Origin of the sequence: Pedobacter nutrimenti (genome assembly GCF_032678445.1) — a bacterium.
GTDB lineage: Bacteria > Bacteroidota > Bacteroidia > Sphingobacteriales > Sphingobacteriaceae > Pedobacter > Pedobacter nutrimenti_A.
Window position 1 is genome coordinate 1 of the sequence record NZ_JAVTSQ010000003.1, and the last position, 57,671, is coordinate 57,671.

Annotated in this window: 37 protein-coding genes (1 of these 37 running past the window's edge); 3 read left to right on the top strand and 34 right to left on the bottom strand. The window is 39.2% G+C overall.

From position 1 onward, the window contains the following. Window positions 1–39 precede the first annotated feature (39 nt). The 3 genes from R2S08_RS05310 to R2S08_RS05320 are packed head-to-tail and all read left to right on the top strand — an operon-like array spanning window position 40 to window position 1,754. The gene (locus R2S08_RS05310) at window positions 40–330 is read left to right on the top strand and encodes a hypothetical protein (protein WP_316834157.1); all 291 of its coding nucleotides are present in this window, start codon (window positions 40–42) and stop codon (window positions 328–330) included. A 20-nt stretch (window positions 331–350) separates the two neighbouring features. Continuing rightward, a complete protein-coding gene (locus R2S08_RS05315) occupies window positions 351–1,346 on the top strand; it encodes a hypothetical protein (RefSeq protein WP_316834158.1) in 996 nt (331 codons plus the stop codon). A gap of 57 nt (window positions 1,347–1,403) precedes the next feature. Further along, on the top strand, window positions 1,404–1,754 hold the full coding sequence (locus R2S08_RS05320; RefSeq protein WP_316834159.1) for a hypothetical protein: 351 nt from the start codon (window positions 1,404–1,406) through the stop codon (window positions 1,752–1,754). 45 nt (window positions 1,755–1,799) lie between these two features. Here the strand turns inward: R2S08_RS05320 and R2S08_RS05325 are convergent, their stop codons facing one another. The 34 genes from R2S08_RS05325 to R2S08_RS05490 form a co-directional block, all read right to left on the bottom strand. Beyond that, complete coding sequence (locus tag R2S08_RS05325; protein WP_316834160.1) at window positions 1,800–3,239, bottom strand: TlpA disulfide reductase family protein; 1,440 nt, start codon at window positions 3,237–3,239, stop codon at window positions 1,800–1,802. Between the two features lie 312 nt (window positions 3,240–3,551). Then, complete coding sequence (locus R2S08_RS05330) at window positions 3,552–4,244, bottom strand: response regulator transcription factor (protein ID WP_316834161.1); 693 nt, start codon at window positions 4,242–4,244, stop codon at window positions 3,552–3,554. Continuing rightward, window positions 4,244–5,749, bottom strand: a complete 1,506-nt coding sequence (locus tag R2S08_RS05335; protein WP_316834162.1) for a HAMP domain-containing sensor histidine kinase — start codon at window positions 5,747–5,749, stop codon at window positions 4,244–4,246. Before R2S08_RS05335 ends, R2S08_RS05330 begins: the two co-directional genes overlap by 1 nt. Window positions 5,750–5,876: 127 nt before the next feature. Next, the gene (locus tag R2S08_RS05340) at window positions 5,877–7,007 is read right to left on the bottom strand and encodes a TlpA family protein disulfide reductase (protein ID WP_316834163.1); all 1,131 of its coding nucleotides are present in this window, start codon (window positions 7,005–7,007) and stop codon (window positions 5,877–5,879) included. Between the two features lie 387 nt (window positions 7,008–7,394). Next, window positions 7,395–10,691, bottom strand: a complete 3,297-nt coding sequence (locus R2S08_RS05345; RefSeq protein WP_316834164.1) for a TonB-dependent receptor — start codon at window positions 10,689–10,691, stop codon at window positions 7,395–7,397. A 186-nt stretch (window positions 10,692–10,877) separates the two neighbouring features. After that, window positions 10,878–12,017 (bottom strand): FecR family protein, encoded by a 1,140-nt coding sequence (locus R2S08_RS05350; protein ID WP_316834165.1) that lies wholly within the window; start codon window positions 12,015–12,017, stop codon window positions 10,878–10,880. A gap of 123 nt (window positions 12,018–12,140) precedes the next feature. Continuing rightward, the gene (locus tag R2S08_RS05355; protein WP_316834166.1) at window positions 12,141–12,722 is read right to left on the bottom strand and encodes an RNA polymerase sigma factor; all 582 of its coding nucleotides are present in this window, start codon (window positions 12,720–12,722) and stop codon (window positions 12,141–12,143) included. A gap of 264 nt (window positions 12,723–12,986) precedes the next feature. After that, window positions 12,987–13,709: a DUF3823 domain-containing protein gene (locus tag R2S08_RS05360; RefSeq protein ID WP_316834167.1), complete on the bottom strand. Its 723-nt coding sequence runs from the start codon at window positions 13,707–13,709 to the stop codon at window positions 12,987–12,989. A gap of 33 nt (window positions 13,710–13,742) precedes the next feature. After that, a complete protein-coding gene (locus tag R2S08_RS05365) occupies window positions 13,743–15,536 on the bottom strand; it encodes a RagB/SusD family nutrient uptake outer membrane protein (protein ID WP_316834168.1) in 1,794 nt (597 codons plus the stop codon). A gap of 294 nt (window positions 15,537–15,830) precedes the next feature. Beyond that, entirely contained in the window at window positions 15,831–19,280 is a 3,450-nt protein-coding gene (locus tag R2S08_RS05370) for a TonB-dependent receptor (protein ID WP_316834169.1), read from the bottom strand. 203 nt (window positions 19,281–19,483) lie between these two features. After that, window positions 19,484–20,644, bottom strand: coding sequence for a FecR family protein (locus R2S08_RS05375; protein ID WP_316834170.1), 1,161 nt, complete (start codon window positions 20,642–20,644; stop codon window positions 19,484–19,486). Between the two features lie 97 nt (window positions 20,645–20,741). Next, complete coding sequence (locus tag R2S08_RS05380) at window positions 20,742–21,335, bottom strand: RNA polymerase sigma-70 factor (protein WP_316834171.1); 594 nt, start codon at window positions 21,333–21,335, stop codon at window positions 20,742–20,744. Between the two features lie 255 nt (window positions 21,336–21,590). Continuing rightward, window positions 21,591–23,900, bottom strand: a complete 2,310-nt coding sequence (locus R2S08_RS05385; protein WP_316834172.1) for a family 20 glycosylhydrolase — start codon at window positions 23,898–23,900, stop codon at window positions 21,591–21,593. A 6-nt stretch (window positions 23,901–23,906) separates the two neighbouring features. After that, the gene (locus R2S08_RS05390) at window positions 23,907–24,830 is read right to left on the bottom strand and encodes a metallophosphoesterase family protein (protein ID WP_316834173.1); all 924 of its coding nucleotides are present in this window, start codon (window positions 24,828–24,830) and stop codon (window positions 23,907–23,909) included. 185 nt (window positions 24,831–25,015) lie between these two features. Next, window positions 25,016–26,074: a PKD domain-containing protein gene (locus R2S08_RS05395; RefSeq protein WP_316834174.1), complete on the bottom strand. Its 1,059-nt coding sequence runs from the start codon at window positions 26,072–26,074 to the stop codon at window positions 25,016–25,018. A gap of 2 nt (window positions 26,075–26,076) precedes the next feature. Then, a complete protein-coding gene (locus R2S08_RS05400) occupies window positions 26,077–27,105 on the bottom strand; it encodes a hypothetical protein (protein ID WP_316834175.1) in 1,029 nt (342 codons plus the stop codon). Window positions 27,106–27,137: 32 nt separating this feature from the next. Then, window positions 27,138–28,835 carry a LamG-like jellyroll fold domain-containing protein gene (locus R2S08_RS05405; RefSeq protein ID WP_316834176.1) on the bottom strand — a complete coding sequence of 566 codons (1,698 nt, stop codon included), beginning with the start codon at window positions 28,833–28,835 and terminating at the stop codon, window positions 27,138–27,140. A gap of 39 nt (window positions 28,836–28,874) precedes the next feature. Then, entirely contained in the window at window positions 28,875–30,497 is a 1,623-nt protein-coding gene (locus R2S08_RS05410; protein ID WP_316834177.1) for an IPT/TIG domain-containing protein, read from the bottom strand. Window positions 30,498–30,521: 24 nt separating this feature from the next. Beyond that, the gene (locus tag R2S08_RS05415) at window positions 30,522–31,241 is read right to left on the bottom strand and encodes a hypothetical protein (RefSeq protein ID WP_316834178.1); all 720 of its coding nucleotides are present in this window, start codon (window positions 31,239–31,241) and stop codon (window positions 30,522–30,524) included. Between the two features lie 23 nt (window positions 31,242–31,264). Beyond that, on the bottom strand, window positions 31,265–32,806 hold the full coding sequence (locus R2S08_RS05420; RefSeq protein ID WP_316834179.1) for a RagB/SusD family nutrient uptake outer membrane protein: 1,542 nt from the start codon (window positions 32,804–32,806) through the stop codon (window positions 31,265–31,267). An 11-nt stretch (window positions 32,807–32,817) separates the two neighbouring features. Beyond that, window positions 32,818–35,973, bottom strand: a complete 3,156-nt coding sequence (locus tag R2S08_RS05425) for a SusC/RagA family TonB-linked outer membrane protein (protein WP_316834180.1) — start codon at window positions 35,971–35,973, stop codon at window positions 32,818–32,820. Window positions 35,974–35,994: 21 nt separating this feature from the next. Continuing rightward, window positions 35,995–37,110 (bottom strand): DUF5007 domain-containing protein, encoded by a 1,116-nt coding sequence (locus tag R2S08_RS05430; RefSeq protein WP_316834181.1) that lies wholly within the window; start codon window positions 37,108–37,110, stop codon window positions 35,995–35,997. A gap of 28 nt (window positions 37,111–37,138) precedes the next feature. Next, window positions 37,139–38,251, bottom strand: a complete 1,113-nt coding sequence (locus R2S08_RS05435) for a fasciclin domain-containing protein (protein ID WP_316834182.1) — start codon at window positions 38,249–38,251, stop codon at window positions 37,139–37,141. Further along, a complete protein-coding gene (locus R2S08_RS05440; RefSeq protein WP_316834183.1) occupies window positions 38,251–39,810 on the bottom strand; it encodes a RagB/SusD family nutrient uptake outer membrane protein in 1,560 nt (519 codons plus the stop codon). Before R2S08_RS05440 ends, R2S08_RS05435 begins: the two co-directional genes overlap by 1 nt. Further along, the gene (locus R2S08_RS05445) at window positions 39,810–42,674 is read right to left on the bottom strand and encodes a SusC/RagA family TonB-linked outer membrane protein (RefSeq protein ID WP_316834184.1); all 2,865 of its coding nucleotides are present in this window, start codon (window positions 42,672–42,674) and stop codon (window positions 39,810–39,812) included. The genes R2S08_RS05440 and R2S08_RS05445 overlap by 1 nt, the downstream gene beginning before the upstream one ends. A gap of 571 nt (window positions 42,675–43,245) precedes the next feature. Continuing rightward, window positions 43,246–44,040, bottom strand: a complete 795-nt coding sequence (locus tag R2S08_RS05450; protein ID WP_316834185.1) for an endonuclease/exonuclease/phosphatase family protein — start codon at window positions 44,038–44,040, stop codon at window positions 43,246–43,248. A gap of 10 nt (window positions 44,041–44,050) precedes the next feature. After that, window positions 44,051–46,345: a TIM-barrel domain-containing protein gene (locus tag R2S08_RS05455; RefSeq protein ID WP_316834186.1), complete on the bottom strand. Its 2,295-nt coding sequence runs from the start codon at window positions 46,343–46,345 to the stop codon at window positions 44,051–44,053. An 11-nt stretch (window positions 46,346–46,356) separates the two neighbouring features. Beyond that, entirely contained in the window at window positions 46,357–48,909 is a 2,553-nt protein-coding gene (locus R2S08_RS05460; protein WP_316834187.1) for a hypothetical protein, read from the bottom strand. 163 nt (window positions 48,910–49,072) lie between these two features. Then, entirely contained in the window at window positions 49,073–50,008 is a 936-nt protein-coding gene (locus tag R2S08_RS05465; protein WP_316834188.1) for an AraC family transcriptional regulator, read from the bottom strand. Window positions 50,009–50,058: 50 nt separating this feature from the next. Next, entirely contained in the window at window positions 50,059–50,643 is a 585-nt protein-coding gene (locus tag R2S08_RS05470) for an RNA polymerase sigma-70 factor (protein WP_316834189.1), read from the bottom strand. A gap of 458 nt (window positions 50,644–51,101) precedes the next feature. Further along, on the bottom strand, window positions 51,102–52,289 hold the full coding sequence (locus R2S08_RS05475; protein ID WP_316834190.1) for a DUF4998 domain-containing protein: 1,188 nt from the start codon (window positions 52,287–52,289) through the stop codon (window positions 51,102–51,104). Between the two features lie 45 nt (window positions 52,290–52,334). Further along, a complete protein-coding gene (locus R2S08_RS05480) occupies window positions 52,335–53,543 on the bottom strand; it encodes a DUF5000 domain-containing lipoprotein (protein ID WP_316834191.1) in 1,209 nt (402 codons plus the stop codon). A gap of 44 nt (window positions 53,544–53,587) precedes the next feature. Further along, window positions 53,588–55,573: a RagB/SusD family nutrient uptake outer membrane protein gene (locus R2S08_RS05485; RefSeq protein ID WP_316834192.1), complete on the bottom strand. Its 1,986-nt coding sequence runs from the start codon at window positions 55,571–55,573 to the stop codon at window positions 53,588–53,590. A gap of 26 nt (window positions 55,574–55,599) precedes the next feature. After that, on the bottom strand, window positions 55,600–57,671 hold the 3' portion of the coding sequence (locus R2S08_RS05490) for a TonB-dependent receptor (protein ID WP_316834193.1). 1,390 nt of this gene lie beyond the right edge of the window; the window shows 2,072 of its 3,462 coding nt (coding positions 1,391–3,462); its start codon lies off the right edge, out of view — the gene reads right to left on this strand; the stop codon is at window positions 55,600–55,602.

Consider the following 57,671-nt stretch of genomic DNA (forward strand, 5'->3'; position numbering starts at 1 on the left):
ATTGAAACAACTAAAGTCTAATATAGATTATTAAAAACAATGAAAAAGCTAATTTTAAACAAAAGTAAATTTACAGGTTTAGAGATCCTAAGTAGGAAACAATTAAAAATGGTAATGGGTGGAGACGCCGGTTCTGGATTTAGTGGTACTCCAGGTGGAAATAATGGAGATCCATGTCCTCAATATTGTATCGGCGGGAAAATAATTGCTGTTAATCAATCAATGAATTATGTCAACACTACGGAAAATTGCAATTCGGTTCCATCTTCATATAGGGACGGGTGTCATAATGCATGTCTACAAGAAGCCACAGGCTCATTTTGGTGCTAACCACAAGCTATAGTAATATAATGAAAAAAATATTTCTTTTACTATTTATCATAAGGGCTAGTTCCTTCTGTTATTGCCAGAACAAAGCAACAATTGCCATAACATTGGAAAATACGGAAACAATTAGAATAGAAAAAACCGCTATAACTTTAATTGAGCAAGGTATGATGGGTGTAGATAACCGTATTTCACCTAATAGGACACAGAATTATAGTCTCTTGAAAATAGACAATCAACACTACTTGTTGGAATGTTTATTAAATAAATCAGAGATATTTTTTTTAAATCTTAGACAAATTTTTATTTCTCCTGGTGATAACATAAAGTTGACTTATAGAGAGTTTCCCAAAAAAAGTAATGGAACCAAACCTTCTGAGATAACAGCAACTGGTAAAAATAACGCCAACTATACCTATTCAAATTTTACAAATACATTTCAGCCAGATAAATATTTTCCAAATTTTGATGATTTACAATACAAAAGTAATTCTAAACTTTTTTACAATGATCTTATTGATTTTTACAATATTTATGACAAAGAAATTAACTCCTTGCTCACTACTAAGGGATGCGATAGAAGATTAATTGATTTTATAAAACGAGAGCATAGATTTTCACTTCTTTTTACCCTCATTTTCGACGAACGTAAGCTATTGAGCAGCCACAATAAGGAACTTAATAGTTTTTCTAAACTAGTGGACTCTACATTTTTAAACTATCTGTTTATTCCTTCTGATACCAGTAATACGGTTACTATGGAAAAAGTGTTTAAGACTTTTCTGGAACGACTTGTATTTGTGAAATTTAAGCAACTTAACACTAATGAGAATTTTAATGCCTTAATTGAATATATAAAGGAATATCCAGATGCTTTTATGAGGGACTATTTAATTTATTATCTAGTTACTGATTACAAGCCGCTATGGAAAAGATACTATTCTATTGAATCATCAAAACTTATTCAAAATATCAAGAATAAAAATATATCAGAAGTTGTTCAAAAGTATAGTTTATAAAAAATGTTTTGTGGAATTAATACTTTAAAGAGAAAATATTTGTTAATACATTAGAGAATGATATTCAAATTCTTCAAGTTTTGCAGCTTCTTTTTGATCGTATCTCTGTTTGCATTGGGTACTATTACGCTTAGTGATGTTTTCATCCATGCAAATGCCTTAAGATTTCAGGTATTAACAGTTATGATTGCGCTTATCTTTGTAGCAATGGGACTTCTATCTCTTTTTTTGTACAGGAATTTCAGCAAACTACACCAGATTTCTACCGGGACATATGCTATTCAGGAACCTTTAACGAAACTGATGTTTGTTTTTGGCATACTGGCTTTATTCATGACCTTTGCGGATTCAATGCTCGCATTTGCCCTATTACAACGGATGATCTCGGGAACAGCATTATTGGGATAGATTATAACAAACTGCTTTCTGCGAGTTACTACAGCGCTTATTCTTTTATTTTAAATATCTGTCAATCAGTAAAGTTAACTTCGGATCGCTAGGTCGTGGAGCATTATCATTTATCATTTTACCATTTTTATCTATTAGTAAGTACCGTGGTATAATGTCAATTTTAAACGTCTTTTTAAACAAGGATTTATCAAAGTTTAATAACAGAAAACTGTTATCATGTAAAGAATCTTCCTTTCCGGCTTTAATCCAATTTTTTACATCTTTATCTATTGAAATAGATTCAAAAACTATGCTTTTATTTTGGTATTGCTTTTTCAAGGCTATCAAGGAGGGTGTTTCTTCCCTACAGGGAATGCACCAACTCGCCCAAACATCTAAGACGATCAGCTTTCCTTTATGTTTGGAAATGGTCTCGTCTATTGTCGTGATAGTTTTACCATCTACTGCCAATAAATTGTCTCTTGTTGTAGATAAAATGGGGCCATTTTCTTTTACAATCTCATACTTAACAACATTTATAAACTGTTCATTAGAACATTGCTCATTATATTTTTTTAAAACTTCTTTCGAAATACCTATATCAGCATTGTGTGCGGATAGTATCGCTTTGGTTATTAAAAAATCTTTCGTTTTACCCTCAAAATTATTCAGGGCGAAAAAGAACATGGTTTCAAATTTCCTATTATCGTTTGCGCTGTAATCAAACCCAGTATTTGATGTCGCCATAGATAAACATCGTACGCAAGCCATTTGATAGATTTGATAGGGCTTATAACCAATGTTATTTATCGTCGAAAGTTTTTGCTGTATGAACTTCTCGTAAAAAGCTTTTCCTAACAGTTCTCTGTTATTGTAAGCAAGAATTAAGGAATCTGTGAATGCTGTACTATTTATACTATTAAGAGCTATTTCAGCAAATTCATTGCTAATTTGTAGCTTTGTTTTATAATCATTCAGGAATTTCAACCTTACATCTTTTAAGTTGTTAATCGTTTCCTCCAGTTGATGAAAACTGGGCAGGTCCGGCGTCTTTTTATGATAAGGGCGAACGTCGAATACATAATATATATTCCCTGTTTCTTTAACCAATTTTCTAAAGAAATTAAGCTCATTTGTTCTTTGATCATTGCCGTTAACATACAATGATAAGGAGTCTGTGCCCGCGTACTTTATGCTTATTCGCTCTCCCGGATAGATTAGAAAGGGAATTTGTTTAGCACTTGTTTCAAACAGTAAAGTTGGTGCATTAAGTATGATTCTTTTTTGAGTGTTAGAAATGGTTACCGGATGCCCGTTGGATAAAGAATCATGGTAATAAAAGCTTAACCTCTTGTTCATTCCATTGTTATCAATGGTGATAACGGTAGCGGAATCGGATGAATTTGCTTTTGCATATACATTAGATTTACCCTTATTACCATAGTTAAAAGAGAGCATCAGAAAGATAATCAATGCACAGGATAGATTTAGTATATACTTCATTTCATTAAGTTACAAACAAATAGCTTTGATTTAGATTTTGCATCCCTGCCACGCCGGGATACTTCAAGCGGCATGTTTTTTTAACATCATGCTTGTTATTGGGGTTGTTCTGTTGCAACTGGCAGCCCCTTTTTGTACAATTCGAAATATTCGCTTTTGCAGCCTAAGCAAGTTACATATTGTGGCAGGATCATTTTAAGTGCTGCACTTTGTATTATGAATAATGGGTATTATATTCTGAATTATCGCCTCTTTATCAGGAATTGGCTACTCTGATAACGATTAGAATGGTCTCTTGGGTGACAGGTAACTTTAAAAAACAAGCTTAAAACCAATTCCTCTTACATTAAGAATTTGAATATTGATATCGGCCGACAAAAGCTTACGTAATTTGCTGATAAAAACATCAAGACTACGCGCATTATAAAAACTATCACTTCCCCACAAAGTACTTAACATTATACCTTTAGGTACAACTTGTTGTTGATTTTGGCACAATAGGTTTAAAACGTCACTTTCCCGAGAGGTTAGCTGTGTTACTATTATACCTCGTACGATGATATTTTTATGTGGAAGAAAAATAAATTCACCTATTTTATACTCTTTTCTAACTGAAGATACTTTTGTTTCCAGGATACCACGCTTGCTTAAATGCACCTGAATCCGGACAATTAACTCTTCGATACTAAATGGCTTTTTTACGTAGTCATTAGCTCCAATTCCAAAACCCGCAACAACATCCTTTGCCTGAGATTTAGCTGTTAAAAATATAATTGGTGTGTGATTATCTTTTATCCTTATATTCTTAGCTACCGTAAAACCATCCATTAATGGCATCATAATATCCAGTACAACTATATCTGGCTTTTTTTCAGCATATTGTTTTAATGCCATCTCTCCATTGGTACATAGAATGACTTTAAAATTCCGTTCCTCCAGACTTTCTCTAACAATATGGCCAAGCGAAATTTCATCTTCAGCTAGTAAAACAGTAAATTCTTCCATTATTTTGAAGGTATAAAAATACTAAACTCAGTTCCTGCATTGATTTCACTTTTTACCGCAATAGTGCCGTTATGAAATTCGACAATAGATTTAACATAACTTAAGCCAAGTCCAATTCCCTTTACATTGTATATATTTCCGCTTGAAACCCTGTAAAACCTATCAAAAATATATTTCTGTTCTGCTACAGGAATCCCGATACCATTATCTTTTATGACTATACCTATATAATTTTTCTGCTTAGCGGCTGCAATGGTGATTTCTACCTTTTCTTTAGCATATTTTACGGCATTGTCTATCAAATTGGTTAACACATTTTTAAAGTGCTCCGGATCAACATTTATCTGGTTTGCGTCCTTGTCTATAACTACAATAAATTGCACCTCTTTAGCCGCTCTAAAATGTTCCATCCCAATAATCTCCTGAACCATATTGGTTAAATCAATTTCACAGATGTTCAATTCAATGCTGTTCCTTTCCTGGGAGGCAAGATTTAATACTTTAGAAACCATACTACTTAATCTACCCAATTCATTTTTAGCAATGGTTAAATATCTGTTTGTTTTTTGAAGATCATTTAAAGCATTGAAATGCTGCATTCCCTCTATAGCTACTGCAATTGTTGAGATAGGTGTTTTAAATTCATGCGTCAAATTATTTATAAAATCATCTTTCATCTCGGATAAGCGTTTCTGTTTTAAGATAATCCAAATCAGGTAAATAAAAGAAGTAACCATGATGAGGATAAGTACAATTGATAAAATACTCCCTGTAATCATTTTAGATAGAATATAGTTATCACGATTGCTAAAACACACCATTACCCATCTTTTTCCATTAGTATAGCCGTTGAGACCTTGCGGTTGATATTCTCTTTCAAAAGTGCCGATAGCAGATTGATTTATGTGCGGTATATTTTCTGATTTGTAAAAGGACATTTTCATCACATCATCTACATTTTTAATTCCACGCATAGATAAATGGCGTAAGATATTTTGTCTGATTTTAATGCTATCTGATTTGAAATACACAGAATCCCGTGTTTGTATAAAGGGAGCCATTATTTCTTCAAACTTGTTTGTCACATCTTTTTGGATCGATTTTGAACCTGCAACATCCTTTTCCACTGTTTCACGAAAAGCTTTGTAATACGGATAATCTATGGCAACCTTTTCCACATCATAACTTATTCTCGCCAAAGGTTTAGACCCGGCTTTATCTCTCACCTGGTCATTTATCTTTATGATCAGTGAATCTCTCTTTTTGGAGAACAAAACTTCCAGACCGGTGAGCATGGAGATTTTTGGGCGCAAAAAATTTCTTACAGAATCTTCTTGCATTCGATTGAGATCTCGTATTGCATAAATTAAGGATTCATCAGCTATTGAATACAGCTTTTTTGATTCATAGGCATACGTTTTATTGATCCAGTCAATTTGAAAGTAAATGATGCCAATAATCGAAACAACAATAGGTACAGCAATAAATAAAAGTTTTCTTTTCATGTTCTAGATATTTTGAAACGAATATATAGCCAGTGTAATCTACCTCTGGAATCCGTTAACATACCTTAACAAACTTAACTAATGTTAGCACATCGACAGTGCTCTTATTGTGAACTATTGAGCGAATCTAATCCAATTTAATGTGCAGATTATCAGATATTATTTTTTTATAGCCATTTACATGATCCTCATTATAACCTATATATCTGGCCAATTCTTTCCCATCTCCATTGGTGAAAATTACTAAGGGAATTGATGTAAAGGTATATTGAGCTTTGACTTCATCGATTTCGCTTTCATTAACAAGAAACTGATCCCAGTTTAACTTTTCCTGACCTAAGGCTATGTCCCAATCTTTCTTCTTTCGATCGATCGATATACTGGCCATATAAAAGTTTTTGTTTTTGATCCTTTCATGCATTTTTCTTAACTGCGGAATTTCTAATCGACATGGCCCGCACCAGCTTGCCCAAAAAATTAGCATATTCAACTTTGCCGTTCTATTAATATTTTCTTTTTTAACTCCTTTATCTGAAGTCAATGACAAAGATTTGCTATTCTCTCCTTCTTCTGGTGAATTCAATATGTGTTCTTTCAAGCGATTTGCAGATCTGGATTTCTGAACATCCTTATCAAAGTATGCGAATATTTCTTTTAATTCATTTTTCGAATACTGCCAACGAGAGGAGGTGATTTTATTTAGAAAATAAAAAGAAAATGAGTTACGTTTAATTGCTTCAACTACATGCTTAAACTTTATCTCCCTTGATTTATCACCAACTTTAGGTATCCATCCAAAATCCCCTTCATCATACTCTTCTAGCAAATCCTGTTCACGGCCCCCTTTTATATTTACCAATGGTCCCCGAGGACGTCCGGATGAAACAGGATAATAGGTAAAACTTGTTGTTCCATGATCTACCATAAAAGTGGAACCAGCCCCATGTTCTTTATGGTCCCTTTTCATCAAAATTTCGTTCCGGATAAAAAAACTTTTTGATTTGTTATTACCGTCATAATAACAAATTGTTGCAGAGAATGGCTCAAAGGGAGTAGAAGGTTTATAATTGAGTTTAAATCTTCCGTCAATGCAATTAGCTGAGTCTAAGATCACATACCATTTAGGGCTTTGAGTTAAATATACTTTCTTAATTGTTTTATCAAATCCACTACCTTCTATAATTACTTCAGATTTATGCGTATTTCTACACAAACTTAACCAACACAAACATAAAGCTATCCCCAATAAAATTTTCATTTTTTTCTAAATTAAAACTCTGTTAAAAATTGACTTAAAGGTCAATGTTAGCAAAAGGAACCTGGTAATATTGACTCTTTCACTGCTATTAGTAGATGGCTTCTTATTCCCCGTTTAATAAAATATTGGTTCTTGTAGCTTAAGCAAGTTACATATTATAGCAAAACCATTTTAAGTGCAGTACCTTGTATTATGAATAACCGGCATTATATTATGAATTATCATCACTTTATCAGGAATTCATGACATGATAATATCCATCGGACTTGACAGATTTATGAATTTTAGAAAAAATATTGGATACCAATCCGAGAAGTGTTTGATAAAGACATACAATAGCTTGTTTTGAAAACAAAACTATTGTATGTCTGTAAAAGGTTTATTTAGTTAAAAAACAACTCTGACACCTGCAGCGAGCCTTACACCTGTCATACCATATGCAAGCGGCCTGCTTTTATCATAGGCAGGTGAGGCTGTACTTGAGGAGAAGGTTTTATCTATTCCGTTGTTGATGTTTGAAGCATCTGCGAAAATGGTAAATCCTTTCTTTATGTTATAGCTAACGGAGCCATCTAACTGCCCATAGTTATTCTGCCATATTTCCTGACCAAAAACATCACTTGGCATGAGCAGGTATTTATCACGATAAGTATAAGCTAATCTGGCTTGCAATTTTCCACCATTGTCGTAATATATGGCTGAGTTAAGGCTGAAACGTGATATGCCAGGAAAAGCAGACGGCTTACCGTTGTTTAAATTTAGTTTACCATCCGAAAACGTGAAATTAGCAATAAAACCAAGGCCTCGTAAAAAGCCGGGTAAAAATTTTAAGGGTTGCTGAAAGGTAATTTCATTCCCTAAAATATTACCACCAGCTTGGTTCTGAGGTTGAGAGAAAGACCTGTATTGCACCCCCAGGAAATTTACATCATTTGTGGTTTCATCGGTAATAAACGACGATAGATCTTTGTAAAAGAAATTGGTTGAAACAATCCCGCCACCAGCGGTGTACCATTCAAAACCTGCATCATAATTAGAGGATTTGTAGGGCTTAAGATTGGCATTTCCGTATTTATTCACAAACAAACTGGTGAAATTTACCGATAATCCCCCTAAGTCACTGAATAAAGGCCTTGTTAAAGATTTAGAGTAGGCTACCCGAAAAAAAGTGTTATCGCTTATTGCAAATTTAAGATTTATGGAAGGCAATAAATTGGTGTAGGAACTGGAGCTGTTTACGCTGGTTGTTCCTCCGGTTAATGTAGGAATACCAATTCCATCAACAAACTTCACTGTAAAGCTCTGCACAAAACTTGTTACATCCGAATGGGTATTTACAACTCTAAGCCCTGCATTTCCAGTAAAGGGAATGTCGCCTAATGTGCCCTTCAAATTGGCCTGAAAATAACCGCCAATTGTTTTCTCATGGATATCAAAGGATTGGTTTGGGTTATAGATGTTGGTTTCTACAGCTCCGGCCTGCATTAATTTGCTGTAAGTTCCTTCAATATTTGTTGGGAAGGTGAGGCTGGAATAATTTAAAGGAAAACCACCATTTAGAAAATTACTTATCCCTGGGGCGTTGGGTACACTGGCTGCAGGTAGCGAAATCTGTGTTCCGGTCCCGTCGCTTTTTGTCTGGTTCACTGTGCCGTCATATTCGCTGATATTTTTTTCGCGGTTACTATACCTTACACCAAATTTTATAGATGAAATGAAAGAACTTTTAATCTGTTTTTCCACATCGGCTTTAGAAGAGTATTCCTGGTCACGATTTGAACGATTGGTAATTCCATTATTGCGGGTGTGTAGGCTATCAACCGAAAATGCATTGGAGTGTACAGGTACAACGGCAATATAATTTTGGTTTACATTAACGTTGACGGGTGTTGAAGGATTATTTGTCACAAATACAACTCCTCTATCATTCATTGAACCGTCTGCTCTTGCATATGCAGCATCAAAATCCAGTTTCCACCCATTTGAATTGTGGGTAATATGATACCCTGTATTGTAAATATTATCCACGGATTTTTGATCATCTGCTATAGTTGATGGCCCTGCGGAATTAACAGAATAATTGATAGCAGTATTCGAAGAGCTGACCTGTAATCCTGGCCATTGAACGCTTCCATCCGGATTGGTTCCGGTGCTTCCAATATAACCGCCAAAAGGTTGTGCAGTGAAAATAATCTGTGTAGAACTAGAAAGCAGGTTTCTTCTGCTGTATAAGAAGTCCAGTGACATGGTTGTTTTGGGATCCAGCTTCCATTGGACAGCCCCATTCAGAGAAAGCCGCTTTCTCTTCTCGTTAAAGGATTCCAAATTTGAGGAAAACGGAAAGTAAACATTGTTTAGGTTCGCTTTGCCACCGCCATTGTTGTCAAATGTATTTTTAGCCTTAAACATGGCTTCCGGGGCATATCCAAAACCTTCTGCTTTATCTTCTCTTATCTGCCGCTCTGAATAGGCAACATTCAACAAAGCGCCAAAGGTGTTTGCTTTATTCACCCAGGAACCGATCGCAGAAAAATCTCCTCCAAGTTTACGCCCAAAAGTATGATCCTGTTCTCTGTAGGAGAATGCATATTTATTACCCATGGTAAGCGGTTTAGCTGTTTTAATATCCACTACACCTCCAATTCCTCCTTCTGTTTGCTCAGCAGCCCCTGTTTTATAAACTTCTATGCTTTGAATGATCTCAGAGGGTAACACATCATAATTCGTTTCCCTTCCGGTGCTGCTTTGTGCACCTCCAGAAATCGTCGAGTTAAAAGATTCAGTTGCGCTGACCAATGTTCTTCCATTAATACTCCCCGCTACAAACTGGGGGCCAAGTCCTCTTATCGAGACAAAGTCACCTTCTCCTCTGTTTCTTTGAATAGCAACACCGGGTACCCTTTGCAAGGCTTCGGCAATATTTTTATCTGGCAACTTTCCGGCATCTTCAGCAGTAATGGCATCTAAAAATTGATTGCTTGCCTTCTTAATGTTCAATGAGCGTTTCTGGGCTCCGCTAATTCCGCTGACAACAAATTCCGATAATTGTGATGTATTCTCCTCCATTTTCACCTCTATAAAGGTTCTGTTATCAATCGCTATCTCTACTTTTTGATAGCCAATTAAGCTAAACACCAATACTCCGGTTTTCGGTGCATTTATTAAAAAAGAGCCATCTTTTGTCGTTTTTGTACCTTTACCAGGTGCCCCTTTTAACATGACGGATACATTTTCTAAGGGTTCACCTTTCGCATTGGTCACTTTACCGGTAATGCTGATGTCAATGGATGCGGAAACAACTGCCCTTGTTCCGCCTTCGAGGGGGACTTTTGGGCTAACAACAATTGTTTTATTATCAATGGTGTAACTTAGCCCGCTATTTTCCAAGCACTTGTCCAGCACCTCAACAAGAGGGGTAGATTTGAAATTGGCATTAATTTGTTTTTTACTGGTCAATTGATTTGATGACCACAGAATATTATAACCGGTTTGTTTGTTAATTACTCTAAAGACGCTGTTTAGCGAAATATCTCTTTGTACCAGAGTAACCGTTTGGCCAAAGCCGGTAGCTCTTACCTGCATAATGGCCACACAAATAATCAACACAGTTAATTTCATCACGTTCACAATTTTTCGGACATAACGATTTACGTCATATCCAAATTCAATATAAAGTTTATACATTTGGTTATCTGTTTAGGTTGTTAATGATTGTTCGTTCAATAAATTAATCAGGACTTCTACAGGTAATCGATCAGGAGCATCGCAAGTGTTCCTGATTTTTTATACTGTATACCCTCTTTTGGCGCAATTCGTTACGAGGACTCTTCAGCATTTTTCATGGTTAATTGTTTAGGTTTTAAATTGTATTTATTTATCGAGCATAATTATTTTATGATCACTGATTTTAGCCTTTACTTCTCCGGTGCGTTCCAGCATATGTAAAAGTTCGGAAATATTAACAGAGCGTGTAATGATACCTGACAGTACCTTTTCTTTTGACTGCTCATTTTCAAAAACCACCTCCATATTATACCACCTTGATATCTGACGCATAATGCTTCCCAGGTTCTCGTTGTTAAAATTAAATTGTCCATTTTTCCAGGCAATGGTATTGTCAATATCCACTTTCCGTATATCTATACGATTGCCTTTTAAGGAAGACTGCTGCCCGGGTTTTAGTATAGTGGCATTAGGTTCAGAAGCAGATAAGGCCCCAGATGTTGATACCTTTACAGCGCCTTCAACCAAGGTTGTTTTAATGGACTGCTCATCAGCATAGGCATTGATATTGAAATGAGTACCTATATCTTCAACAACTTGCCCTTTTGTGACCACACGAAAAGGCATTTTGTTATGATGAACGACCTCGAAATAACCTTCGCCAGTCAACTCTACTGTTCGTTCATGACCAGAGAAAGAAGTTGGGTATCTTAATGTAGAAGCTGCATTTAACCATACCTGGGTTCCATCGGCCAAAGTAAGTTGATATTGCCCTCCCCGAGGTACCTCTATGAAATTATAGGCTGTTGTTTGAGTACTGGGTGTTGCTCCTGCATGGTACACCAATTGCCCGTTTTTAGTTTTTTTTATGGTAACGCTGCCCTCATCGGCCAGCTTGCCATTTTGGGCACCGGTAAGAATAATTTTCTTACCGTCAGCTAACGTCAGGATTGCTTTATTACTCCCTGGTTGAAGGTCATAAGTCTTATTTTTAGCAATTGGTTGTTTTACAGGTGTTTTATAGAATACATGATAAGAGCCCAAGCCTAATAGTAACAATACAGCTGCTGCTGCTGAATATTTCCATAAGCTTTTCTTGTAATTTTTAGGTATCTGCTTTTCTTCAAGGATTGAACCGATTTCAAGGCTCATATGTTCTTCTAATAACAAGTCTAATTCATTAGTTGTTAAAAGACCAAAGAAAGCTTGCAACTCATCCTCTGTTACTTTCCCGGCAACGTAACGGTTAATGAGTTTTTTCTTATCGTTTTCGTTCAAGCTTGTCATTTATATTTCGGTTTATATAATGCTTGACGACGGAAGCGTACGTATCGGGTACCCTTAAATCAAAAATAAAACACAACCAACTAACAATCAGAACATTAATTTACAATACTTATGATTTATGGCTTATAAAAGCAGCAGAAATAAAGGTATACCTAAGCCCTTTTTGGTGGCCTCCTTTAGAATCTTCATGGAGCGAACCATGTGTTTTTTTATTGCATGACTTGAAATTCCTAATATTTTGGCAGCCTCATCATACGATTTATATTGCTGTCGGCACAGTTTAAACACTGTGCGTGTTTGCTCGGGCATGGTAGCAAGCACATTTTCAATAAAATTCATGTAATCAAGAAACTCCTGATTTTCCTCCACTACGTTCAAACTGGGAGGATAATTTTGCAAGAGCAGTCCCATAGCCTTTTCTTCAACGGAAGCTCTCTTTAAAAAATCAAAGGACATCCGTTTGGCCATGGTAAATATATAAGCACCGAATTCTATGATATCTGTCTGCGCTCTCTGTTCCCAGATTTTCAAAAAAATGTTCTGGCATATGTCCTTGGAAAGCTCAGATGATTTTAGGTATTTACGAATAAATTTAAAAAGACGATCATGATATCGGTTATACAACTCTAAATACGCACTATGATTACACTCCTTTACCAGAATAAATAGTTCGTTGTCTGATAGCGCTTTATATTTCTTTACCAATGGATTTTAATATATATTAAAGTTAATCAATTAAAATCGCCAATACTTATTAAAATACCACAAATCGATACTTGAATTTAATTCACAAACTTGATAAGTTAATAGCTATTTATCCTTCTTCGTTACCAGCACCCCGGCAGTGTAGTAATAAACTTCATGTAAATATTACAACGATTGTGGGGCCTGTTAAATCAATAAAGAAGGGCTACATAGAACCCTTCCTTATTGATTTAATAATAAACTGGTTTATTATTAAATAGGCTGCTATTGTGCAGAAGTGGTTACTTCCACAATATTGGTGTAATTGTATAAATTACCATTGTTAATGGTACGTGCTACACCCCTTACATAATATAAAGTATTGGGTTTTAATCTTTCAATAACAAAATCATAATTTTTCGCTTCAATTGCAGCATCACCATCTGCTTCGGTATTAACCAATGGACGACCATTATTCGATGCATCTACGTTGTAATAATTATTAACATCAACGGCTACAGTAAGGCCTGCAACAGCACCAACTCTTGCGATTTTTTGTGTATTGCCAACACTACGCTTTGTATTTACTCTAAGCGTAATAGATGTAGTTGTTTTAGAAACTACCTCACAGGTTAGGGTAAGATAAGGTTGTACTTTTAAGTCCTGTTTTGTATTGCTATTAATATTTAAGCTAAAAATTGTATCTGTTAGAAAAAAAGGCCCATCGGCAAATAATTTATACTTGCCGTTAAATATAAAATTGTTAACATAGCTTCCATCAGCGTTAACAGATGAACTTATGGGTTGCGGAATAAGCGTACCATATCCTAGTTGATAGAGCCGGATTTTGGCTCCGTTTAAGGACTGTTGCGGTACATTTTTACCCGTAGAGGAATCTACGATGCGCCCCGATATACTGGCATTCGGCGCTTCATAATTATCTTTCTTACACCCATACGTTATGGTGGTCATCAATAAAAGCATTATATATGTGATTGGCTTTTTCATTGGAATTGGTTTCATCTTTTAATAAAAATTAAATTAATATAATGGATTTTGTACGTAAGTCGGATTTCCTTGCGGAACTGGTTCATAGTACAACTTCTCAGGGAAGGTTCTGGTGTTTTTAGGTGCAGAAACGATCTCAAATGTATATTTCAGATCATTTGTATTTGCAGCCGTTCCCCACATGGCCCAGGGGTATAAAGCATGAAATTGTGTATTGTTTAAAACCGTAGTTGCTATTCGCCACCTGCGTATATCCCATATTCTATGGTTTTCAAAAGCAAGTTCTACTTTTCTTTCATGCCTTATTTTATCTAAGGTAATCATGCTTACCTGTGCAATACCCGCTCTGTCTCTGATTAGGTTAATGGCATCTCTTGCTTCATTTGGCATATTCAATTCAAAAGCTGCTTCAGCATAATTTAACAATACTTCGGCATACCTGAAAACCATCCATGGTGTGGTAGAAAGCCCATAATCAATACGGCTAACCGGGTTCATGAATTTTTTAATGTAAAAACCTGTTTTTGTCGGATCGCTGGTCGTTAAGGGCCCGTCTTTGCCCACTTTCTTAAATGAAGCCTCATTAGTAGGATATCCTTCGGTAAGCTGTTCAGAAGTATATTTTACACCTCCATCTATTACCCCTCGCCTAATTTCCACGATACCGCCTTGCCAGGAGTCAAAGGGTGTAAGTATGGTAGCAAACATCCTTGGATCCTTGTTCTTAAATATATCGCCAGGTTTATTGTAAACAATGGCATTACCTAAAGCATCTTTTACTTTTAATGCGCCTGGACTACCGTCTACATACTCAAATTCCTCTACCATTTCTAAAGTGGGATTGGTGGCACAACCATAGTCAACTTTAAAACTTTGTGGTGCATTAAAAAAATCAAAACTATGCGCTTTATCAGGTGCAAGGTATGTTTTTGTAAAAATGGCTTCTGAATTTCCTGCTGTTAAAAACAGCTTTTGGAAATTGGTCGCTTTATCAGCGTCAACATTGTACAGGGAAAATTCATGAGAATCTATGATCAGCTTTGCAGCGGCCATTGCTTTCTGCCAATAGCTATTTGCCAAACTTGCAGGAATACCAACTAAGCCATTGATTTGTAGTGTAGCGTATTTGGCACTCGAAGCCGCATAAAGCATTGCTCTGCATTTCAAGGCAAGTGCGGCGTATCTGGTTACGCGATACGCGTTTGAACCACTATACGTTTCAGGAAGATCGGCTATGGCTTCATCCAATTCTGTTGCAATAAAATCATAAACCTCTTGTTCTTTTGCTCTTGCTATCCCCAGTTTTGTTACGTCACCTCCAGGCGTAAATTGTTGTACCTTGGTTACCAATGGTACACCGCCATACCTCTTCACTAAGGTAAAGTAATTAAAAGCCCGAATAAACCTGCCTTCAGCGACAAAACGTTTTCTTACCTCATCAGACAAAGTTGCTGGCGCAGTAGGAACTTTTTCAATAAAATCATTTACACGTCTGATTTTTACATAAGCTCCAGTGTTGGGATTGGTCCAGTCAACACCAAACCAATTGCCTATAACAGGATCATTCTGCACACCCCAGGAGTATGATCGTAGCGCTTCATCAGTAGTTGTAGAAGTATATCCACCCTCTGATCCTACAATATAATCCAGATCTTCTACTTCCATATCGTTGTACAAAGTAGCTGTTAAAGCCTCTATTCCAGTTAGAGATCCATATGCAACACTTTCGGAAACAAGGTTTTTAGGTTCTCTGTTCAAATCCTTTTTACAAGATGGAACACTGGTTAGCAATGCCAAAAACATGCTGTATAATAATATCTTTTTCATCAGTATATAATTAATTTTAAAGGTTATGAAGCTATCATAAGCATATTCATTGCTGTTTGTAAGCGGTATGCTTATGATGGTTTCATCAGTATATAATTATTAATTCTTTGTGTATTGTTTTCATTTGTATTAATGAACTCGTAAACTCGGTTTGTTTTTTAATGGAGATGAAGCTATCATGAGCATATTTTTCACTAGTGTTTATTGATTTTTGTGTTCAAGAGCTAGCAAGCTAGGTTCATTGCTGTTTGCGAGCGTTTGCTCATGATGGTTTCATTTTGTCTTGTTTATAAATTACAACCCAATATTAATACCCATTGTCCATACCCGCTGTTGTGGGTAGTATTTTCCAGCTCCACCACCAGAAATTTCAGGATCTAAATACTTCACTTTACTAAAGGTGAATGTATTTTGCCCAGCTATAAATACTCTCGTATTTTTAACGCCGATTTTGTCTGTCAGGGTTTTGTTTAGTGTATAGCCAATTTCAAAATTCTTAAGCCGGAGATAAGTAGCGTCTCTAAGCCAGAATGTGGAATTAAGTTTATTGTTATCGGTGCCTTCAACAATGGTAGACGGAAATTCACCTGGAATCCATTTGCTGTTGGGGTCGTATATATCTTCTCTATGCCAACGATCTGTGAAAAATGAAAAAGCGGTAGCATTATTAGAAAAGGGGTAGGTTAAATCTCCAGCTATATTAAAATTAAAATTAGTTGCTCCTTGAAGTAGTACCGAGAAATCAAAGCCTTTATAGCTTAGTCTGAAATTTAATCCGTAAAAGATTTCAGGTATACTGCCACGCCCAATAATGGTCTGGTCGTTTTCATCAATAATGCCATCACCATTAATATCTTTATAACGAATATCACCAGGCAAAAGGGTTTTGTTTCCACTACCATCTTGCTGTGGGGCCTTATTAATCTCATCCTGTGATTGGAATTGCCCGGTTGCTACATAGCCTCTGTATAAGTTATTCCATCGGTCGGTATTGTTATTGAGCCAGTTTGTCAATGCGTTGGTATTAGATGCCCGTTCTAAATAACCATTTTTTGTACGTGTAAAGGAAAGGTTAGGCGAAATTGTATATTGCCAATTACCAATTTGATTTTTATGGGTTAGTACAATTTCAAATCCCCTTGTATTATCGGAATTCAGATTTTCTTGTGGTAAATTGGCTCCAAACGTATTCGGAAGGCTTAAAATCCGTGTAGACAATAAGCCTGTTCTTTTACGATAGAATACATCTACTTCGGCACTTAAAAGCCCTTTCCATAAGGACAAATCTAAACCAATATTGGTTGTTGTGGATTTAAACCAGGTAAGTAAAGGATTTGTGAGTCCGCTACTGCTTAAACCTAAAACCGGGTCAGTGCCAAATATATACGTTCCATCTGGGTTGGGGTATTTGTAGCCAGCTAAATATTGAAAAGGCTTAATATAATTTGCGGCACCAGCATCATTCCCCCCGTCATCACCTACTTTACCCCAGGATACACGCAGTTTCAGGTTATCAATAGCGGCTATGTTTTTCATAAAATGTTCCTCACTAATGCGCCATCCCGCTGATAAATTAGGAAAAAAGCCAAATCGTTTGTCTGATTGAAACTTATATGTTCCATCATATCTAAAACCAAATTCGAATAAGTATTTACCAGAATAATCGTAATTTACTTTACCGACATATCCTAATCTGGCTATTTGTGCGGAAGATCCATCACTTTTCTGGTTTTTCCCCGTACCGGCAAATAACTCATCAATACCGTCTATCAAAAATTCGCGGTAGGCACTAAAGTTAGTTGAATTGTTTTGTTGGCTTTCGAACAAGCCCAGAGCAGCAATCGTATGCTTTCCATATTTTTTATCGTAGTTTAAGGACAGTTGAAAAAGTGGGGCACTAGTTTCTAAAGTGGATTGCGTTAATCTGCTCGGGTCATTCCCTGTATAATCTGCGTTATATGTTTGCTTTTCGGCGTCATAACTATACAAGAAGTATTTTTTTAAATAGTTCTTGTTATTTTCAGTTGTATTCTGATAGGAAAACAATGCTTTAGCCTTTAAGCCGTCTACGCTGGGTATTTCGTAGGTTAAATTGGCAATGGCTGAAAGATATTTTTTTCTATAGGTGTCGTAACCAGAAAAGTTCTTGTCCATTAACAATATGGTTTGTCCTGTTTCGTAGTTCGATTTAGAAAAATAATTGGGATTGTTATTGGCATAGATAGAATTAGTGGGAAACTGCTTTGAAATCCCACTCATTAAAGTTGTGGCAGATACCCCCGGATAGGCACGATCTTCTAAAAAGCCGCTAAGGTTTAACCCGGCGGTTAAGCCCTTGCCTATTTTTGCTTCTACATTACTTCTAAAATTATATCGCTTTACTTTGGTGTCATCACTTTTCCACATCCCGCTTTGCGTTAAATAACCCAGACTGAAAAAATATTTAACATCGTCATTTCCACCATCTATATTAAGATTATGTTGTGATTGGGGTGTATTTTTCCGAATAGCGGCATTAAACCAATCGGTACTGGGTAAGGTTCCGTCTTTATATTGTGCTACCTGGTCTTTTGTAAATGGCAACGATAAAGCTGTGGAAGGATTATTTTTTTTAATCCAGGTATTTACTGCTGCTTCATTTCGTAATTCTGCAAATTCTGCTGCATTAACAAATCTTGGATACCTCGTATTAGATTGAAGGCCATAGTAAGCACTATAGCTGATACGAGCTTTACCTATTGCACCTTTCTTCGTTGTAATTAATATGACGCCATTGGCTGCACGGACCCCATAAACTGCTGCAGAAGCATCTTTTAATATGGTAAAGCTTTCAATTTCGTTGGCATCAATTTTAGAAAAATTATCGGAGGGAATTCCATCCACAATAACCAGGGCATTACCAAATCCTCTGATATCTATGTTACTATTATCATATCCGGGTTCGCCGGTCCGTTGGGTGGCCCTAAGGCCAGGCAAGCGGCCAACCAAGGCATTACTTAAATCTGCGACTGGAGATTTCACCAAATCTTTACCTTTTACTGTTGCTACAGAACCTGTTACAGAGACCTTTTTTTGCATTCCATATCCTACAACAACCATTTGTTCCAGGGTGGAGATATCTTCATTCATGACTATGGTCATAAAACTTCCATCTATCTTTCTTTCCTGATTGGAAAAACCTATAATCGAAAAGAGCAGTATTGATGAATTATCTTTCACTTCAATAGCAAATTCCCCTTTATTGTTTGTTAATGTTCCCCTGGCAGTGCCTTTTTCCTTTATTGAAACATTAGGAAGTGGTTGGCCTTTTTCGTCTTTCACCAGACCCTTTATATGGATATTCTGATTACTGCTTACTCCTTGAGGCTTTATTTGTAAGTTACTTCTCTGAATTTTATTAATTACAATGGTATGGTTTTCTATCAGATAAGATGCATTCTCCATTTGAAGAATAGTTTTCATTACATCATGCAACGTTGCATTTTTAAATTCAACATCGATCTTTCTTTGATCATCTATTTTTCTATCTGCATAAAATACATTATATCCTGTCTGGCGGGTAATTTCTTCAAAGACCTCTTCGAGTATAACGTTTTTCTTTACAAAGGTTACCTTTTGGGCTAAAGTCGAACCAGAGACCTGCATCAGGGCGAGTATAAGTATTAGTGTTGTTAACTTCATCACTAATAGGATTTTTCGCAACCGTTGTAATCCGGCTGCATTGTTTAAAACATATAAATTCATAAATTTGGATGGTTTGGGTTAAACAAGGAATCGTCATGGTTTTTTATACCGATCCTAGATCGGATAAGGGTAACTCAAACTATAGGCATGGAAGTGTCAGCTTTCATGCCTTTCATTTGGCTACGCGTCCGTTCAGGTTAACATCGTAGGTTCTTTTTCATTTTTGGTTTGGTTTACAGGTTTATTTGTTGAAATGATCGGGTTCACTTGGTTACGATCACTTTTCGTCCTTCTATTTTAAAATTCACTTCGCCAGTTAATGCAATATGCTTTAACACTTCTTCAAAGTGATCAGCTTTGTTGAGTGTGCCACTGAATGTTTGTTGTTTTGCAGCCTCATTCTCATACACTATATCTACATCATACCACCGTCCTACTTTCCTCAACAAGCTTTCCAGATGTTCCCTTTTACACTTAAATTTACCTTCCTTCCATGCGATAACTAAGGAAGGATCGATCTCCTTAACCTCCAATCGATTCGTTCCATGAGTCAGTACAGATTGTTGATGAGGTTTTAAGGTCAGACCATTCACTTGGACGCTCCCTTCTAGCAATGTAGTTCTAGTATCGACCTCGTCCGGATAGGAATTTATGTTAAAATGTGTTCCTAAAACCGTTATCCGCTGACCTGAACTTTCTACCACAAAAGGATGCTGCTTATCTTTTGCTACCTCAAAATAAGCTTCACCATCGAGCTTTACTCTACGCTCACCCTTTACAGTAAGCGCAACCCTATACGTTAAACTTGAAGCAGCATTGAGCCAAACCAATGAGCCATCAGGTAAACGAACCTCAAATGTTTCTCCCCTGTCTGTATTCAGGGTATTCATCTTTTTATTTTCAGTTTTTCTGTCTTCAAATTCATAGACCAACTGTCCTCCGGCAGATTTCGTAATTCTCACGCCTGCTTCTTCAGCAAGAGCACCATGAAGAGCATTAGTCAATCTAATTTGTTTGCCGTTGGCAAGTCTAAGTGTTGCACCAACTTTTCCTGGCTTAATCTCCTGCCTTGCTAAAGCATTACTACCTGTACGCGAAATATTTTTAAACTTGAAAAAGTACCCCCCAGTGATGACTAAAATAATGGCCGCAGTCGCAACAATACGTAGCCATACAGTTTTGGTGAAAATTTGTTGTTTAGATTGATTTGTAATCCACTCAAAAATTTCTTCAGATCTATTGCCTTTAAGCGTAATTTCTTCCGCGGCTTTCATCCTGTACCAATCTGCATCCATGAGTTCCCGAATAAATGTTAAGCACTCAGGGTTATCTAAAATATTTTTTTTCCACTCCTGATGCTCCAGAACTGTAATGGTGTTTTCAAGATATCTTTCCCATAGATATATAATTCTGTCTCTGTCCATTTTGCCCTGGTATTTGGTTTAAATTTGAACACAAAAATCGTCCTCTTTCTTATATAGACGATTGAGAACGGGAACAGGGGCAATAGAAAATAAATTTTTAATGAAGGAGCTTAAATATAATCACCAAAGCTGTAACATCTGTATGATCCCTTAAATAGCTACGTAAGAAACGTAGAGCGAGTTTCATATGGCTGTGAACTGTTTGAGGAGAAATATTCAACTGTTTTGCGGCTTCATCATATTTTAGCCCCTCCTGATGACAAAGCTGATAAACCAGCTTCTGTTGTTGAGGCAATAAATTGACAGCTTCTTCTAGTACTTTCCTGGTGTCCTTCAATAAAATCAGTTCTTCTGTATCATTGTGGGTTTCCTTCCAGGCTTTTCCATTTTCAATGTTAACTCTAGTTTCCAATTCTTTTCTGCGGATAATATCCAATGCGCGGTTACGAGTGAGAGTTAGTAGAAACCTATCCAGATTTTTGATGCTTAGCACTGCTTCTTTCATTTGCCACAATTTCAGAAAGACTTCCTGAACAATTTCTTCTGCCTGGATTTCCGATTTTACATATTTGAGTGAGAACGTGTAAACTTTTCTATGGAATTTATCATAGATAATTTTAAAGGCATGCTGATTCTTAACTGCTATTTGGCCGAGCAAATCACTTTCGTTAAGAAATGTTTTAATGGTCATACCCTCTTTTTTCTAGATTACATTCGCACGTAAGAAAGATCAATAATAAATATTTAACTTGATATACACACAAAAACATCTTGTACAGCAATGATTTGGACTTCACATGACAAACCTGTAGTAACCTTTAGATCATCAGAGACGATGCAAAAGAAGGTCATTCTAAATTACCAATTAAATATTATCCGATATTTATAAATTCAAAATTATCGGATAATATTTAAGATGAAAATCCAAAATGATCGATTTAAAACTCTAAATTTTACTCTGCTCAAGAATCAGTGCCTCATTTAAACGTTTATTATAGACCTTCAGATCTGAAATCAATCCATTTTTAGCATCTCCAATGTTTTGTAAAGGAAATACCAGGGTTTGCATACGACTGATTTTTCCATCTGTATTTTCAAAGCTTATTTTCTTTCCCTCCATCTTCTGAACCAGCTTTCCATCTACGTACAGCCAGGTACCTTTTTCATCTCCTGTAAGTACAATTTTATAAGATTGACCGGCTGCAAATACGAAATCGAAAACATCTGTATAGTTCTCCCGGCTAAAACCTAATCTTAATCCATTATCCTGACGCATAAAGACCTGTGCATTTGGGGATTTAAATAGAACAACATCTCCGTTATTCTCTGACGCAGGCTGTATGGTGAAACTAACGGAATAGGGATAGCCGATTTCTTCGAGTGGTAATCGAACCAAAGAATCCCCAGGGGCAGCAGAGGCAACACCCCGCATATTCAGACCTGGACCTTCGCCTATCCTGGAGCTGTTTTTCGCGAAAGATGCCCAGTCAGACTGATCGGTCTTTCCTGTCCACATTTTTTCTGCAAGAACCTGCATGGCCGGAAAGACTCTTTGATGCACATCTTTCATCGTAATTCCATTGCCTACATGGTCATTCCAGACCGCAAACATACCTCCCCTGATTTTAGGATGCCCCATCAGAAATACCTCTTTACCAATCTGGTTAGGTTCCCAGCGTTGGTAGAGTTGTTTAACGTTAAGAAAATCATAATAATAACCGGCTGCAGGAACAATGTACAGCCATCCGTCTGGCGTACTGATCTGGTCGTAACCCAAACGCACCATTTCTTTGGGCTCTGCATAACCATTGTACCAGGCATTCATGGTTACGTCTTTAGAGGTTACAGGGGTATTGCCCTCTGCATGGGTTAATGAACCCCACATCCGCACCTTTTTACCGAAACTTTGCACAAAACGGATATAGTGATCGGTAAAGGCTCTAAAGCTTTCGGCCTCTTTCTTTGCATATTCATCGGTTCCGATATGAACCTCCGGATTGACAAAAACCGGATCTTTTCCGCCTATATACTCTTTAAAAATGTGATCTATAATCTCGTAAGTTTTAGGATTATTGATGTCTAAATGGTCCATCCCATAGGCTTTACTTCCAATTTCAGGAAAGGCTTTGGTAAAGGCCAGGGAATGCGCTGGTACATCAATTTCGGGAACGATCCGTACCCCATATTCCAGGGCGGTTTTCTGTAGCTCCCGAAAATCCGCTTTGGTATAATAGCCATCTGTAGAGGTCAATTGGGGATAGGTGGTGCTTTCCAGCCTGAAGGCAGAATAGGTTTTATTCCAGTCACCACCAAAGAACTGCTTAAATCCGTTGTCATTCAAATGGATCTGAAAGTCACCCATTTTATAATAGGCCATCATCTTTACATAATGCTTCAGGAAATCGAGGGTGAAAAATTTACGGCCAACGTCCAGTACAAACCCTCTGACTTCATATTTTGGATAATCGTGTAACTGACCTTTAACCACCAGGCTATGCCCTGCGTCTTGCTCTAACAATTGTAAAATGGTTCTGGTGGCCCAAAAAGCACCTTTATAATAGGGTGCTTTAATTTGAATGCTCTGATCAATATCAATCGTATACCCCTCTTCTCCCATATTTTTCCGGGAGGGGCTGAGACTTAGAACAATATCCCCTGGCCTCACTTTACCCCTGGCAATGCTTAGCGTAGAATCTCCGGTTAATTGCCTGAGGTCTTTCAAAAAGATGCTGGCAGCAGGCCCTAAAATCTTTTGATCTTTGGCACTAAGTATAATCCTGCTGTTTGGCAGTAGTTTAAAATAACCACTCCCTCCATTCCATTCCTGCAGGGAAGGTATAACAAAAGGTTGTTTATTGATACCGGATTGCGGGCGAAATTCCCCCAATACTTTTATGGTATGGGGGAATTCGTAAAATAGGTTATTTTTTTTGTCCTTTAACCTTAAAACCAATTGAACTTCACAATCGGTTAATGGTTGAAAAACTTCTCCTTCAGTATTGATAACTGGCTTCCTGCTGGATCCATATAACATCAGTTCATAGCCACCTCCAACTTGCGGGAGTTTGAAATGATGTGTTCTCTGATCTATTTGATCAGGAAGGGAAAGGCCCGACACTATAGCTTTGAAAGCGGTTGAGTCTGCCCCACTTAACTTTTTCTCCTGGGCATTCACTGCAATCGCGAGAAATAACAAAGCTGTGATAAGTACGGCGAATCTTTTTGGTTTAAACATATTGGTTCTAAGAATGATCATAAAGAGTTAATAAGAATGCGCGAAATATTCATTTTCAACCGTTCCATCCGTATACAGTTTGAGTATGGCATAACCCGGCGGGGTTTCCAGATAATAACCTGGCCCTGCCGATTCCTTGTCTCCTTTTTCCCACCAATAACCACTCATAGATCCATTACAACAATATAAAACATCATTGTAACTCGTATGATCTGATAGATGGTTGTGCCCGCTCAGACAAACTCTAACCTTGCCATGATGCTTATAAAACAGATCTTTTAACTTCTTGCAATCCGAATGTCCACCGCCCACCAGAACTTGTGTGGTTCCTAAAATTGGGTAATGGGACATCAGCAGTACGGAGTCTCCGGAAGGAACTTTCTCCAGTTCCTGCTCTAACCAGCTGAACTGTTCCGGGTCAAGAGAAATATTGCTGTTATTACCATCAAGTACCATAAAGTGCCAGTTTTTCTTTGTAAAACTGTAATACCTGTTTGGAATCTTTAAGCGTTTAACCACATAATTCTTCCCATACATTTCATCCTCTTTAGAAGGAGCCTTCCACCATGGATCATGATTACCAATACAACCATACACTTCATACTTAGACAGCATAGCGGTACAGTCATCCCAGATGGCCCATTGTTTGGTTACCTGATCACGTATAACACTATCATAGGAGGCATCATGAATAGAATCGCCACCATTCAGAAAAAAGTCTGGTTTATGCTTAGCCAAAATTTCTTTCAGACAACTTTTAAACCTTGCGGGTGCATCATCTCCCTCCCGAATGTGCACATCGGTAATATGGGCAACGGTAAGGGCTAATTTTTTACCTTTTTTATTTTCTCCTTCATCTCCGAAAGCCAAAGCAGGCAGTCCTCCGGTTACCACTAAGCCGGTGGCCAGACCGGCTGTTTTTAATAAAGACCTTCTATTTAGCTTTGTCATTTCACAAATTATAATAGGGAGCTAATATAGAGTAAATAGGTCGCAACAATTACATCCCCCAAGGTCAAAAACTTTTACTATTTTGATCAATACCAATGCAATTTTGACCTTCATAACCCAAAGTTCATACCCCTCGACAACTCGCAGGGGTATGAACTGAAGGTGTACCGCAGCAAACATCTTGTTTATGGCTTAGCAGTACTCATTAACCTCCACTCAGACATCTGCACCCATGAACCATTCCTAATTGCAGTTATGTTCATCCTGTAATAACTATAGGCAACTGAATTATCAAAAAGATAAACCTTTGTTTCTTTTCGCAAGTCACTTGTGATATTGCTGCGCGTATCCAGTGTTACCCATGTTGTCCCATCCAAAGAACCTTGCAAGTTCCAGTCTTTAGGATCTCTGTCTTTACTGTCATTTCCTGAAACTAATGTATAGGCATTAACTACCGCCGGATTTTTAGTTTTTTGCTGCGCCCAAAATTTATTTGTCCAGCCAGGTCCCAGCAAAAATTTTGTATTGATATCACCGTCAACTAATTTTAGTGACCCTTCAGAGGAATAAGGTCCTGAAGGATTTTCATCTGAAACAGTAACAATGACTCCATTTGCTGTAACGTCATTTAAGACACCGGCATTGGTAACTATTTTTGTGTAGGTTGCTTCGGCGCCCTTTGGAGTTTTAATTTTAAGTGTCACATTGGCGAAATTACTTGTCGCACCGAGCATAGGAATAGTAGCTGATGCAGTAGTGGAGATTGGCGGGTCGGTTGCAGTGCTTCCGTTATACCAGCTAAAGGACTGAATTTCAACAGGCATTGCGGCCTGTAATTTAAAGCTCCCATCTGCCTGAAGTTCAGATGTGAAATTAATAATATCCTGCGGCCTAATGGTAATTTGTCCCTCTTGTTCTGCCCAATATCCTAACTTATTATGTGCAGTTAAATTGACTTTAAAAGTACCTGTTGTTAAAAAAGTATGAGCAGGACTCAATTCATAAGATGTACCGCCATCGCCAAAAGACCAGAGCACATCCTGATAATTACTTGCCGCTGCTTTAAACGAAAAGGTAAAAGGATCCGTTGGCGTAGGTGGGTTTATGGAAAAACTCAGTATTTTTGGTTTAGGGTTGTCAGGTTCGGTAATGATGGCATCAGCAGCTTTCCTGCAACTGCCCAGGAACAAGGCCAGAACAAGATAACCCAAAAGGATGGAATGCGTCGATGTTAGATGTTTCATATTCATGTGTTGAATTTTGTGATTAACGAATAAGACTTTAAGCCATTAGGCATTGATAGCATTGCAACATAGTTATTTGCCAAAATGATGCTGGCAGGATCAATCAACACAATAACGGTTCTATTGCTTGGATGCACTACATACCTGCTGCTACCAGTTAATTGGACCACCAGCGCAATTTTATTGTTTCTATATTTCAACAGTGTTCCAGATGGAATAGTAAGGTCCAGCTGACCGGTATTGCTGCTTTGAGCAACCGTTGCTTTAGACAGCAATTGGTATTCCCCTGTTTGCATCACTACTGTATTGGAAGGAAGTACACCTGCCGACATTAACACGGAGACGGTATCTGTGTTCGTGGCCACATCTACAGTAAAGGAGTCAGATGCAGCCCCGGACAGGGATACACCTAAAGGAATACCAATGGAGGCCACACTTGGCACATAATTGGTGGTGCCTGAAACCTCCAACTTACCACCGCCGCCATTTGCAATTGAAATGGAGTGCATTTCATTAGCGGCAATAACTGCCTGGGGATCTATAGAAATGGTCCCGGTATTTTTGTGGCCATCAATGGCATTCCCTTTGGCTACAGAGGTTAATTTTACAGCAAAGGCCACTTTTTTACCAGAAAAATAAAATTTTTCCAAATCAGCTATACTCAGTACGGCCTCAAATGTTGCTTTCGTTGCACCATAAGGTACAACAATAGCCTGAGGAACCGTTATTGAGCTAAGAGGCATGGCCAAGGTGTTGGCCAGCACATTACCCGTGATTGCGGCAGCCACGGCATCTCCATCTAAAGCTAAATGTGCCTCAAAGGCCTGAGTCGCTGCGCCGGAAAGGTCTATTTCAATAGGTATTCTTACATTCGCTCCATCTTTTGTAATCTGTCCTGATAATCCTTTTACAGAAACGTTCATACCCGCTTCTTTTTTAGGGGCAAAACTCTCCAGTCCATCCTGCTTACAGGATTGCAACATAAACAGCGCAACCAGGCAGAGGTAAAGGGGTTTAATTATTTTCTCCATTGTCTTATTTCTAATTTGAATTCATCATTAAATTATTGGTCTTGCCATATATGCCCATCTAAGGACCAGCTTTCCTGACGGGCTATTCTTAGCCAGCTGTAAATCTGCGCTGCAATATCAACCGTAACTGGTACAAACTGTTCCAGATTGGTGATGGACGGCGAGCAGACCAGGTCGGCAGAATTTTCCCAAGCCACTGTACCATCCTGTAGCAAAAGATCATTTTTTGCTGCCCCCTGATCTTTGAAGCTGTTTCCTGTTCCATCGTTCATCGACCAGGCACTGATCAGATAATCGTAATAAGGATGCCCCGGATCAACATAAGCATCACATGCAAACTGGCTAATGGTGGCATCAGGAAGTGCAATTTTCCAGATCCTAACGTCACTTAAATAGCAATCCAAAGATCCATTGCTGGCAAACTTTCCTAAGGTTAAGGGAAAATTATTATCAAAAATACCCAAATCCGTAATTTCTGATTCATTATTAAAGGTCCCATTGGTAAAAGTTCGGATGTAACGTTTGCCTTTCTTATTGACACAGACCAGTGCTATAGAATTCCAGGTTCCTGCGGGCATATCTGCTCCTTTAACCTGACGGTCGGTATTTGCCTTATTCCCTCTTGCATTTAACATCCAGTAGGCGTTTTCCAGGAAAATATTCCATCCTTTATAATCGTGGGTCCAGTCCTGCCGCTTACCAATCATACTCGGGTAAGTGAAGTTTAGTTTATTTTTCTTCACTTTTAACTCTATGGTAAATTCCGAATTACCAAAATTGTACACTGAATTATCACCCGCAGCGTTTAATGCTTTTAAATTTCCGGAAAACTTAACAAAATTGCCCTGGAATCTACTGCCAAGGTAAGGCTTGCTTAAAATCCGGCTCATATAGCTTGGACTATAGAAAATGGTAAAGGTATTTAAAGAGGTATTGCTAAAAATGGTATTGTCGTTATCAGCTGGCGGTAGTTGAAACATACCACCTTTATTCGATGAAATCACCACCAGCCATTTCTCCTGATTGTACTTTGGCCGCTTTTTTAATGCCCTCAGCATTTCTCCAACATAACCATCAAATTGAAGGATGGCTGCCTTATAGGCTGGAAAAGATAAGTCGTAACCAGATGTCTGTCCCGCTTTATCCACGCCTGAAAACTGGGCCACTACAGCACTGGATTGATCCTTTTCAAGGTCAGCAATTACAGCTGATTTAACGGCTTCATCATCATTTACCTGGACATTTACTGTAGCATCACCGCCCAGATTAGATTTAAGAAGAGGAGAAGTGGTATACACAGCCGTCTTCAAACTCGGGTCTATCTTCTTGATCCGTGTAAAAATAGAGGGGAAGTCTGCCAGATGATTACCAGAAAAATCGTCAGTTTTTACGCCGTGTTTTTTGGCTTTAACCCCGGTCAGCATCGTGGTATAACTGGCTGCATTGGTACTTGCATCTGCATCCGAGAGTCCGTTCCAGGAATAAATTGAAGTGGATAACAGGCTGCTTATATTGGCAGGCTTTGCATCGCGTACGGAAAGGCCCCTGGCGCCGTCAACGATAATATAGAGTACTTTAGGTTTGCTAAAGGCTACATTAGCCGTGTCCAGGTTTTGCCTTTCCTGAATCGTCCGTTCAAAAGGCGTATTGCAGGCACCCAGTAGAAACAAAAGACCGATACAGAACCATGATGAGCTCATGGATTTTATCATATGAAGGGTTGTTTTCATTTTGTATATTTTTATATTTTTTGAACGCCTATGAAAGAATTATTCCAATACAATCCGAATAATATTATTTACCGGTCCATTATCAAACGTGTCGATGTTACCAATGAGCAGCAAGGCTCTTTTATTGTCCTCAGATTTGGTTTCGATCACATCGCTGAGGAACCCGTTAAACAATCCTGTCGAGTTATATCCAGCAACCATTTCTCCTTTGCTGTTGATGATCATAAAACCGTTTCTGACCACTCCATTATAGGTATTAAAATAGCCGCTAACCACAACTAAACCATCACTAAGCTGTTTTGCAAAAGAGACTCCAGGCCCATTAAATTTCTTAGGAACAAAACTCTCATCTAATGACCCGTCGGATTTCAACATGGCCAGATATTCAATAGATTTCCCATTATAGGTTTTAAAATAACCACAGGCCATATACCGGTCAAGCGTGCTGTTATAAGTAACCGAATAAATAACATTATCTGGTCCTAAGCCTGGTTTGAAAGTGTCATCAATGGTCCCATCGGCATTTAGCCTGATGATGTTTTTAGTCGCCTTGCCATCAAAACTGGTAAATTGACCATACACTAAAATTTTGCCCTGATTTTTGGCATCGGTATGAATAAGGGTACTGCTCGGACCGTTGGCCGCTTTAAAGCCTTCGTTTGCAGATAGGTTAAACCGATAGGTCTTGTCCAATGTGCCGTCTGGATTTATCCGCAAAAGCTGTGGCATCCTGATGCTGTCCAGGATAACTGAATCCTTTTCACGCCTCCGGTTCGGCTGATCGTAACGACGGCTGATAAAGAATTCAAATCCTCCGGAAACTACTATTTTATTATCGGGTTGCTTGTATAGATTTCTTATGGCACGGTCTGTGCCCGCGTTAAACCTTGGAAAATACTTGATGGTATCGATTTGATCCGGCCGTCTGAATGTGTGTACCCCCATAGTATCTATGGAGCCATTACTATTGAGCGTGGTCAGGTTACTGATGTTATCAGTGCGTTGAGCATAACCGCTAAAACCTCCGGCAATCAGGTACTTTCCATTGTATTCAATAATGTTATTGATCTGCCCATTCGCCCCGTTGCCACTGCGTAAACCCGAGTCATAAGAAAAATCGCTAAAAGTACTGACGATCCGGTTAATTGGCCTTACAGCCCCTTTATTATTGTAATTGGTAAAATCACCCACAATCAGATGTCTCCCATCAGAAAGATCAAGCACCTGTGTAACGGTGTTATTGGCTCCATTTGGCACCCTAAACGTCGGATCCAGGTTAATCAATCCATTTACTTTAAAAGATGGCCCAAAAACAATCGCATCATCCACCGCAATGGACATAACGCCTGTACTGGCAAGATCCGGGACTTTTACGGTAATAGAGCTTTCTGTGACCTCTGTGACCTCTGCTTTCTGGCCATTAAACATAAAGATGAGCTTATCTTTATAGGGCTTCAGGCCTGTAACCGCAACTTTTACCAGGGTACCAGGAGCACCAACAGAGGGTTGAGGAGGCGTGACTCTGTCCATTTTTATCCCCAATCCCTCATTACTGACAGGATAAGGTTCTGAGAATTGATCTGCTGTTTTTTTGCAGGAGGTCAAAGCCAGTAATAAAAGTAAAGAAGCCGTAATTGCGCTGTTTCTTTTTAATATCTTCATTTCTTTATTCCGGTTATTTCATTATTATTTCAAAAGGATTTCAACGATCATGTCTTGAGACCCTAGTCCAAAAGCATCCCCAGAAAGTTGCAAAGCATGTACAACACCGTTCCTGGGCTTAATGTCTGATGACGAAACCATATAGGTAAAGAATGTCGCCTGAGTATTGGACAAATCGGCTACATAAGCGATGGTCAGTTGCCGGTAACCAATATATTTGACCCCACCTACATCCCCGTAGATCACCCCTATTCTCGCTACAGTATTGTTATAAGCATAATAGTCCTGCCCTCCGTAAACTGCGGGAAGTGCCGGGTCATACTGCGGGTAATCGGCTAATTTTTTTGTCCCCTTAAATATATGCCGCTGCAGGTATTTGGCCCAGATAGGCCCATCAATATCTGATAAGGTTTTCACAGTGTCTTTACCTGCACTAAATAATCTATTGTTTAAACTACCAATCTGTGTAACTGAACCAATCATCGTTTTGACTTCGTAGTCTGTGGGTGCAAAAAAGGTAATGTCTTGCTGATTGAACACATCTTCCATACCGGCCAGTTTGACAATCCGGGCAATGGTATCGAAGGGAACAGGTTTAGATTTCAGGTAGTCCAGCATGGTGCCATCAAATTCGGCCTTTGCCTTGCCCCCATCTATATAATAATTATCTCTTTTACAAGCCGCTAAACCAAATAATAGCACAAAACCTAATAACAGGTAAATTCTATTTATAGAAATTTTCATTTTTTTCATCAGTATATAATTGCTTAGATCCCCGCTCCACTCACCCAGTACTGGTTAAGGGTCATGTTGGGATTCTCGTTTAAGGAATTTTTATCAATCGGCCAGGTCCAGGCTCCTCTGTTAAATTGTTCCAGGGTTAATGGATGACTTGCCCATTGCTGGCTCAAGATTCTTTTTGTCCGCACCAGATCAAACCAGGTATGACCTTCTCCCTGAAGCTCTCTGCGACGTTCCAGAAATATAAAATCTTTCAAACCACCCTGGCCTGCATCGTAAGGAACTGCTCCAGCCCTGGCCCGCACCTGGTTTAGCAATGGTATGGCTTCGGCATCACGGCCAAGCTCGGCCAAAGCTTCTGCTTGTAAAAGAATGGCGTCTGCCAGCCGGAAAATCAGATAACTATTGTCAGGATTCTTGTCCTGATTACCAGAAGCATAGATATTACCTGCAAATTTTGGCATCATAAAGTGCCCGTCATTTGAATAAATATCGGCATACCATACATCCTTCCGTTTGTCTGCAACATCGACCGGGAATAACTTGGTCATATAAGTACTCTTAAAAGCCATTAGCGAGGTTTGATAATTGTTAACCGGGAATTTATAGGGGTAATGCAGAAAGGAATCTGCAAATGGCGCAAGAGGCGATGAAGTATTATCACCATAATTCACACTTTGATAAAATTCAAATAAACTCTCTTCAGAGCGGCCCTTAATGACTTCCGCCCAGTTTTCTATAGGCAATAGTCGAAAAGCATTGCCACTCTGTGTGAGAAGTTCATGGCCGGATTTAACTGCGTCTTCATAGTATGCCGTCGCATGGGCGGCGTCAAATCCTGCATTCCACATGTTCATGTGCATAATAAGGGCCAGAGCAGAGCCTCTATTGGCCCGAACCCCGCGACGTGAAGGGTCGTTATAGGTCCATGGAAGATTGTCTTTATATTGCTTCATATCGGCAATACATTTATTCATTACAGACACCATATTTTCACGCGGTAAAGGTTCAGACTGATAAGCTTTGGTATAGTACACCACGTCTCCATATAACCTCACCATCCAGAAATACGTGAAGCAGCGCATAAAAACGGCCTCCCCGATATATCTGTTTTTATCTTCTTCCGAAAGGTTAGGAATGCCCTCATTGAGCTTGCTGATCAAAATATTGGCACTTTGTATCACCTGGTAATAAGCCGCCCAATTGGTAATCAGTTCAAAATGATAGAAGTCATGCCAGGGCTGGTCGGTAATAGCCGAATTCATATTATTTTGCCCCAATACCTCTACCACTTTACGAGAAGAATAAGTATTGCCATTATTTATAGCAAAAGCTTCTCCGGAACGGCTTTCGCCCACGGCTCCGATAACCCAGGTTTCACTGATTTTTTGAAAGAACTTCAAGTATACGCTGGTCACGCTGGCCTCTACATCTTCTTTAGATTTGAAAAAGTTATTCCCGGTAAGCTGATCAAGCGGTTTGATGTCTAAGTACTTTTTACAACTTGAGGGCAGTACGATGCATATCAGCAGTAAAACTGCCGATATGCTTTTATTGATCAATTTCATTTTCATTTGCATTAGAAATCTAGGTTAAAGCCAAAAATATAATCTCTCGAATTCGGGTAACCGGCAGAAAGATCTCTTCCTAAAGCCGTTACATTTTCTGGATTAGGGCCGGAGTAAGGCGAGAATGTGATCACGTTACTCACACTCGCCTGTACCCGTATATTGCTAACCCCCAATCGCTGGGAAATTTTCTTAGGGAAGGAATAGAATAAGGTTACATTATTGATTTTTAAATAACTGCCATCTTCTTCCCATAAGTTCTGATCGTACCGAAAAGGCTGGATAGTGGAATAACGGGTATAATCATAGGCATAGGGATATTTAGCCACATCACCTGGCTGCCGCCACATGTTTATATCCGGAAGTGCAACTACAGCTCTTGATCCCTTTAGCGGGTCACTACCAAATGGATCATTCATAATTCCCAAGCGGCTTGCCAGGGCATTGTTTAAGATGGTTCTTTTTGCCGTATAGGACGCGTAAATATTAATGCCGAGTGATTTGTAAGATAAACTGGTCGACATACCGCCAGTGAGCAAAGGTTGAGAGTTACCTGTGATCTGGTAGTCGTTCTTATCCATGATGTAATCGCCGTTCACATCTTTAATTCGGGGATCTCCGGCCTGGTAAAACTTCCCATTGGTCTGGTAGCGAAGTCCGGTGACCGGATCTACAGGAACATCTTTATTTACGGAGTATACACCCTGATTAATAAGCAGATAATTGGACAGTGTATTTCTGCCTACCCGCAAAATGGTGTGTTGTCCATTGGCATCGGTTGCAAAAATTATATTTTGCCCATTATACCCTTCTGGTAGCCGGGTAAGAACGTTGTTGTTCCAGGCGGCATTAAAGGAAATATTGAGTTTAAATTTGCTGGCATTTGGCAATGGCCTAATCGCAAAATATAGTTCATATCCGTAATTGACCATTCCGGTTTCATTACTTGGCAGCGTTCCAAAACCAGTTGTATTAGATAAATTTCGGTTATACAATTCATTTCTGATCTCGCTATAATAAGCGTCGACATTCAAATCTACCTTTCCGTTAAACATGCTCAGGTCTAATCCTAAATTGTACATCTCCCTTGTTTTCGGGATCAGATCTGGATTGGGAATAGCACCAAAGTCGACACCTATACTTTGCTGGTTATTATAATTTCCTCCAATATTATATTTCCCATAAATGCTGCTCAGACTTGCTGTTGGGGTAATATTCTTTCCCCAGCTGACCCGTATTGATCCTGTATTCAACCAATCAAATGCAGACATCCAGTTCTCCTTGTTGAAATTCCAGCGCAAGCCAATAGAAGGGTTTTTAGAATAAAGATTGTTCAACCCACTTGAAGAGGTTCCATCGATCCGATAGGACAAATCAATAATATATTTACGCATAAAATCATAGGAAGCAGCGCCCCAAAAGGAAGCCAGCCTTCCACGATTATAACCTAGTACACCTCCTCCTGCTGAATTAGAGGCATCGAAACCCAGGGGCCCTTGAAACTGATCGTTCGGCGTACGAGCCTGCCTGATGGACGAAGTTTGTCCTCTTTGATCGTTGATGTCATTCGCTATGGAGACATAGATGCTGTGTTTTTTATTGAAGGTAGCGTTGTAATTAATCATATTTCTGTTGTACAAAGCACTGCTCCTTCCGTTAAATCCATAGACTTGTGAAAACTGCTGATTGGCAGCAGCTGGAGTAAAGGTATCTTCAATGTCTGAGGAATAGCTGTAACTGAATGTAGAGGCTAATTTTACCCCCGGCAAGAACATGTATTCGCCATCAACACTCGTCCTTATATTTCGTGTTGCATTGCTATTTAAAGTTTGCAGAGCCGAAACCACTCCACCGCTTGACTGATAAAAGGAAGGACCCGGCAATAATGATGAGGCTTGTGCATTATCTGCTACTCCGTATTGAAGGAAACCAAGACCATCTCCTTTCTGTTGCTTTCCTACACCTCCGGAAAGGTAGGCAGTAAACCTGAAGCGGTCATTGGGCCGCAGCTCTGCATTCATATTTAGGGTATACCGGCTAAAACCGGTATTCTTTAATATTCCATTGCTCAGGAAATATCCGACATTTGATTTGTAATTAAATTTTTCATCACCGCCGTCTATAGCCAGATTGTGCGTTTGGTTATAGGTTGTTCTGTAAAATATAGACTGCCAATTGGTCGAATTGTTATAATAACTGTTCAAACTATCTGATAATATGGGGGTCTGTGAAATGCGGATAATGTCTTGAAAACTCTTGGCATTACCATAGATCTGCTGTAATTTCAGCGCCCGTTCTTCATTTCCACCCAGGGTCTGTCGTAACGCCGGAGGTGTACTCACAAAGAAATTACTGGTGTACCTTATACGCGGAATCTGTGAATGCCCTCTTTTGGTGGTAATGATGATCACACCATAGGCTGCACGAGAACCATATAATGCGGTGGCCTGTGCATCCTTTAAGACTTCTATGTTCTCAATATCCTCCTGCGGGATGAGCGATAAGGGACTGATCCCCGGCCCCTGAAGGTTAAAGCCCATCTCGGAAGCTTTGTCTGCATCAATAGGGATCCCATCAATGACATACAGAGGTGAGGTGGGCTGCAAAAAGGTTTCCGTACCCGAGTTGGATACCGCAAGGGTAGCCAAACCACGAAGCTGGACGGTACCCCTAAATCCAGGGGCACCCGTATTATTCTGGATATTGAGCCCGGGTACCTTTCCCTGTAAAAGTTGTTCCACATTTGCAACAGGAACATCTTGTACCTCACTGCCCTTTACCGAAAAGGAAGATCCGGTGGTCACCTCTTTAGAACGGGCAACAAATCCCCGAATCACCACCTCATCCATTTTGTTGTCGAGCTCCTTTAATTTTATTACTAAATTTTCTTGTGCTCCGGTAATTTTTAATTTATAAGGTTGGTAGCCCAGATATCTGAATGTTACCGTAGTTCCAACAACAGCAGCAGCACTAAAGTGTCCATTCTCATCTGTAAAAGTAATGGCCTTAGGCGGGGTGCCGGCAAATAAAGAGACCATTGGAATGGGTTGTTTTGTGCCCTCGTCGATTACTCTCCCCTTTAGGACCACCTTCTGGTTTTGTGCATTCAGGTTAGAAGATAAAAGTATGATACAAACCAGAACCTTCAGAATTAATTTTATTTTCATGCGATTATATAGGTTATAGGTTTATTCGTCTTCAAATTTTGGATTGTCTGTGCGGAAGTGAAAAACAATTTCCCAATCGCCTTCTCTGTAAATACTAAAGTCGAGACCAAGAGTTGCAACTTGCCGCACGCCTCCAAATCCCAGTCTGGAATAAGCAAAGTTTACATTGGCCTTACCACCACTGGCATAAAGAGTTGGAATATCGACCAGGGGAATAGGGTAAGCCACATCATATTGCACATATTCGCCAGTGGTCTTGCGGTTAAAACCATGGACCAGCTGATCCCATTTCGTTTCATTAAATTTTACCGGATTGATGGCCACCGAATCTTTGTCTAAGAACTTAAACCGCAAGGAGTGTCCATTGCCTCCTGAAAAAGGCCTGATGTAAACCACGACATCCTTAGTGTTGTCATTGGAGACCAATTCCTTACGGCTATTCTTCCCAATCACATTAGACAAACGGGAAGGACGGATATAATCTCGTTTACTGGGGTCCTGGGGACTGGCCGGGTTCCTTGCCACTGTTCCCTTATAAGGATCAAGGTCTGTGGAGGGTTCATAAGGTCGTTCGCGCCATAACCTGAGTTCCATATCCTTCAAAATCACCTCTCCACCATTATTGGAAACTTTCACATCAAAAAAGCGGCGGTCCTGTATCAAATTGCTGCTGTCTGGTTTTCTTGCGGGTACCAGGTCATCTGTGGCAGAAGACCATAAAATTAACTGGCCTGAGGAACGCACTTCAAAAAGAGGTTTGCTTACTTTTTTTCTCTTGCTGTTGATTTCATCCAGGCTTTTTTCCGTCCCATCGTAAGCTCCTGTCCAAACCCAAACATCCTTCATTTTAAACAGGTCTGTCATTGGTCTGCCATCGCCGAAACGTGCATTTACAATGCTAAATGTTAAAGGTTGTGTAGAATTATTGGCATTGAAATCCCCAAACATGCTTGTACGGCCCAATACTGGTTCATAAAACTTTGCGCCGTAAGACATGCTGTTACTTAAATAGTCCTTTTCGGCAGGCAGTTCAAATATTTTTTTGCAACCGCCTACCAGCAAAAGAAGAAGCATAGGAAATGGCAGCCATGTACCTTTAATCCTTGCTATACTTTTATTATTGAGCTTGAAATTCATTTCTTATTTTTAATTTTTTTCCCATTAATTATTTAAAGCCCAACATATAGTCGGCAATTTGCAGTTCTATACCCCTTCCATTGTTCGCGGTTATATTGAGGCGATAGTACTTATAGGCTTTCTTGTTGTCAAAGCGATAAACCCTTTGCATAAAACGTTCTGGAAAACTTTGGCCGGTTATAGTTTGAAGAGGTTCCCAATTCACCAGGTCCTGTGATCCCTGCATGTTCCAATCTTTAGGATCTCTTCCCGGGTTGTCATTTGCTGAAGTGAGTGCATAGGAATTACATACTCTTGCAATAGGAAATTCAATATTCATCCAAAAAGGCTTCGTAGCCAATGCATTGCCATTGAAAAATTTCGTATTAGATGACTCATCCAACATGTAATAAGATGTTTCCGGATACGCTGATGATGGGGCTTCCGATGAAACCGTTAAAATCCCTCCATATAATTTAATATAGTTTTTAGGTGGAAAAGTTAAGGTAAAACGTATTACAAAATCCCGGAATCCAACGATATGATCCTGGTTAAGGGTATGCACCACCCCATTTTTTGTAAGCACATTAACAGAACTTGTTGCGCTGGTTGACCAATTTTGCTGAAACTGGCTCCATTTGGTATCACTATAGTTGATGATCACCGGGCCACCCTTTTGAAAACCAGAAGTTGTGGTGGGATTCAACTGCGCATTCATCTGGTAGCCATATCTTACGCCTTTCAACAAGACACCGTCCTGTCGGTTCATGGCATCTGTTGTATATTTACCACGTATCACGTATTGGGTCATGATGGTATCCAGCTGAATATAATCCATATTCGATAAATTTAAGGGCGACTTTCCGGCTGCCTTGCGCGCAGCGTTCAGATTGTCTATAGCCACACTGAAACTGGCATTGGTTGCCGCAAACACGGTTATATTGCTGTCCTGAAGGGTGGTTTGAAGCCCCAGCCGGTCAACAGCTACAATCAGGGAATCAAATATTCCCTTTTTGCTTTTCAAGTAGTCGTAGGTATTGACAGAAACTTTTGGGTTCAATGCTTCATGCTCATAAAAACCTGAATCTTTATGACATGCGGTTAGGGTAGCAGCAATCGTTACCAACAGCAACAATTGCCTTTTAATGTTCTTGATTTCCATTATTTCCAATAAAGATTTTGAGTTAACAATTGATTCTGCTGCAGCAATTGCGGCGACACTGGCCAATAAATCCCGCCCGAGGCTATGAGATCTATAAAAGCTTTGTTGTTTTGCTTGATCTTGTTATAACGTACCTGGTCATACCAGAAATGTCCTTCTCCCATGAGCTCCCTTTTCCGTTCTTTAAAGATGGCATCAATGATTAATCCATTTGTATTCCCATTGTAGCCCGGAAGCCCTCTTTTACTTCTGATGGCATTTAAATCGTCAATAGCTCGCTGACGATCACCCAAAACTGCATTGGCTTCCGCACGAAGCAGGTAGATATCCTCCAGGCGTGTAAACAGCGCAACACTTGAAAAAAAGCTGAACTTTGGATCCGAAGGAGATACGGAGGCCGTACCGCCAAGGATCACCTTAATTTTACTAAAGATGGGATACCGGGCACCAAAGTTCACAAAATAATTGGTTGAAGTTGGCCGGCCAAGTGTATCAATGCCAAAACGCTGGTCACCTTTTTCGTTAAAAATACTCAGGATAGAATCTTTCAAAATATAGATGTCTGGAATGGTTTTCGTTACAAAGGGCGCGGCTAGTGTAAGCTCTTCTATATGACCGGTCATTCCACCTTCTCCTAATTCATAAGTAAAATCAAATCCCAACAAATGGTTGCTCCGCTTAGCGGAGAAAAAGCCGTTAGAACTTGTCAAGGGGCCTATATCGGTCAAAGACAGCCCGGCAGCTCCAGCATCATTAATCACTTTGTTGGCATAAGTAGATACCTTAATGTAATCACCCTGCCAGGCAGCAATATGGGCCAGAATCGCATTTGCAGATACGCGACGCGCCAATGCACCATCCCAGCGGCTGTTGGTTTCATTGTAATATGGCCCGGGTTGTTTTGGATCATTTGCCCCATATTGATTAGGCAATATTTCGGCTACCTCCAGCAATTCCTTTTCTGCCCAGGCCAGTACCTGAGCGCCGCTGCTACGGGGCTTATTCTCAAAGCTGCCGTCATGAGAAGTAATAATGAAGGGTACGTCGCCCCAAATGCGTACCATATAAAAATAGGCGAAAGCCCGGAGAAAACGCGCCTGGGCAATGTCAATGGCCATAATATTACTGGTGTAACGCAAATCAGCCTTTTTTACGTCATATACCCGCTCCAGGAAGATATTGGAGGCATTAATTACCGCATACCACCTGCGCCAGTTGGAAAGAACTTCTAATGTTGGATAGGATGCGGTTAGTCTGTTTTCTGTAACGGCTTTAAGGTCTTGCCTGGTTGGGCTGACAAATTGCTTGCCCCGTACATCACCATAGATCCAATGCGCGTCATTATCCACCATGGCTGCCCTTGTCAATCCATAAATGCCCAATAATGCAGCTCTGGTATCCTCCAGTTTATTCCACATATTGACTTCATCAACGGCCCGGGTAGATTTGATATCTATCGCTTTCTTACAGCCGGACATCAGTACAACAAGTGCCATAACAGTTAATAAGACACTATTTTTAGCCCGGTTAAAATTCATATGATTGTTCGTTGTTTTCATTACAGGTTCATTTTTAATCCAAGGATATATGTTCTGGGAATAGGCATTCCATATCCTGTATCATAGCCATCAAATGGCACCGATTCGGGATCTCCTCCTTTATATCTGGTTAGGGTAAAAAGATTATTGGCCATAGCATATACATACAGGCCATTAATCTTAACCTTGTTTTTGCTAAGTATAGAAGTCAGATCATAGCCTAATGACAAGGTTCGCATCTTTAAAAAGGATGCATTTTCAAGAAATAAGTTTTGATCTGCACGATAAGGTATCACGCCGCTCCATGGGTTGTACAGCGGATAATCATTCCTGTTTCCTCTTTTCTCCCAAAATGTAATCTCTTTTACCGATTCGATGTTATTCCCTCCCTCGTGGTTTACAAAATCCAGCGTAGTCGCCATTTGCTGATTGATCAGGCTGCGGCCAATGCTGCAATAAAAATTCATACTTAATGACCATCTGCCATATTTGAACTCATTATTAAAGCCCCCAACCACTACTGGCAAACTGTGTCCCTGCAGGGTTTTATCTTTAGTATCGATAATGTTGTCACCATTCTGATCTTTCCATATCGGGTCTCCGGCCTGAAGGGTTGTACCGCTATATTGCATGGTTTTTCCATTCACAACTGGAATATCATTATTGGAGGTATAAATACCCTCATTGCTCAAAAGCCAGTACCGGTCGATAGATTCACCGACCCTTAAAAGACGGTTCCCAATGATCATCTCCTTAAGCCCGCCAGGGAGGGCTTTTAATTGATTCGCATTATAGCTTAAATTGATGGCTGGTGTCCACGAAAAACCTTGCTCTTTAGATTGAAAAGCGGCATAACTCAGTACCAGCTCAACACCTTTATTACTTACGGACATACCTGATTCCAAAGAACTGCGATATCCATATTCAGCATATGCAGGCACGCCCACAATTTGGTTTTTATCAATTTTACTATAGAAATCGAGACTGCCCTGCAAACGGTTATTGTTCATCCCAAAATCAATCCCAACGTTAACCTGATCTGTATAAGCCCAGGGAATACCGTAACCTACCCAACCAAAATTGTAAGGACGGGAAAGCGTAGCAAAGCCAGTATACCCTGGCAAGTTGATATTGCCTGTGTATCCAATATCAGCGGTATACTGTGGACCCTGTGCATAATTATCATAGGTATTTAGTTTTCCCAGACGGCCAGCGCTTAACCTCAGATTTAAGGCAGAAATGCTTTTATTGTTGATCAGCAGGTCGTTTTTAATGTCCCAACCGGCCGACAGAGCCGTAGATAAAAACCATCGGCTGGTTGGCTGAGCATTTGAAGACGCATCTCCTCTAAACAATAAGGACAGTGAATATTTATTTTTGAAACTGTAGGAACTTCGTTCAAAAACAGAAAACAGGTTGTTCCGGGTTTTATCTAAAAATCTAAATAACAAGCTGGGCGGAAATGCGGTTGGAGCCATGGTTGTCGGGTCAATCAGATTTAGCTTTATAAAATCATTTACGCCCTGATATGCATATCCGTAATTGTACTTGGAAAGGTCCCACTGCATGGATTGCCCCCCGGTGAGCTGCAGCTTATGATCTGTTCCAAATTGCTTTTTATAGGTTGCTGTATTTTCGAAAAGAAGCCGTTGGTTGTACCCATAATAATTGGAAGCATAACTATTGCCTTCCATCAGCGGCCGGGGAAAAAAGATATCCCTGTTGCCTTCGTTGTAATCCACTGACATCACTGATGAAAAGTCAAAATCTTTAAGCTCTATACCAAGCTTTGCATAACCTTCCAGAATGTTATTCATATTATTATCATAGCCTTTGCCAAACTGGGCAAGGTACTGCTGGTACATATCCTTATTTGGGGCCAGGGGCTCGGCAAGGGAAGGAATATAATTTGTTTGTGCAAAACGATCTCTTAAGCTTCGGTTACGGGCCCGCTCCAAACGATTGGCATTGACCATTACCGAAAAGTTAAGCCATTTTAAAGGCTTCATATTGACATTGAGCATCACGCTATACCGGTCTAGACCCGTTGAATCGGCAACCCCCTGATTGCGCATATTGCCGGCAGAGAACCTAAAATTTGCCCGGTCGGAGCCACCAGAAAGGTCAGCGGAAATACCCCTGACCATCCCATTTCGATAATAATAGTCTGTCCAGTTGGAAGGGCCATTATACAATACGCTGGAAGAATCGCTCAGGTACTGAGGATATACATCTTCATCTGAATACCTGCCATTTGCGGTATAACGGTCATAAAACTGCTTCCTAAATGCATTTTCATACGTGGCATTTAAAGTCGTTACATGGGGTTTGGCAGCAAAACCAAAGTAGGTGTTAAAGTTGATACTTCTTTTGGCTGTGGGGCTTTTAGAGGTTAAAACAATAACCCCATTAGCCGCATTTGGTCCGTAAATAGCGGTAGCTGAGGGATCCCGGAGTACTTCTATTTCATCGATATTGTTCATATCAATATTTGCCAGAAGATTTGTTGCTGTACCTATTCTATTATAGTTATACAATTGAATATCGTAGGCAAATGGATGTTCACCAATAAGTGGTATTCCATCAAGCACAATAAGGGGTTGTTGCTGCTGTACATCTCTGGGAGAGATCAGTGGTGCAGAAATACCTCTGATGAACATGTTTTGAACAGTTCCAGGTTCGCCGCTTGGCTCCTGAATACTCAGTCCTGGTGCCTGCCCTTTTAGGTACTGTTGTAAAGAAACTGCAGGGATTTCTGCAAGCCTGGATGCCGAAATAGCCACACCAGGCAAACGTGGCTCCGATTTTACCTTTTTCCTGATCGAGGATTTTTTTAGTGTATCCAGTTTTGAGGTGTCTCTTATAGGTTCCTGAAACAGATACATCTTTGAATTTCTTGCATACACACAGGAAAAACTGACGCAAAAAAAAGTGCATAACAATAGTGGTAATTTAATACGCATAGTATTGAATTATTAAAAATTTCTGTTAATAAATTTTAAGAAGGGATACTTATCCTACAAAAGGATAAACATATAGGCTCTAATAAGGAGTAAAAGTTTTATTCATCATCATTCTAGTTTGTTTGGTTTGAAATGGTTTTTAATTTGGTTTGAATTTTTTTGAGTTTCTAATGAACTTCGTTTAAGAAATTACTGCATCATTCATTACAGATCAAATGTTAAAGCACAGAGCATTAAATTCTACATATCTAAATTGCACAAATTACCAGCCGGCAACCACTATTAATTTGATCACTACTGATGCTTTTTTTGCTTAATCAACTAAAAACCAAAGAATAGCAATTAATATCTAAAAGCTATTCCAGTTTGCTGCTATCTGAAAAACCATTGATAAATTTTTGCCAATTGAAATAAACAGAAAATCGGCAGATCTATATGACCTGGACTTATGACCAGGCCGTACAAATCTGCCGATTCCGAATGATAAAAAACGCTATTTAAACTGGAGTTCGGCCAGGACAGGTAAGTGATCTGAAGGGTATCGCTCCTTTAATACCTGATGATAGCTGAATGAAAATGGATCACCTTTTCTATATCCTATATAATCAATTGTACTTGTTGGTGCATCTGAAGGAATCGTGTTTTCACAATTCTCTGTACATGAACGTATAAATGTTTGATCATATTCTTTTATGATTTTAGTACCAGGTTCTGCATTAAAATCGCCAGCGATGACCAATGGATAACGAACCGCAGCGACCGTCTTTGCTATTTCTGTGATCTGAAGTTTCCGGCTAGCCTCATCCTTCTCTGCATCGAGGTGGGTACAGGCAAATATGAAAGGCTTATTCTTTACATGAAGATAAGCCAATAGCAAAACCCTTGCTTCATCATTAACAGAGGCAGAAGGCAACTTGATCACCCGCACAGAATCTACCTTAAATCTGGAGAGTATGGCAATGCCATATCCACCACCATCAAATGAGATGGCCTTGGCAAAATAACTCTTCATACCTGTTCCTTCGGCAATCTTGCCTGCTTCGTCCAGCTGCTGACCGGACCTTTTGGTAAAAACATCAACCTCCTGTAAGGCCACCAGATCAGGTTTTTGATCATTGATCACTTTAACAAAAGCCGGTATATCAATTAGCCCTGGCTTGGAAGGTGGATTAGCATGATGAATATTATAAGACAAGATCTTTATAGACACTGGTCGCTGAGCGTGAGCATAACGGCAAGGACATAAGAAGAAGATGATACAAAAAGATAGTGCACTGATGAAACGCATAATATAAATTTTACTTAAATTTAACAGATATAGACTGACCTTTATAAACGATTATTTTGTCGAAACTAGTCGCCGAATCGGCACCATTTCCTTTACTTTTACCAACAAGTACAATTTTAAAAGTCCTGTTTTGGAGCATTCCTGGAAAATCACCCTTTCTGTCACCAATGGTCAATATACTATCTTTCTCCGACCATTTAAAACCTATGGTCGAATAGATTCCTTTTTCATAATTGTAGCTGTTATTCTCGTCTTCATATAATGTGAATGAGCCATTGGTACCAGGGTATATGCGTATTTCCAGCTCATCCCATTTCTTTTCTTCTGCATATTGTACCTTTTGTCCGAAAGGCAAAATAGAACCTGCTTTAACATATAGTGGTAAAATATCAATTGGAGTTGCTTTACTTACCGTCTTTCCACCTTCAGTTTTTTCATTCGTCCAGAAATCGTACCATGTTGTTCCGGATGGCAGATAGACCTTTTGCATCCTAGTCCCTTTTTCCGTAACCGGAGTTACCAAAATAGATTGACCGAACATGAATTCATTATCGATATTATAGACCTTTTTATCGTTCACAAAATCCATAAATAATGCGCGGATAAATGAGCCAGAGCGATTGGTAACTCCCCATGCTGTGGAATAGATATAGGGAAGCAATTGATAACGCAAATTAATATATTTTTCCTGGGCATCAAAAATGGTGTCCCCGCGTTGCCCAAATTCATAAATCTCTCTTGGAATACCCGTTCCATGCGACCGCATCATTGGGGTAAATGTGGCGAACTGCATCCAACGGGTATACAATTCACGAAAATCAGCATTCTTTGTACCTCCACTAAACCCTGCAAAAAATCCACCAATGTCAGTATTCCAATAGGGTATCCCACAGAGTGAAAAATTAAGGCCTGCAGGAATTTGCAGGCGGAAGGTTTTCCAGTTAGAATGCACATCACCACTCCAGGTACAGGCACCGTAACGCTGTTGACCAGCAAAAGCAGAACGGGTAAAAATAGCTACACGCTTGGCATTGGTAGTTTTGCGTTGATGATCATATACCCCACCTACATGTTGCAGCGGGAAGGCATTAAGCACACTACGGTATGAACCCAAATAGGTTTGCAAATCATCTTTCACTTTCCCATGATCCGGTTCAGAAGAATCCAGCCACCATCCATCTGTATTTAAAGAAAACACACCTTTGTTCAAATAATCCCAATAGATGTCTCTGGCTTTCGGGTTATAAACATCATAGGGCCTTGCAACTGAAGGGTAGGTTTCAAAATCCTGGAAGAGCATATTTTTTTTCTTCAATTCAGCAAACTGAGGGGTTTCCGGACCAAAACTAGCCCATGCTACGACAAATATGTGTGCCTTCATTTTATGTACACTGTCTACCATCATTTGCGGATGGGGATATCTACCTTTATCAAAACTCATCGCATTCCATTTACTGTCATCACCCCAGTATTGCCAGTCCTGAATAATTCCATCCAAAGGAACTCCAATAGATCGATATTTGGCAACAACGCCAAGAAGTTCATCCTCGCTTTGATATCTTTCTCTGGATTGATTAAAACCCAAAAACCACAACGGCATCATCGGAGCTTGTCCGGTCAACTGGCGCATCTGTGCAATCACACCATCTGCATTGCCGCCCAGCAAAAAATAATAATCAGCGCAATCACCAATTTCAGACTCCAAAGAAGTTTCCTGTGGATTATCGGTAAAAGTAGTGGCTGAATAGTTGTCCCAAAAAATGCCGTAGCCCTTAGTGGATTGGAAAAAAGGAATGGCCACTTTCATGTTGTCCTGACGCAAATAAATTTTGCGGCCCCGTTGGTTCAAACTTCCATTTTGCTGCTGTCCTAAACCATAAATAACCTCATCTTTATCTAGTAAAAAAGCCTGCCGAACTATAAAAGCATCTTTGTCTACATCCTTAACCGGCGTAAATTGTACACTATAATCCTTTTCTGTTAATAATGAGATTCCTTTTCTGTCTTTGAAAGACAATTTCCCTGTTTGCGAGTTTAAATTCACCTGCAACTTGTCGCTTTGCAGGATCATCATATTACCTTTCTGTTCGATTTTAAACGGTATTGTCTCTGGTTCTTTAACAACCGAAAGGCTTGATTTTTTAAATGGAATACCTTGGGGTGATTTAATTACCCTTACCATTCCAGCCCCAAACAACTGCAATTCGATATCAATGCCGTTTACAGTTGTTTTCAAGCCCGTCTTTGTCCGGTTGTAAGATTGGCTCATTCCTACTTGTGATAACAGCAGCAGGAAAATTAACATACACGGTTTAATCATATTTTCTGGCCTTTACCAATCGTATTCACCACAACATCAAGTTTCACTTTTTCATTCCCTTCATGCAAGGCTGCAACAGTAATCTCTGATTTTCCTTTTGGCAATACAAGATGTTCGGATGATATTTCCTCACGTTTTTTTCTAGACTTGTCTGCAACAAATAACGAATTTCCTTTTAATATGATGAACTCACCATTAGATAATTTCTTATCAACCAGCAATTGTTTTCCATTTTGCAAGGTAATTTTGACTCCATCTACCTGTTCACCCTTTGGCACATGCACTCGAACAGCAAATTCAAGTGGCTGACTTTCGAATTCATTATTTAACTGATAAGATTTTCCTTGTGGTGTATAAGACTCATTACTAAAGCGGTTCTCGCGAACAGGGTAAAGTACAAAAGATTTTTTTCCGTTTTGTTCAAGATGGAATTTGTAATTCAAATCCTTAAGCTTCTCCTTTAGTGCTTTTGAAAAATCCTTTTCGTCTCTCAAATTCTCCCAGGTACGGTAGGCCTTAAAAATATCATCCTTCTCTGCACAATTTTCAACAGACTGTTCACTTAGGCCCAGCATATAAGTTGCATCCCATCCAATCGATTTGGCCTGGAGATTCTCTGCGTCATACATGGTCCATTCGCTTCCCAGGCTAATGATCCCAAAGGTGGCAGGGAGGTAACTGCTCTGAAAAACATACCTCATATCTTTACCTTCTATCCCCCATTTATTGGTTACAGGATTAAACATATTGTCTCCCCCCCCAACATTGCACACGCTCATATAATGCCAGCTTCCCTCACCAACAGCACTACCCATTACCCGCAGGTATTTGCCACCATTTTTCGTGTAACTATCAAAAAGCTTGTGAAAGAAACGCTTAAAAGAATATTCTCCATGGCCTTGGTAGATGCAACTCTCCAGCCCGTCAAAATCAATATAATCCATTCCGCCATCTGTCAGCCATTTTCCATAATAATCTGCATACACTTCCTGGAGGTTCATGTCCGGCGCAAATCCATGATAACAATTGGGTTGCAGTTTAACAATGGTTGTTCCCGTCTCAAAAGATCCACGTGTAGTACCATGAAAGCCACGCTTCACATGTAAAAAGGTATAAGGTTTGGTCTCTGTAATGCCGTTATATTCAATGAGCTCTTTGCCTATCTTCAGTACATTGGTGTGGTTTCCTTCCCAGCCTCCAAATTCATTGAAATATGCACGATCAGCCACGGTGATAATGGTATCCAGAGGAGAAAGGTTTTTGGTGATGACAGTACGTTGCATAATGGCCAGGCTATCATTAGGTACCGGATTCACATCACTGTTGCCACCTGGCTGCAGAAACTCACAAAGGGTATGCAAACCCCAGCGTATTCCATTTTTCTTCATCAATGCCCCATATTCAGGAATGCTCATTGCAGGTGCAGATTTGAAATTGATTTTACTGCCATTCCATCTGTTTGCCCGGTTCGGATAATATTCGCCCCAACCTTCATCCTGTACGGATTTAAGCCCAAGACGTTGTGTATAGTTCATAAGGCTGTCGTGAACACCCCACCAGGCTACATCAGGACGGTAAGCTTTTGGATCCTTGATCCATTTTCCGTCTATTTCGGGATGAGGAAGCCCTTCATTTAAAACAATTCTTTCAATGGTTTTAAGGCCCAAAGTATCCGGACAGGCATATAAGGCCATTGCAGAACCAATATATCCGGCATCAGTTGGGGTTACCAGCTGATACCTCGCAGAATTTACCTTTCCATCCAGATTATCGGGCAGAACCGGAAAGCGGATCATCTGCTCCTTTCTTCTATTCCTTGAATGCAGGCAAATGGCAGAACCGTATTTTGGTTCCAGGCGGGCACTGTTTCCATAATTCATTCTGAAATATTCTTCAGGATGAGAATAGAAAGCCACATCGTTATGGCCATCACCTCCAATGGTAAAAGTTTGTCCTTCTTTAAGGTTTGGAGGTAGTGGGTATTTTACAGGATCAGGAGAATGTATAAAATAATACATAAAGGACATATCCCCTCCCGTAGGTGGGCCACCAGTCGTGTTGTCATTCAATCCCATTACACCAATGGCAAAATCCTCGCTCCTCACTACACCAAAAATATCTCCAATGGTTTTTGATATATTGGTTTTATAAGGTCCCCATATAATATTATCAATTCCTTCCTGTTTCGACAGAGAGATCAACTGGAACCTGAAATATTCATTCTTCTGTTCTGCCTTTATCCTTGCCTGTGCCCCATTTGTAAAGGTCAGTAAGATTTCATTACGCTTTGGCGTATAAGTTGCTTTGTTCGGGAAGATATACCCTTTATCATTGGAAAGACTCATCAGAGCTGATGAAAGTCCTTTAGGATTGTATTCTTTTTTTGTTTTCACATCTTTAATGGATGTAATAAAACCTTTTCCATCGATGCTGACGGAAGAATAACGTGTTTTCAAATTAATGGCCTGCGAATGTGCCAGGATGGAATAACTAAGTAACATCATCAGAACGGCAAGAATCCTGATCAACGGGGTAAAACATCTGTTCATATGGTTGTCTTTTTGTGTGTCGTTTCATCTCGAAATTCTCCTGCAGTGACCCTGAAAATGCTGGTGGGACAACGAAATCAGATTCGAAGTCCCGTCAATACCATCCAGCATTCTTGTCTCGGATTACTAACCAATTGTAAATCGATATTCAAAATAAATGATTTTAAACCGCTAAAATTTGTTCTATTTTGCCCAATAACGATGCTTTTTTTGCCTTGTTAACGGAGTTGATACGCAAAGTGGTTTCATATAGTTTTTGAAATTCCGTTGGAGGTACCCCGATGACCTCTTTGAACTGTTTGTTGAAATTAGAGCAATTGTTATAGCCGCAGAGATAGCTTGTTTCGGATACATTATGTTTACCTTCCAATAAGAGTTTTGCTGCATGACCAATTCTTACTTCTTTTATAAAATCTAATAAGGTCCGGTTGGTTTTCCTTTTGAAGAAACGACAAAAGGCTGCCGGGTTCATCGGCAAAATATCGGCAATCACCGCTAGGGTGATATTCTCTCTGAAATTTTGGAATAGATAATCATATACTTTGCTGATTTTTTGTCCTTCATCAGCACTTTCAACACTATTGAAATAAGAGGAAGACAATACCTGGCTTGTATTTGACTGTGCCAGTATATCTAACAACTGTAACATCAGTCCCGTCCTTGTCATCCCTTTTACTAAGAGCATTTTCTGCATCACCTTTTTTGCCTTTAAAACAGTTTTTCCGGAAAATGAAATCCCTTTGGAAGCTTTATTAAGGACCTCATTCAATGGTCTTGTCTGTGGACTTTCCAATAATTGTTTTCCCAAAAAATCAGGAAAAAAATGAATTAAAATTGCCTGCGACTGAACTGAGGGATCTAGTTTTTTATCATATTGCGTGCAATGAGGCAGATAACTTCCCAGGAGTATAAGTTGCGTTCCTTCAAAGTTCAGAACATTGTCTCCAATAAAATGTTTACCGCAGTAATTTTCAAGTAAGGCAATTTCAAAATACTTGTGAGATTTTAAAGAATCACAGTCTTTGTTTTCCAATATTTCCGACTGGATGGTAAAAGGCTGATCGGGTGGAAACAGGAAATTTTCGTAAATGCACTGCATAAATTAAGAACACCAAACTAGTACAGTAGGACTAGTTCAATTGAAAATAATCAAAACCAGAACATCAAAATAATAAAGCTCACAAGATCAGCGTACTTCAGATTAGATTTTAAGGTCTTCAATGCCTCAACCATATGATTTTTTACCGTGTTTGGAGAAATACCCAATTGCTCAGCAATTTCTTTATGTGATAAGCCTTCAATCCGGCTGAGTTTAAAAATTAACTGTTGTTGTCTGGGAAGTTGATTAACCGCTTTCTCGATAAATTGTTCCAGATCCTGTACCAGTATGTCCTCTTCGCAATTGTTTTGTGCTTCCGCAATATTAAAGAGCAGTTTTTTAGTCAGATCTGCAGATTTACAAATTTCTCTTAATGCATTAAGCGATAATCTTTTGCCAATAACATACAGGTATAGCCAAATATTTCCATTTGGATCAAGTTTCTCTTTACTTAACCACAGATTTATAAAAGTTTCCTGAACAATTTCTTCACTTTGTTCCCTGTCCTTTAAAAAACGGAATGCTAATCTATAAACCTTTTCACTGTATTGATCATAAATCATGCTGAAAGTAGATTCATCTCCCAAAATCAATTGCTGAATATCATATTTGCGAGGAACCTCAACCTTATACATACTTTCTCTAAAAATTATGTTCTTTATTATAAATGGAATAGTTACTTGTACACCCGACAGTTAAAAACGGAGTGGGATAGAATCTTAAATAAGGTTCGGTTAGCAAATCGCTTAGCATGCAATATTAATATATATAGAGATATACCGCACTAAACTCAAATATCTTATTTAGTGCAAACGTTTGATCTTGAGCAAATACCACATAAATAAATCTATTTTTTGTAGCGCTTTCCTCTATCCTTTCATGTAACCTCACCAACTTCTTTTCATTCACCAAACAATTCACTAATAAGGAAAATTAATTACACATTAATAAACAACTAAGTTGATATCCAACAAAATGAGCAATATCAAATCTTTCCATCCGCAAACGTTTGCGCTGATTATTAAAAACCAAAAAACCAGGTAAGCTAACTAAATGAGTCAGCTTAACCTGGTTTAGTTATTATATGGAGAGCTTACTTTTGCATAAGGGTTACAGCTGTTACCTGCCAATTCTCATCACTGGTTATATTTGATACAAAACCAATAGAAACTTGTGTGGATTGACTTAAGGTAAAATCAAAATGCTGAACACTTAATGGGGCGAATCCTATAGAATTTGATGGAACTAGCGCTGCATCAGGGAGTGTTGAACCTGCCGCTGCTACTAGATAAACCGGACCTGTATAGTCATTACTTCCTAAAGTTATCGAAAAACTATAATTACCTGCCGGTAAAATGAATGTTTGGAACATTTTTCCATTAATTACCGGATCTGCGCCCCAGCCCGACTCCATAGATAAAACAGTTTTATTATCTGAAGCCCAACCACCATAACCTCCATGATTTAACACCGGACTGGTTACGGCCCAGCCTGTTGGATTTCTCCATCTGCCCGTACCGCTTGCAGCCGTACTGGCAAAAGGTTGCTGATAGTTGATAAAATATTTACTGGTTACATCATACTTTATGCCATATGTTTGATAAGCAGTATAAAATATATCAATAGCTGTAGCATTGGGCTGATATAGTGTTCTGTAACTAATAGGATTGCCTATTTTAAAGTTTGGCAATATGGTTGTTAAGCCTGTTGGCACAGATGTAATTAGCGTATCGTGCGCTTTATTACTGTTATCTGTATATTTGATTTCCATATTTTTTATGCCTGAATTTGCATTTACATCAGCCCAGTCAATAGACGCAGAGCCATCTGGCTGGATTGCGGTATTCACTATTGCCCTGTTTATACAAGAGCTTTGGTATAAATCTCCATATACATTCGCTACAGTATCTACAGGAACAGAAGTATGGCCCTGAGCATCATAGGTTCTGATCTCAAAACTCATAACGCCTTCGGGTAAATTTGGTATCGTTACTTTAGCAGTATCCACGCCCGAGGTTCTTTTAACAGATATTTCTACCGAATCCTGCCGACTATTCCAAAATACTCTATATTTAACGATATTCAAATCGGAGGTAAAAAGTCCAGTAATTTTCACTCTGTTTTTACCAGAAAAAACCTTTACCCCGTCTATTTTTCCGGGATAAACTATTGGTCCTCCCTTCATGTATTTATCCTTATAATCATCCATTTTTTTGCAGGCGCCTATTGTTAACACCAGCAATGCCACTATATAGTAGGCTATGATTTTATATTGTTTCATATATCTAAATTTATTCACCTATCATTGATTAATTACACCGAATTACTATTGGCCCCATAGCGTAAACTGGGCCATAGCCATCACATAATCTCCCTCCCAGTTACTCAAATACCTGATTCTTATATAGCGATAAGAACCTATTCCTACCGGGAAATTAAACTGAAAGCCGTTTTGGCCGGCTGTATAATCGCTATCTGTTTCTGTACCATAGGGATTCCCCGATGGTTTTACCACGGTACAGGTAGTCAGTTTGGTCCAACTGCCATCTAAAGCGCCACTTAAATTGGGTTGATTAGCTCCCCATATTTCAAAAACTTTTGGAGTAGCCTTGACATAATATTGACCACTTTCTTCATACGGATTTAATTGAAACCGGCTAAATACGTATGCGTTACCCAAATCCAGCGTGATCATTTGTGGGCTGGTTGCAGTTTGTACGCTAAAAAAAACGTTGGGCCAGCCTTGATTATAATTACCATTATAGATATTGTTCACTATGGTTGAGCCTGGATAAAGAGGTGCAGCATCTCCAGGTAATGCGAAGTTATTCCAACCTGATTTTGGCAATAGCATTTCAAATAAAGGCGTAAGTGTTGCAAATAAGGTATCCGAATAATTCAGCCATCGGTCTCTGACCACAAAAGCATATTTTCTTGCTATTGCAGGCTGTCCTCTATCGGTAGCATCTATATGAACACTATTGCTATAAATATTCTCCATTCCACTCGTTTGTACCCATTTCCCTTTACCTGTCGTATCAACCAAAGGAATAATAGCTAAATTTTCCTGTGTAGGATTGTTACAGTTCACCGCAAACCCGCCGAAAGTTGCAGTAACCTTGAGCGATCTGCGAGCCAAATTGATGGCCGGCGTTAAAGGGTGTACAGTTACACTAACCGGCGCTGAAGCGATTTCGCTGGAATTTACCGCATACAATTGCACGGTGTGGGCCAGGGTATCTCCAAAACCCACTATGGTTAACGTATTGGTGTATCGGGAAGCTTTTACCACCTGTTCAGTACGCCCTGCCGAGGTTTGGTAAACGGCTTTTACATATTGCACATCGTTGTTGTTTGGCAATGTATAATTGAGGGTGGCCTTTCCATTTAAATTTGTTACGGATACTGCAGATACAATGCCCGGTGCATTTGTATTAATAACATTGGGTTTGTTTATTACGTCCTGTTTACAGCCTATCCCAACTATTAAAAATAAAGCTATATATAACAGGTTTCCTGATTTTATTGTTTTCATATTGAATATCTTATAGTTTAAAAAATATGTATCAGTCTGTTCTTTTACCAGTTGGGGTTTTGTACCAAATTTGAATTCACCAGCAAATCCTGATCTTTTATTGGCCACAAATAATCGCGGGGAATTCTAAACTGCTGTGAAAACAATGTAATCTCACGGTAATACAGATTCGGATCACTTTGCTTTGTATCCCAACCTGTTATATTCCCATTAAGTTCAGTCGCCGCCGTTTTCCAGCGCAATAAATCCCAGTAGCGTTGCCCTTCAAAACAAAGTTCAATGCTACGTTCCTGTTGTATGATGGATCGCATACCTTCCTTGGTGGTATATTTAGAAGGGTTATTACTAAAATTTGTCCATGAAGTTTGTACAGATCGCAAACCTGCCCTTGCCCGGACTATGTTTACATAGGTATAAACGTCAGCAACAGGCCCCTGGGCCTCATTTAAAGCTTCTGCATATAATAAATATAAATCCGCCAGGCGCATTTCCGGCCAAGGATAGCTCTGAAAAGTCGTACTGGACCATTCAAAATGCCAATTCAACAGTTTCTTCGCAAACAAACCGGGAAGAGGAGGAGGTGCAGTTGCACCGTACTGACCTTGACGTGATTGCAAGGTCCAAGTATTCTCATCGCTTAAAGACGGACTGTTGGCCATATACCAAACGCATCCGTCAAATCCTAAATCAGCATAATATCTCGGCTCCCGGTCAAAGTTTAATCTTGCTGTTTCGTAGTTTTCTATCAGATTAAACCGTTCGACATGAGTTCCTGTCCTTAACTTGGTTATATTACTGAAATCAAGAGTTTTATCTTCATTTATAGGAACGCCATTTTGGGTATAAAACAATTTCGCCATTTTTAAAGTAGGGCCTGTTTGAATTGTACCGCCTAAATTGCTCGCATTTGCAGGATCAAACCTACCTGCAGCCGATCTCTGCATAGCAACATCTATATTATCATTTACTGTTAAGCCCCATATTAGTTCACTATTCCATGGTTCACTGGTCGCATTTCTGATGCTCATTTGAGTCATGGTCGTATCACTAAGGTGATTGGCCTGTACAGGGAAAACATACAATTTTATACTGGCCTTGTTGCATAAATCTATAGCTGCTTTACAGGCGTTGGCAGCTCTCTGCCATTTGGTTAAACTCGGGGTGGAATTAAAAAGCGCCCCGCCGTCTTTATTTTTAAATGAATTATAGTCAGGATTTCCATTAAATAAAGGGCTTGCCGCGGTTGTCAATAATCTCGCCTTTAGGCTTAATGCGATCGGACTAGTAATCCGCCCCAATTCAGATACCTGATTGGTTATAGTTAGAGGAAGATGGGTGGCTGCAACATCCAGCAAATTGGAAATATAATTCACCACACTATCTACAGATTGACGCTTAACTTGCATTTGCTCTATGCTGGCGCTAATCGGCAAATTCTTATCTATTACAGGAATTGGGCCGTAAGCTCTGAACATTATAAAATGATAAAAAGCTTTAAGAAACTGCACTTCGCCAATCCACCTTGTTCTGGTGTCCGGATCAAGGTCACGAACTTTGCTTATATCACTGATATTTTCTAAAAACACATTACAATCTCTGATGGCTTTGAAATTAGGTGTTCCACCTAAATTGCCCTCCATATAATTACAATACGGATCTACAGTATTCTGGTTCCCTCTTCCTATTTCCCAAATCTGATTATAAAACGAATTGACGGGATAGGCTGCCCAAAACTCATCGCCCGCCATAAGGCCCGGATTAAATCCAAAATTCCCTTGATGAGGCAAATAGGAATAACAGGTAAACAAATATTTTTCGGCCTCTATTTTGGAAGCAAAAGCATTATCTATGGTAGCCACATTATCGGGTACAACATCTAAAAATGCCTTTTTACAGGAAGTACCAAACAATATAACAAGCATAAACAGGAACATGATGCAATATTTGATCTGGCCAGACAATAGCCTTTGTTTTTTGCAGGCAAGCAGCATTTTTTCCAGGCCACTTGCAGTAAATTTATTATAGTTCATACAAATCAATTCTTTTTTATTTAAGATTAAAACCCTATCGACATACCTATATTAAATACCTTTTGTACAGGATAGCCCAATCCTGAGGCACCCATTTCCGGATCCCAGAGTTTGAATGCACTTAAGGACAATAAGTTTGTACCATTTACATAAATGCGTCCGTTACGCAATCGTATTTTCTTTAAAAGTTGATCAGGAATATTGTAGCCAATTTCTGCTGATTTCAACCGGAAAAAATTACCATTTTCTAACCACCAGGTAGAGGCTTGACTATTATTCGGATTAATAGAATTATCTAAGCGCGGCCAAAAAGCATAAGAGTTTTGATTGGCTTCAGACCAATGGTCATTGGCAATGACCTTTAACAACCCATTTTGATTGCCTCCATTAAGGTAAAATGGTGTTATATTGCCTGAGTTAATAAGAAAGGACGATTTAGCAGAGCCTTGAAAAAATGCGCTAATATCAAAACCTTTATATCCAACCGAGAAGCCAAAACCATAAATCATTTCGGGTGTAGCCGGAAAGCCAATCGGAATGATGTCGGCATTGGTGATTTTTCCATCTCCGTTGACATCCCTGTATTTAATATCTCCCCCCATCATCAATGAACCAAATTGTTGCTGAGGCGAATTGTTCACTTCATATTGATCTATAAATAGTCTTTCTGCCGCAAGGCCGTATATTTGGTCTGCAGAATTACCAACGTGTGATAAATACCTTTGATTAGTGGGATATTCAGGTTCTAAATTTGTAAGAATCTTACTGACCTGATAAGTAAAGGTTCCACGGGTTTGTATAAATAAGGAGTTATTAAATGATTTATGGTAATTTAAAGTGGCCTCCACTCCTTTACCAAAATTAACCCCTGTATTAGATTGAAGATTTGCCTGCAGCCCCATGGAAGAAGGGATATCATTTGATATATCTCCTGTGAGTAAGATATTGCTCACATGTTTTTGGTACGCATCTACTGTAATATTAAAATCATGGAAAATGGTTAAATCCATACCAATATTGCTTTGTTTAGTTAACTCCCAGGTGATGTTCTGGTTTTCATACTGGCTTGTGGAAACAGTAGGTCTGCTATAGCCGAAATTTGTACCAAAGGACCCTGTACTTCCGGCATTTAAATTCACATTAGATAAATAGAAAAAACGTTCATTTGCAGAGCCTATATTATCGTTACCGGACAAGCCGTAGGTGAACCTGAACTTTAATTGGTTAATGGTATTGAGCAATGGTTTAAAGAACTTTTCGTTAGAGACAATCCATCCCCCTCCTACGGAAGGGAAAAACCCGAAGCGGTGATTGGCTGCAAATCTTTCCGAACCGGTGTACCCAAAATCATATTCAAGCAAGTAACGGTTATCGTATCCATAAGTAAATCTGCCTGAAACACCTTCATTACGACCCGGTAAAGACGTTACTAAGTCGGTGGCGTTTCCTGCCAGATAACTGCTGATGGTACCGATCAGCAAACCACCTATGCTATGTACATTGTTAAACACCCTTGAATAATTAATTGCCGCTTCCCCATAAACATTAGAATTAACAACAGTAGATGAAGGGTTCTGATTGTAAGTCAGGTATTCTGTTGGGGTTGAACCAGGAGCTCCGTTTAATCCTGTATTCAGCAGACTTAAGCCGGAAAATACACCATTGATTAAATTCGCACGATAGTAATAGGGACTAATACTTCTGGCCACCTGAAAATCTGCATGTCGTGTGGTATAGGCCATTACCCTAGCCGATAAGCCCGGCGTAACCGCATCAAAATTCTGCTTTAAACTCAATTGAGCTGTTAAGGTGCTTGTATTTTCTGATTGAAATCCCGAAAGTGATTGCGCATAAGGGTTGACATATAATCCACCCCCCGTTTTGATCAGTGCGTTTCCAAACAGTGGGTGTTTTTCAAAGGGTAAATAACTAGCTGGATAAACCGCTGGAAAAGCCACAGGATTGCTCCATAAGGCACTCGTGTAAACAGATTCTCCTCCACCAATTGGCCCATTATAGTCGTCAAATTGTCCTTTAAGACTAATCAGTGCTTCTGTTGTTTTGGTGAGGTTTAAAGTCACATTTGATAAAAGAGAAT

Bases quoted from the DNA above. Each gene is read 5' to 3' on its own strand.
- R2S08_RS05320 (WP_316834159.1), top strand. From the start codon at position 1,404: ATGATATTCAAATTCTTCAAGTTTTGCAGCTTCTTTTTGATCGTATCT.
- R2S08_RS05345 (WP_316834164.1), bottom strand. From the start codon at position 10,691: ATGTATAAACTTTATATTGAATTTGGATATGACGTAAATCGTTATGTC.
- R2S08_RS05340 (WP_316834163.1), bottom strand. From the start codon at position 7,007: ATGAAAATTTTATTGGGGATAGCTTTATGTTTGTGTTGGTTAAGTTTG.
- R2S08_RS05420 (WP_316834179.1), bottom strand. From the start codon at position 32,806: ATGAAATTGATCAATAAAAGCATATCGGCAGTTTTACTGCTGATATGC.
- R2S08_RS05350 (WP_316834165.1), bottom strand. From the start codon at position 12,017: ATGACAAGCTTGAACGAAAACGATAAGAAAAAACTCATTAACCGTTAC.
- R2S08_RS05435 (WP_316834182.1), bottom strand. From the start codon at position 38,251: ATGGAAATCAAGAACATTAAAAGGCAATTGTTGCTGTTGGTAACGATT.
- R2S08_RS05410 (WP_316834177.1), bottom strand. From the start codon at position 30,497: ATGAAGATATTAAAAAGAAACAGCGCAATTACGGCTTCTTTACTTTTA.
- R2S08_RS05470 (WP_316834189.1), bottom strand. From the start codon at position 50,643: ATGTATAAGGTTGAGGTTCCTCGCAAATATGATATTCAGCAATTGATT.
- R2S08_RS05445 (WP_316834184.1), bottom strand. From the start codon at position 42,674: ATGTATCTGTTTCAGGAACCTATAAGAGACACCTCAAAACTGGATACA.
- R2S08_RS05485 (WP_316834192.1), bottom strand. From the start codon at position 55,573: ATGAACTATAATAAATTTACTGCAAGTGGCCTGGAAAAAATGCTGCTT.
- R2S08_RS05380 (WP_316834171.1), bottom strand. From the start codon at position 21,335: ATGACCATTAAAACATTTCTTAACGAAAGTGATTTGCTCGGCCAAATA.
- R2S08_RS05395 (WP_316834174.1), bottom strand. From the start codon at position 26,074: ATGAAACATCTAACATCGACGCATTCCATCCTTTTGGGTTATCTTGTT.
- R2S08_RS05335 (WP_316834162.1), bottom strand. From the start codon at position 5,749: ATGAAAAGAAAACTTTTATTTATTGCTGTACCTATTGTTGTTTCGATT.
- R2S08_RS05390 (WP_316834173.1), bottom strand. From the start codon at position 24,830: ATGACAAAGCTAAATAGAAGGTCTTTATTAAAAACAGCCGGTCTGGCC.
- R2S08_RS05405 (WP_316834176.1), bottom strand. From the start codon at position 28,835: ATGAAAACAACCCTTCATATGATAAAATCCATGAGCTCATCATGGTTC.
- R2S08_RS05455 (WP_316834186.1), bottom strand. From the start codon at position 46,345: ATGTTAATTTTCCTGCTGCTGTTATCACAAGTAGGAATGAGCCAATCT.
- R2S08_RS05375 (WP_316834170.1), bottom strand. From the start codon at position 20,644: ATGGACAGAGACAGAATTATATATCTATGGGAAAGATATCTTGAAAAC.
- R2S08_RS05330 (WP_316834161.1), bottom strand. From the start codon at position 4,244: ATGGAAGAATTTACTGTTTTACTAGCTGAAGATGAAATTTCGCTTGGC.
- R2S08_RS05425 (WP_316834180.1), bottom strand. From the start codon at position 35,973: ATGAAAATAAAATTAATTCTGAAGGTTCTGGTTTGTATCATACTTTTA.
- R2S08_RS05370 (WP_316834169.1), bottom strand. From the start codon at position 19,280: ATGAATTTATATGTTTTAAACAATGCAGCCGGATTACAACGGTTGCGA.
- R2S08_RS05315 (WP_316834158.1), top strand. From the start codon at position 351: ATGAAAAAAATATTTCTTTTACTATTTATCATAAGGGCTAGTTCCTTC.
- R2S08_RS05460 (WP_316834187.1), bottom strand. From the start codon at position 48,909: ATGAACAGATGTTTTACCCCGTTGATCAGGATTCTTGCCGTTCTGATG.
- R2S08_RS05450 (WP_316834185.1), bottom strand. From the start codon at position 44,040: ATGCGTTTCATCAGTGCACTATCTTTTTGTATCATCTTCTTCTTATGT.
- R2S08_RS05440 (WP_316834183.1), bottom strand. From the start codon at position 39,810: ATGAAAACAACGAACAATCATATGAATTTTAACCGGGCTAAAAATAGT.
- R2S08_RS05310 (WP_316834157.1), top strand. From the start codon at position 40: ATGAAAAAGCTAATTTTAAACAAAAGTAAATTTACAGGTTTAGAGATC.
- R2S08_RS05465 (WP_316834188.1), bottom strand. From the start codon at position 50,008: ATGCAGTGCATTTACGAAAATTTCCTGTTTCCACCCGATCAGCCTTTT.
- R2S08_RS05385 (WP_316834172.1), bottom strand. From the start codon at position 23,900: ATGATCATTCTTAGAACCAATATGTTTAAACCAAAAAGATTCGCCGTA.
- R2S08_RS05365 (WP_316834168.1), bottom strand. From the start codon at position 15,536: ATGAAAAAGATATTATTATACAGCATGTTTTTGGCATTGCTAACCAGT.
- R2S08_RS05325 (WP_316834160.1), bottom strand. From the start codon at position 3,239: ATGAAGTATATACTAAATCTATCCTGTGCATTGATTATCTTTCTGATG.
- R2S08_RS05415 (WP_316834178.1), bottom strand. From the start codon at position 31,241: ATGAAAATTTCTATAAATAGAATTTACCTGTTATTAGGTTTTGTGCTA.
- R2S08_RS05430 (WP_316834181.1), bottom strand. From the start codon at position 37,110: ATGAATTTCAAGCTCAATAATAAAAGTATAGCAAGGATTAAAGGTACA.
- R2S08_RS05400 (WP_316834175.1), bottom strand. From the start codon at position 27,105: ATGGAGAAAATAATTAAACCCCTTTACCTCTGCCTGGTTGCGCTGTTT.
- R2S08_RS05360 (WP_316834167.1), bottom strand. From the start codon at position 13,709: ATGAAAAAGCCAATCACATATATAATGCTTTTATTGATGACCACCATA.
- R2S08_RS05480 (WP_316834191.1), bottom strand. From the start codon at position 53,543: ATGAAAACAATAAAATCAGGAAACCTGTTATATATAGCTTTATTTTTA.
- R2S08_RS05475 (WP_316834190.1), bottom strand. From the start codon at position 52,289: ATGAAACAATATAAAATCATAGCCTACTATATAGTGGCATTGCTGGTG.